Source organism: Stenotrophomonas sp. 93052_Sma (genome assembly GCF_056481145.1).
This window is the reverse complement of sequence record NZ_CM151134.1, coordinates 1258404-1314332: the sequence shown is the minus strand read 5'-3', so window position 1 is coordinate 1314332 and position 55929 is coordinate 1258404. Positions and strand designations below refer to the sequence as shown.

46 protein-coding genes and 12 pseudogenes (1 of these 58 cut by a window edge) are annotated in these 55929 nt (G+C 67.0%); 38 read left to right on the top strand and 20 right to left on the bottom strand.

Annotated features, from left to right (window positions below; all coding sequences use genetic code 11):
• Positions 1-126 precede the first annotated feature (126 nt).
• Positions 127-573 carry a copper chaperone PCu(A)C gene (locus ACZK2V_RS06180; RefSeq protein WP_458075189.1) on the bottom strand — a complete coding sequence of 149 codons (447 nt, stop codon included), beginning with the start codon at positions 571-573 and terminating at the stop codon, positions 127-129.
• Positions 574-607: 34 nt separating this feature from the next.
• Between ACZK2V_RS06180 and ACZK2V_RS06175 the strand changes: the two genes are divergently transcribed.
• The 4 genes and pseudogenes from ACZK2V_RS06175 (at position 608) to ACZK2V_RS06160 (ending at position 4370) form a co-directional block, all read left to right on the top strand.
• Positions 608-1384, top strand: a complete 777-nt coding sequence (locus tag ACZK2V_RS06175) for an enoyl-CoA hydratase/isomerase family protein (protein ID WP_049424345.1) — start codon at positions 608-610, stop codon at positions 1382-1384.
• 127 nt (positions 1385-1511) lie between these two features.
• Entirely contained in the window at positions 1512-2432 is a 921-nt protein-coding gene (gene tesB / locus ACZK2V_RS06170; protein ID WP_004148214.1) for an acyl-CoA thioesterase II, read from the top strand.
• 4 nt (positions 2433-2436) lie between these two features.
• Entirely contained in the window at positions 2437-2946 is a 510-nt protein-coding gene (locus ACZK2V_RS06165) for a pathogenicity-like protein (protein ID WP_486323009.1), read from the top strand.
• 208 nt (positions 2947-3154) lie between these two features.
• Positions 3155-4370: pseudogene (locus ACZK2V_RS06160) on the top strand (RNA polymerase sigma factor).
• 51 nt (positions 4371-4421) lie between these two features.
• Here ACZK2V_RS06160 and ACZK2V_RS06155 read toward each other — a convergent pair.
• On the bottom strand, positions 4422-4985 hold the full coding sequence (locus ACZK2V_RS06155) for an EF-hand domain-containing protein (protein WP_071227749.1): 564 nt from the start codon (positions 4983-4985) through the stop codon (positions 4422-4424).
• Between the two features lie 156 nt (positions 4986-5141).
• On the opposite strand from ACZK2V_RS06155, the gene ACZK2V_RS06150 reads away from it, so the two are divergent.
• On the top strand, positions 5142-5897 hold the full coding sequence (locus ACZK2V_RS06150) for an arginyltransferase (RefSeq protein ID WP_486323008.1): 756 nt from the start codon (positions 5142-5144) through the stop codon (positions 5895-5897).
• 38 nt (positions 5898-5935) lie between these two features.
• Positions 5936-7141, top strand: a complete 1206-nt coding sequence (locus ACZK2V_RS06145) for an endonuclease/exonuclease/phosphatase family protein (RefSeq protein WP_486323007.1) — start codon at positions 5936-5938, stop codon at positions 7139-7141.
• Positions 7142-7212: 71 nt separating this feature from the next.
• Here ACZK2V_RS06145 and purT read toward each other — a convergent pair.
• Positions 7213-8395 (bottom strand): annotated as a pseudogene (gene purT / locus ACZK2V_RS06140) (formate-dependent phosphoribosylglycinamide formyltransferase).
• A 137-nt stretch (positions 8396-8532) separates the two neighbouring features.
• Here purT and ACZK2V_RS06135 point away from each other — a divergent pair.
• From ACZK2V_RS06135 to ACZK2V_RS06110, 6 genes are read left to right on the top strand one after another with little or no spacing between them, the layout of a single operon-like run.
• Positions 8533-9414 (top strand): SPFH domain-containing protein, encoded by an 882-nt coding sequence (locus tag ACZK2V_RS06135; protein WP_164081502.1) that lies wholly within the window; start codon positions 8533-8535, stop codon positions 9412-9414.
• A 45-nt stretch (positions 9415-9459) separates the two neighbouring features.
• Positions 9460-9639 (top strand): type II toxin-antitoxin system antitoxin, encoded by a 180-nt coding sequence (locus ACZK2V_RS06130; protein ID WP_005415691.1) that lies wholly within the window; start codon positions 9460-9462, stop codon positions 9637-9639.
• The gene (locus tag ACZK2V_RS06125) at positions 9636-9815 is read left to right on the top strand and encodes a DUF4177 domain-containing protein (RefSeq protein WP_032127598.1); all 180 of its coding nucleotides are present in this window, start codon (positions 9636-9638) and stop codon (positions 9813-9815) included. Before ACZK2V_RS06130 ends, ACZK2V_RS06125 begins: the two co-directional genes overlap by 4 nt.
• A 3-nt stretch (positions 9816-9818) precedes the next feature.
• Complete coding sequence (locus ACZK2V_RS06120; protein ID WP_486323006.1) at positions 9819-10412, top strand: PH domain-containing protein; 594 nt, start codon at positions 9819-9821, stop codon at positions 10410-10412.
• Positions 10413-10421: 9 nt separating this feature from the next.
• Positions 10422-11231 (top strand): M15 family metallopeptidase, encoded by an 810-nt coding sequence (locus tag ACZK2V_RS06115; protein ID WP_486323005.1) that lies wholly within the window; start codon positions 10422-10424, stop codon positions 11229-11231.
• Between the two features lie 30 nt (positions 11232-11261).
• On the top strand, positions 11262-11555 hold the full coding sequence (locus ACZK2V_RS06110) for a hypothetical protein (protein WP_032127601.1): 294 nt from the start codon (positions 11262-11264) through the stop codon (positions 11553-11555).
• Between the two features lie 57 nt (positions 11556-11612).
• Here ACZK2V_RS06110 and ACZK2V_RS06105 read toward each other — a convergent pair.
• The 4 genes and pseudogenes from ACZK2V_RS06105 to ACZK2V_RS06090 all read right to left on the bottom strand — a co-directional run bounded on the left by ACZK2V_RS06105 (position 11613) and on the right by ACZK2V_RS06090 (position 15237).
• Positions 11613-11982, bottom strand: a pseudogene (locus ACZK2V_RS06105) (DUF423 domain-containing protein).
• A 103-nt stretch (positions 11983-12085) separates the two neighbouring features.
• Positions 12086-13159, bottom strand: a complete 1074-nt coding sequence (locus ACZK2V_RS06100; protein ID WP_032127602.1) for a polyketide cyclase — start codon at positions 13157-13159, stop codon at positions 12086-12088.
• A 234-nt stretch (positions 13160-13393) separates the two neighbouring features.
• The gene (locus tag ACZK2V_RS06095) at positions 13394-14035 is read right to left on the bottom strand and encodes a response regulator (protein ID WP_006424175.1); all 642 of its coding nucleotides are present in this window, start codon (positions 14033-14035) and stop codon (positions 13394-13396) included.
• A complete protein-coding gene (locus tag ACZK2V_RS06090) occupies positions 14035-15237 on the bottom strand; it encodes a sensor histidine kinase (RefSeq protein WP_049461775.1) in 1203 nt (400 codons plus the stop codon). Before ACZK2V_RS06090 ends, ACZK2V_RS06095 begins: the two co-directional genes overlap by 1 nt.
• A 153-nt stretch (positions 15238-15390) precedes the next feature.
• Between ACZK2V_RS06090 and ACZK2V_RS06085 the strand changes: the two genes are divergently transcribed.
• From ACZK2V_RS06085 to ACZK2V_RS06065, 5 genes are read left to right on the top strand one after another with little or no spacing between them, the layout of a single operon-like run.
• Positions 15391-15987, top strand: a complete 597-nt coding sequence (locus tag ACZK2V_RS06085; protein ID WP_032127604.1) for a GNAT family N-acetyltransferase — start codon at positions 15391-15393, stop codon at positions 15985-15987.
• On the top strand, positions 15933-16778 hold the full coding sequence (gene minC / locus ACZK2V_RS06080) for a septum site-determining protein MinC (protein WP_189720709.1): 846 nt from the start codon (positions 15933-15935) through the stop codon (positions 16776-16778). The genes ACZK2V_RS06085 and minC overlap by 55 nt, the downstream gene beginning before the upstream one ends.
• Positions 16779-16813: 35 nt before the next feature.
• Positions 16814-17623, top strand: coding sequence for a septum site-determining protein MinD (minD, locus tag ACZK2V_RS06075; protein ID WP_010483375.1), 810 nt, complete (start codon positions 16814-16816; stop codon positions 17621-17623).
• Between the two features lie 2 nt (positions 17624-17625).
• Positions 17626-17886, top strand: a complete 261-nt coding sequence (minE, locus tag ACZK2V_RS06070; RefSeq protein WP_004148073.1) for a cell division topological specificity factor MinE — start codon at positions 17626-17628, stop codon at positions 17884-17886.
• A 46-nt stretch (positions 17887-17932) separates the two neighbouring features.
• Positions 17933-18412 (top strand): hypothetical protein, encoded by a 480-nt coding sequence (locus tag ACZK2V_RS06065; RefSeq protein WP_049422782.1) that lies wholly within the window; start codon positions 17933-17935, stop codon positions 18410-18412.
• Positions 18413-18499: 87 nt separating this feature from the next.
• Here ACZK2V_RS06065 and ACZK2V_RS06060 read toward each other — a convergent pair whose 3' ends face one another.
• The 4 genes and pseudogenes from ACZK2V_RS06060 to ACZK2V_RS06045 form a co-directional block, all read right to left on the bottom strand.
• On the bottom strand, positions 18500-19744 hold the full coding sequence (locus ACZK2V_RS06060) for a DUF819 family protein (protein WP_486323004.1): 1245 nt from the start codon (positions 19742-19744) through the stop codon (positions 18500-18502).
• A 141-nt stretch (positions 19745-19885) separates the two neighbouring features.
• Positions 19886-21203, bottom strand: a pseudogene (locus tag ACZK2V_RS06055) (dipeptidyl-peptidase 5); the annotation flags it as partial.
• Positions 21204-21214: 11 nt separating this feature from the next.
• Positions 21215-21962, bottom strand: a pseudogene (locus ACZK2V_RS06050) (TolB family protein); the annotation flags it as partial.
• Between the two features lie 215 nt (positions 21963-22177).
• Positions 22178-24142: an OPT family oligopeptide transporter gene (locus ACZK2V_RS06045; protein ID WP_032127608.1), complete on the bottom strand. Its 1965-nt coding sequence runs from the start codon at positions 24140-24142 to the stop codon at positions 22178-22180.
• A 199-nt stretch (positions 24143-24341) separates the two neighbouring features.
• On the opposite strand from ACZK2V_RS06045, the pseudogene ACZK2V_RS06040 reads away from it, so the two are divergent.
• Positions 24342-25489 (top strand): annotated as a pseudogene (locus tag ACZK2V_RS06040) (acetyltransferase domain-containing protein).
• Between the two features lie 79 nt (positions 25490-25568).
• Positions 25569-27323 (top strand): peptide MFS transporter, encoded by a 1755-nt coding sequence (locus ACZK2V_RS06035; RefSeq protein ID WP_049398893.1) that lies wholly within the window; start codon positions 25569-25571, stop codon positions 27321-27323.
• Between the two features lie 58 nt (positions 27324-27381).
• On the opposite strand, the pseudogene ACZK2V_RS06030 reads toward ACZK2V_RS06035, so the two are convergent.
• Together ACZK2V_RS06030 and ACZK2V_RS06025 are read right to left on the bottom strand one after the other, a co-directional pair.
• Positions 27382-29363: pseudogene (locus tag ACZK2V_RS06030) on the bottom strand (alpha/beta hydrolase family protein).
• A 167-nt stretch (positions 29364-29530) separates the two neighbouring features.
• Positions 29531-30166 carry a LysE/ArgO family amino acid transporter gene (locus ACZK2V_RS06025; RefSeq protein WP_005408523.1) on the bottom strand — a complete coding sequence of 212 codons (636 nt, stop codon included), beginning with the start codon at positions 30164-30166 and terminating at the stop codon, positions 29531-29533.
• A gap of 138 nt (positions 30167-30304) precedes the next feature.
• On the opposite strand from ACZK2V_RS06025, the gene ACZK2V_RS06020 reads away from it, so the two are divergent.
• The 13 genes and pseudogenes from ACZK2V_RS06020 (at position 30305) to ACZK2V_RS05960 (ending at position 44694) form a co-directional block, all read left to right on the top strand.
• On the top strand, positions 30305-31210 hold the full coding sequence (locus ACZK2V_RS06020) for a LysR family transcriptional regulator ArgP (protein ID WP_010483397.1): 906 nt from the start codon (positions 30305-30307) through the stop codon (positions 31208-31210).
• 183 nt (positions 31211-31393) lie between these two features.
• Positions 31394-31840, top strand: a complete 447-nt coding sequence (locus tag ACZK2V_RS06015; RefSeq protein ID WP_132809542.1) for a GNAT family N-acetyltransferase — start codon at positions 31394-31396, stop codon at positions 31838-31840.
• A gap of 182 nt (positions 31841-32022) precedes the next feature.
• Positions 32023-33723: a malate dehydrogenase (quinone) gene (gene mqo, locus ACZK2V_RS06010; RefSeq protein WP_071227765.1), complete on the top strand. Its 1701-nt coding sequence runs from the start codon at positions 32023-32025 to the stop codon at positions 33721-33723.
• Between the two features lie 268 nt (positions 33724-33991).
• Positions 33992-36197: pseudogene (locus ACZK2V_RS06005) on the top strand (TonB-dependent siderophore receptor).
• A gap of 220 nt (positions 36198-36417) precedes the next feature.
• Positions 36418-38059 (top strand): annotated as a pseudogene (mdcA, locus tag ACZK2V_RS06000) (malonate decarboxylase subunit alpha).
• 10 nt (positions 38060-38069) lie between these two features.
• Positions 38070-38390, top strand: coding sequence for a malonate decarboxylase acyl carrier protein (gene mdcC / locus ACZK2V_RS05995; RefSeq protein WP_049398883.1), 321 nt, complete (start codon positions 38070-38072; stop codon positions 38388-38390).
• Positions 38387-39293 (top strand): annotated as a pseudogene (locus ACZK2V_RS05990) (biotin-independent malonate decarboxylase subunit beta). The gene mdcC and the pseudogene ACZK2V_RS05990 overlap by 4 nt, the downstream one beginning before the upstream one ends.
• Positions 39290-40060 carry a biotin-independent malonate decarboxylase subunit gamma gene (gene mdcE / locus ACZK2V_RS05985; RefSeq protein WP_486323003.1) on the top strand — a complete coding sequence of 257 codons (771 nt, stop codon included), beginning with the start codon at positions 39290-39292 and terminating at the stop codon, positions 40058-40060. The pseudogene ACZK2V_RS05990 and the gene mdcE overlap by 4 nt, the downstream one beginning before the upstream one ends.
• Positions 39991-40632, top strand: a complete 642-nt coding sequence (gene mdcG, locus ACZK2V_RS05980) for a malonate decarboxylase holo-[acyl-carrier-protein] synthase (RefSeq protein ID WP_071227770.1) — start codon at positions 39991-39993, stop codon at positions 40630-40632. Before mdcE ends, mdcG begins: the two co-directional genes overlap by 70 nt.
• 51 nt (positions 40633-40683) lie before the next feature.
• A complete protein-coding gene (gene mdcB / locus ACZK2V_RS05975) occupies positions 40684-41484 on the top strand; it encodes a triphosphoribosyl-dephospho-CoA synthase MdcB (protein ID WP_486323307.1) in 801 nt (266 codons plus the stop codon).
• Positions 41481-42399 (top strand): annotated as a pseudogene (mdcH, locus tag ACZK2V_RS05970) (malonate decarboxylase subunit epsilon). Before mdcB ends, mdcH begins: the two are co-directional and overlap by 4 nt.
• 104 nt (positions 42400-42503) lie before the next feature.
• Positions 42504-43871 carry an SLC13 family permease gene (locus tag ACZK2V_RS05965; RefSeq protein ID WP_107433622.1) on the top strand — a complete coding sequence of 456 codons (1368 nt, stop codon included), beginning with the start codon at positions 42504-42506 and terminating at the stop codon, positions 43869-43871.
• A 104-nt stretch (positions 43872-43975) separates the two neighbouring features.
• Positions 43976-44694, top strand: a pseudogene (locus ACZK2V_RS05960) (GntR family transcriptional regulator).
• A 148-nt stretch (positions 44695-44842) separates the two neighbouring features.
• Here ACZK2V_RS05960 and ACZK2V_RS05955 read toward each other — a convergent pair.
• The gene (locus ACZK2V_RS05955; protein WP_486323002.1) at positions 44843-45169 is read right to left on the bottom strand and encodes a hypothetical protein; all 327 of its coding nucleotides are present in this window, start codon (positions 45167-45169) and stop codon (positions 44843-44845) included.
• A 151-nt stretch (positions 45170-45320) separates the two neighbouring features.
• Between ACZK2V_RS05955 and ACZK2V_RS05950 the strand changes: the two genes are divergently transcribed.
• Entirely contained in the window at positions 45321-46268 is a 948-nt protein-coding gene (locus tag ACZK2V_RS05950; RefSeq protein ID WP_049461808.1) for a nucleoside hydrolase, read from the top strand.
• A gap of 4 nt (positions 46269-46272) precedes the next feature.
• On the opposite strand, the gene ACZK2V_RS05945 is transcribed toward ACZK2V_RS05950, so the two are convergent.
• From ACZK2V_RS05945 to ACZK2V_RS05920, 6 genes are all read right to left on the bottom strand, one after another.
• Positions 46273-47532: an MFS transporter gene (locus ACZK2V_RS05945; RefSeq protein WP_486323001.1), complete on the bottom strand. Its 1260-nt coding sequence runs from the start codon at positions 47530-47532 to the stop codon at positions 46273-46275.
• 77 nt (positions 47533-47609) lie between these two features.
• A complete protein-coding gene (locus ACZK2V_RS05940) occupies positions 47610-48608 on the bottom strand; it encodes a hypothetical protein (RefSeq protein ID WP_486323000.1) in 999 nt (332 codons plus the stop codon).
• 148 nt (positions 48609-48756) lie between these two features.
• Positions 48757-50070 carry a sensor histidine kinase gene (locus ACZK2V_RS05935; protein WP_486322999.1) on the bottom strand — a complete coding sequence of 438 codons (1314 nt, stop codon included), beginning with the start codon at positions 50068-50070 and terminating at the stop codon, positions 48757-48759.
• Positions 50067-50807, bottom strand: a complete 741-nt coding sequence (locus ACZK2V_RS05930) for a response regulator (RefSeq protein WP_049461794.1) — start codon at positions 50805-50807, stop codon at positions 50067-50069. The genes ACZK2V_RS05935 and ACZK2V_RS05930 overlap by 4 nt, the downstream gene beginning before the upstream one ends.
• A gap of 58 nt (positions 50808-50865) precedes the next feature.
• Positions 50866-51411, bottom strand: a complete 546-nt coding sequence (locus ACZK2V_RS05925) for a redoxin family protein (protein WP_486322998.1) — start codon at positions 51409-51411, stop codon at positions 50866-50868.
• 3 nt (positions 51412-51414) lie between these two features.
• A complete protein-coding gene (locus ACZK2V_RS05920) occupies positions 51415-52209 on the bottom strand; it encodes an alpha/beta hydrolase (protein ID WP_107433628.1) in 795 nt (264 codons plus the stop codon).
• Between the two features lie 342 nt (positions 52210-52551).
• Between ACZK2V_RS05920 and ACZK2V_RS05915 the strand changes: the two genes are divergently transcribed.
• The 5 genes from ACZK2V_RS05915 to ACZK2V_RS05895 form a co-directional block, all read left to right on the top strand.
• Complete coding sequence (locus tag ACZK2V_RS05915; RefSeq protein WP_107433629.1) at positions 52552-53196, top strand: HvfX family Cu-binding RiPP maturation protein; 645 nt, start codon at positions 52552-52554, stop codon at positions 53194-53196.
• Between the two features lie 100 nt (positions 53197-53296).
• The gene (locus ACZK2V_RS05910) at positions 53297-53773 is read left to right on the top strand and encodes an HvfA family oxazolone/thioamide-modified RiPP metallophore (protein ID WP_107433630.1); all 477 of its coding nucleotides are present in this window, start codon (positions 53297-53299) and stop codon (positions 53771-53773) included.
• Between the two features lie 57 nt (positions 53774-53830).
• A complete protein-coding gene (locus tag ACZK2V_RS05905; protein WP_107433631.1) occupies positions 53831-54676 on the top strand; it encodes an HvfB family MNIO-type RiPP peptide maturase in 846 nt (281 codons plus the stop codon).
• Positions 54669-55403: an HvfC family RiPP maturation protein gene (locus ACZK2V_RS05900; RefSeq protein WP_107433632.1), complete on the top strand. Its 735-nt coding sequence runs from the start codon at positions 54669-54671 to the stop codon at positions 55401-55403. The genes ACZK2V_RS05905 and ACZK2V_RS05900 overlap by 8 nt, the downstream gene beginning before the upstream one ends.
• Before the next feature lie 51 nt (positions 55404-55454).
• Positions 55455-55929 carry the 5' portion of a ferric reductase-like transmembrane domain-containing protein gene (locus tag ACZK2V_RS05895; protein ID WP_486322997.1) on the top strand. The gene runs 164 nt beyond the window's last position, so only the first 475 of its 639 coding nucleotides appear in the window; its start codon is at positions 55455-55457; its stop codon lies beyond the right edge, outside the window.

The following is a 55929-nucleotide window of genomic DNA, read 5'->3' as shown; positions in this document are numbered from 1 at the left end:
TCGTCGCTTCATCCGTAGAGTCGAGCTTGCTCGACTGCTGCTGGCCGGAGCCGTCGAGCAAGCTCGACGCTACGACGGCCATCCCAACCCCTTGCGTCAGCAGCAGCGTGCCGTTTCCCCGCGCGCTTACGGCGCGGCCTTGCGCACCACCAACGTCGCGCTCGCTTCGCCACCGCCTTCCAGCTGCAGCCGCAACGGCAGCGCCTGCCCTTCCTTCAACGCGCCTTTGCCCTGCATCAGCATCAGATGCAGGCCACCGGGCTTGAGCTCGGCGCGTGCGCCCGGTGCCAGCGGCAGACGCTCGATCGCGCGCATCCGGCTGACCCCATCGACGATCGTGGTTTCGTGCAGCGACACATCGCCGAAGCCACTGCTGATTGCGCCAGTGATCGCCACCGCCTTGCTGCAGCCGTTGTGGATCACGCCGTAGCCGGCGGTCATCGGCATCGCCGGGTTCGGCGGCAGCCGCGCCCAGCCCTGCTCCACCGTGACGCAGTCCGGTTCCGCCGCCGAGACCGATGCTGCGGCCGCACACAGAACCAACAGTACGCCAACGAATGGTTTGGTTATCATCGCCCAGGTTCCTTCTTCGCAACGAGACCGCAGCATGACGACGCTCATCGAGGTGATCAACCATGGCCCCATCCGCGAACTGCGCCTGGCGCGGCCGCCGGTCAACGCACTGGACACCGAACTGTGCCGGCAGTTGATCCATGCCATCGAGCTGGCCATGGCCGAAGACGCGCACGGCATCGTGCTGTCAGGCAGCGAGCGCATCTTCACCGGCGGTATGGACGTGCCGCACCTGCTCTCGCATGGTGATGACAAGCACAAGTTGTTGGACACCTGGAACGCCTTCTTTGGCGCCGTGCGCACGCTGGCCGAGAGCCGCATCCCGGTGGTCGCGGCGATCACCGGCCACGCACCGGCGGGCGGCTGCGTGCTGGCCCTGTGCTGCGACTACCGGGTGATGGCGCGCAGCGCCGATCCGTCGCGGCCGTATGCCATCGGCCTGAACGAAGTGCAGGTGGGCCTGATCGCGCCGGAGGGCATCCAGCGCCTGCTGCGCCGTGCAGTGGGCGTGCACCGCGCGGGCGTCCTGCTGACCACCGGTTCGCTGGTACCGGCCGAACAGGCGCTGCAGATCGGCCTGGTGGATGAGCTGGCCGATGGCGATCTGGTGGTGGCGCGTGCCGTGGCCTGGCTGCAGAACCTGCTCAGGCAGCCACGCCAGCCGATGCTGCTGACCCGCGCCATTGCCCGTGCGGACCTGCACGAAGCCCTGCACCCGGACCTGATCCAGCTCGACCGCTTCGTCGAGGCCTGGTTCGCCCCGGATGCGCAGAATGCCCTGCAGGCGCTGGTCGCCCGGCTGGGCAAGTAACCGGTAGTGCCGGCCGCTGGCCGGCAACCGCAGGTGCCCCAGGAGGATCATGAGATTGCCGGCCAGCGGCCGGCACTACCAATGATGGACTGGCCTGCAACGGTATAATCGGGGCCTCTTCATTGCTGTGGCCGCCCCCTTGAACGACACGCCCGAACCCGTCGTCTCCGAGCTGATCGACCTGCTCACCCTGGAGCGGCTGGAGGACAACCTGTTCCGCGGGCAGAGCCGCGACATCGGCACCAAGTACGTGTTCGGCGGCCAGGTGCTGGGCCAGGCGCTGGCTGCGGCGCAGGCCACGGTCGACAACGGGCGCCACGTGCACTCGCTGCACGCCTACTTCCTGCGCGCCGGCAACATCGACCACCCCATCGTCTACGACGTGGACCGTACCCGCGACGGCGGCAGTTTCTCGGTGCGCCGGGTTACCGCAATCCAGCACGGCAAGGTGATCTTCTTCTGTGCTGCCTCGTTCCAGCAGGCCGAAACCGGCGCCGAGCACCAGCACAAGATGCCCGAAGTGCCGCAGCCGGAAGACATCGAACCGAACCGCCCGCTGCCGGCCGAAGTGCTGGAGCGGCTGCCGATCAAGGTGCAGCGCTGGCTGTCGCGCGGTGGCCCGTTCGAGTTCCGCCACGTCTACCCGCGCGATGAACTCAATCCGCCCAAGCGCCCCCCGTACCACCAGGTGTGGCTGCGCCTGAGCGAGCCGGTCGGCGATGCCCCGGAGCTGCACCAGGCGCTGCTGGCCTACGCCTCCGACTTCCACCTGCTGGGCACGGCGACGTTCCCGCATGGCATCAGCTACTACCACCCGCACGTGCAGATGGCCTCGCTCGACCACGCGATCTGGTTCCACCGCCCGTTCCGTGCCGACGACTGGCTGCTGTACTCGCTGGACAGCCCCAGCGCGCAGGATTCGCGCGGCCTGGCCCGCGGCCAGTTCTTCACCCGCAATGGCGTGCTGGTGGCCAGCACCGCGCAGGAAGGCCTGATCCGCGTCGTTCCCGACCAGGCAGCAGCGGCCGCCGTGCCGGCCAAGGATTGATCCGATGCGCCAGATCTTCAGCAGCCAGCGCGTGGAAACCGTCGAAGGCGTCGCCGAGCTCCTGCGCGAGCATGGCATCGACGTCAAGGTGACCAATGGGCGCTCGTACAAGACCCGTCGCCGCGGCCAGTTCAGCTATACCGACCTGGGCAACGCCAACGCCTACCCAGCGGTGTGGATCGTGCGCGCCGACGACCAGCCGCGCGCGCGTGAAATCCTGCGCGAGGCGCGGCTGCTCGACACCACCCGCCGCGACCATCCGACCGCCGAATTCGCCTTCCGCGACACCGCAGAGACGACCGGCGGCGGCCGTGGCTGGACCTGGCGCATCCGCATCGCCCTGCTGGTGGTGATCGCCGGCGTGGCGCTGGTGATCGGCCTGCGCCATCGCGGCGCCCCGGCGCCGGTCGCACCGGCCCCTGCCCCGCAGACCCAGCCGCAGCAGGCGCAACCGGCTCCGCAGGCCGCACCGGAAGAGGAAGAAATCCGGGTTCGCATCCAGCCCTCGAAGTGACGCACGGGTAGTGCCGGCCGCTGGCCGGCAGCCGAAAAAGGGGACGGAGGGGGATTAAGTCGTTTGTGGCACAAACGACTTAATCCCCTCCGTCCCCTTTATTGTCATGAGGTTGCCGGCCAGCGGCCGGCACTACCGTGCAGAAGGCCGGTCACATTCGGCGCGCGGCTCCGTCTTGGGACACAATCCCAGCAGGAGAGCCGCCGCCATGACGACGTTCGCCGCATCGATCGACCAGACCCTGGAACGCGAACTGCCTGCCGCCGCCAGCGGTTGCCAGCACGCCTATGGCCGCATCGTGCTGGCCTGCCAGAACACGGTTACCGCCATCGCACTGGCCATCACCCGCGATCGTCAGGCCAGCGAGGACATCGCCCAGGAGGCCTTCGTGAAGGGCTGGCAGCAGCTGCACCAGCTGCGCAGTTCGACCAGCTTCCTGCCCTGGCTGCGGCAGATCACCCGCAACCTGGCCCGCGACTGGCTGCGCGCACAGCGCGGCCGGCCTCTGACCGGCGAGGCCGCCGAGGTGGCGATGGGCATGGCGGCCGACCCGGCCCCGGGCGCGGCCGACCGGCTGCAACGGGTGGAAGAAGAGATCGCCGCCGAGGACATCATTTCCGCGTTGCCGGCCGACAGCCGCGAAGTACTGTTGCTGTACTACCGCGAAGGCCAGCGCTCGCAGCAGGTGGCCGACCTGCTTGGGCTCAGTGACGCCGCCGTACGCAAGCGCCTGTCGCGTGCCCGCGCTCTGGTGCGCGACGGCCTGCTGCAACGCTTCGGCGAGTTCGCGCGCAGCAGCGCACCCAGTGCCGCGTTCGCTACGGCGGTGGTTTCGATGGTACTGGTGGCTGCGCCCGGCACGGCCAGTGCTGCGGTGCTGCTCGGCACCGGTGTCGGCATCGGCGGCAGCAAGCTTGGCCTTGGCGGCGCCAGCGCTGCGGGCGGCACCGCGATGGGCTCGCTGACTGCCACGCTGGGCCAGCTGCACGTGCTGCCGGCCGAAAGCTGGGGGGCGGTGATCGGCGGCGTGGTCGGTGGTGCGATCGGCAGCTATCTCGGCGGCCGCTTCCTGATGTCGTACACCGAAACGGCGTCCGAGCGCCGCGACGTGCGCCGGTTCCTCTATCTCAACATCATCACCGGCATGTTCTGGTGCCTGGCGATCCTGCTGGCTGTGATGCTGCAGGCGCCGGTCTGGGCGCAGCTGACGGTGCTGGCGGTAGGCCTGGGCGTGGTCAACTACCAGTGCCTGGTGCCGCTGCAGCGGGTGATGGCACCGATGATCGCGCGATTCGGCCCGCCGCGGACGCACCGGCATCAACTGGAAGTTCGAATCGATGTACGGCCGCACCGGCATCATCGCAATGAACCTGATGGTCATCGCGCTTGTGGTGTACTCACTGATACGCAGCGGCCGCCTGTAACGGACAACGCCGGCAGTGCGCCGGCGTTGTCGTCATTCACTGCGTTGAACCTCAGCGCTGCGGCTTCGGCGCCGCGCCATCGCGCGGACCGCCGTGGCGCGGGCCACCGTGCATCGGGCCCTTGGCGGCATCGAACTCGGCCTTGCTCAGCTGGCCATCCTTGTTGGTGTCGGCGGCAGCGAACCAGGCATCACGACGCTGCTTCATGCGCAGCTCGCGGTCGGCCTTGTCCAGGTAACCGTCCTTGTTGAGGTCGAGCTCGTCGAAGCGCGCGGCCAGGCGCGGATCGGCCTTGGCTTCCTCGCGGCTGATGCGGCCATCCTTGTTGACGTCCAGCTTGGCCCAGCGCTCACCGCCGTGGCCACCACGGCGACCGTGCTGCCAGCGTGGCAGCTCATCGCGCGAGAGCTTGCCGTCCTTGTTCTTGTCCAGCTCGTCGAACTTCGCGGCCAGGCGCGGGTTGGCAGCGGCCTCGCTGCGGTCGATCACGCCGTCGCCGTTGGTGTCCAGCTTGGCCGGGCGCTGCGCCGGCGTGGTCGGGGTGTCGGCGGCCAGCGCGATACCGGAAGCGGAAGTGCCGAGCAGCAGGGCCAGCAGCAGGGGGGTACGGATCATGAGGTCACTCCTGGGGATGGGAACAGCGTCGGGGTGATCACTTCACCCTCGGGGGACAACAACGCCCGGGCGCGTCATCGGTTGACGCCGCTGCCGGTTCCATTCATCCGGCGGACAGTCGCCGCCACTGCGACAGCCTGGGGCTATGCTGTGCCCATGGCGATACACGGCGACAGAGACGACGAACTGCGGCTTTTCCAGACCGGCGAGCACCCCTGCGGGTACTGGTCGGACCGGGTGGCGCGCGACCTGGTGCTGGACCCGCACGATCGCCGCCTTGGCGGCCTGTACCCGCTGGCACTGAGTTGGGGCTTCCGCCGCAGCGGCGACCTGGTCTACCGGCCGCATTGCGCGCACTGCCAGGCCTGCGTAGCGGTGCGCATCCCAGTGGCGCGCTTCGCCCCGGACCGCAGCCAGCGCCGCTGTGCCGCCCGCAATGAAGACCTGGAAGTACGCATCACCGCGGCCAGCGCCCGCGATGACCTGTTCGCGCTGTATCACCGCTACCTCACCCATCGCCACGCCAATGGCGGCATGGATGACCACGGCCCACACGAGTTCGAGCAGTTCCTGATCGGCAGCTGGTCACACACCCGCTTCATGGAGATGCGCCTGCCCGGCCACGACGGCCAGCCCAGCCAGCTGCTGGGTGTGGCGGTGACCGACGTCACCGAGCATGGCCTGTCGGCGGTCTACACCTTCTTCGACCCGGACCATGCCGCGCGTGGGCTGGGCACCTTCGCGATCCTGCAGCAGATTGAATGGGCCCGCCGCGAGGCCCTGCCGCACGTATACCTGGGCTACTGGATCCGCGGGCATCAGAAGATGGACTACAAACGGCGCTATCGACCGCTGGAAGCCTATGACGGCCGCCGCTGGCACGATTTCGACGACGAACTGGACGGACGCTGACAAACCACTGACACCGGGCCGGGTGCACAATACGGCGCATGAACCTCCGACCCCAGACCCTCGCCCTGGCCCTGCTCTGCGGCGCCACCGCCCCCGCCTTCGCCACGTCCCCTGCGATGACCGAAAAGCCGTCCGCTGCGCTGCGCCTGGCCACCTACAACACCTCGCTGTACTCCGACGACGCCGGTGGCCTGATCAAGGAACTGGAAGGCGACAGCGAGCACGCGCGCAAGATCGCCGCGGTGCTGCAGCAGGTGCGCCCGGACCTGGTACTGCTGAATGAGTTCGACTTCGACGACGCCCATCGCGCCGCCGACCTGTTCCAGAAGCGCTACCTGGAAGTGGCCCAGCCCGGCGGCGGCAAGCCGCTGCACTTTGCCTACCGTTACCTGGCACCGGTCAATACCGGCGTGCCCAGCGGGCTGGACCTGGACAACAACGGCGTGGTCGGTGGCGAAGGCCGCAGCCGTGGCAATGACGCGTGGGGCTACGGCCTGCACCCGGGCCAGTACGGCATGCTGGTGCTGTCGCGCTATCCGATCGACGAAGCCAAGGTGCGCAGCTTCCAGCTGTTGAAGTGGAGCGCGATGCCCGGCGCGATCCGCCCGGTCGATCCACGTACCGGCCAGAGCTTCTACAACGACCACGTGTGGTCGCAGCTGCGCCTGTCGTCGAAGTCGCATTGGGACCTGCCGGTGAAGACCCCGGCCGGCGTGGTGCATGCGCTGGTCTCGCACCCGACCCCGCCGGTGTTCGACGGTCCGGAGAAGCGCAACGCAGCGCGCAATCACGACGAACTGCGCCTGTGGCAGGAATACCTGTCCAAGGGTGACAAGCCGTGGCTGTGCGACGACAAGGGCCAGTGCGGCGGCCTGGCGCAGGACGCGCGCTTCGTGATCCTTGGCGACCTCAACAACGACCCGATCGATGGTGATGGCCGCCATGAGGCGATCGTCGAACTGATCGAGAACGCCCGCGTGTTGCGCTACCCCACCCCGCGCAGCGTTGGTGGCGAGCAGACCAGCCTGGCCTATGCGGCCAAGGGCATCGAGCGCAAGGGCGCACCGTTCCATGCCACCGGCGATTTCGGCCCGAAGTCCGGCACCATGCGCCTGGACTACGTGCTGCCCTCGACCGGTTTCGAGTACATCGGCAGCGGCGTGTTCTGGCCGGCCAATGAAAGCCCGGAAGCGAAGATCGCCGATGGCAGCGACCACCACCTGGTGTGGGTGGATGTGAAATAACAAAAAGGGGACGGAGGGGATTAAGTCGTTTGTGCCACAAACGACTTAATCCCCTCCGTCCCCTTTTTGCTTTACGGGCGCAGTTCGACGCCGATGGCGTCGGTGGCATCACGCGCGATGGCGCGCTTCGTCGATGGTTTCCGCGCGCCAGGGTCACGCCCACGCGGCGATGGCCGTGCACGCTCGGCTTGCCGAACAGGCGCACGGCGGTGTCCGGCACCTGCAGGGCGGCGGCGACGTTGTTGAAGTACGGCACGCCCTCGCCATGCGCCAGCAGCGCGCACGAGGCCGACGGGCCGCTCTGGCGGATCACCGGGATCGGCAGGCCGAGGATGGGCGCGCGTGCAGCGCGAACTCGCTCAGTTCCTGCGAAACAAGCGTCACCAGGCCGGTGTCGTGCGGGCGCGGCGACACTTCGCTGAACCACACCTCGTCGCCCTTCACGAACAGCTCGACGCCGAACAGGCCCCAGCCACCGAGGTCATCGGTGATCGCACGCGAGATCTCTTCGGCACGCGCCAGTGCCGCGCTCGACATCGGCTGCGGCTGCCAGCTTTCGCGGTAATCACCGTCCTTCTGCAGATGCCCGATCGGCGCGCAGAACGAGGTGCCGCCGGCATGGCGCACGGTCAACAGGGTGATCTCGTAGTCGAAATCGATGAAGCCTTCGACGATGCAGCGACCGGCACCGGCGCGGCCCCCGGTCTGCGCGTAGTCCCAGGCTGGGGCGATGTCCGCCTCGCTGCGCAGGGTGCTCTGGCCCTTGCCCGAGGATGACATCACCGGCTTGACCACGCAGGGCAGGCCGATGGCGGCCACAGCGGCGCGGTACTCGGCTTCGGTATCGACGAAGCGGTAGGGCGAGGTCGGCAGGCCCAGGGTTTCGGCGGCCAGGCGGCGGATGCCCTCGCGGTCCATGGTCAGGCGGGCGGCGCGCGCGGTCGGGATCACCCGCAGGCCCTGCTCCTGCTCCAGCTGGACCAGGGTCTCGGTATGGATGGCCTCGATCTCCGGCACCACCAGGTGCGGCTGCTCCCGGGCGATCAGCGCGCGCAGCGCCATCGCATCGAGCATGTCTATCACGTGCGAGCGGTGCGCGACCTGCATGGCCGGGGCATCGGCATAGCGGTCGGCGGCGATCACTTCCACGCCCAGCCGCTGCAGCTCGATGGCCACCTCCTTGCCGAGTTCGCCCGAGCCGAGCAGCAGCACGCGGGTGGCGGAGGGGGACAACGGAGTTCCAAGCTTGGCCATGGCGGTTCCAGCAGCGATGTGAAGGCGGGTGGGCATTCTAGCTGGCCGGGCACCCCGGCCATGGCATCCGACGAACGGCAGTCGACAAGTGATATCACTTTGATATCTTCATTCCGAACCCTCAAGGACGTACCGCCATGAAAGAGAAGTCGCTGTCTTCGCTCAACGGCCTCGGCACGCTGGCCGGCGCCCTGCTTGTCGCCCTCGCCGGCGGCGCCCTGTTCGTACTGGGGGTAGCAGCCAAGGCCAGCACCGGCTCGCCCAACCTGCTGCTGATGTTGGCAGGCATCCTGATGGCGGCGCTGGCGATCTTCGCCCTGGCCGGCCTGTACACGGTCCAGCCCAACCAGGCGGCGGTGCTGAGCCTGTTCGGCAAATACATGGGCACCGTGAAGGACAACGGCCTGCGCTGGAACAACCCCTTCTATGCCAAGCGCCGGGTCAGCCAGCGCGTGCGCAACTTCGAGAGCGGCAAGCTGAAGGTCAACGAGCTGGACGGCAGCCCGATCGAGATCGCGGCGGTCATCGTCTGGCAGGTGGTCGATGCCTCCGAGGCGGTCTACAACGTGGACGACTACGAGAGCTTCGTGCACATCCAGTCCGAATCGGCGCTGCGCGCGATGGCCACCAGCTACCCCTACGACCAGCATGAGGATGGCCAGCTGGCCCTGCGCAGTCATGCCAGCGAGATTTCCCAGCACCTGAAGAACGAACTGGCCGAGCGCCTGGCCGACGCCGGCGTGCAGGTGATCGATGCGCGCATCAGCCACCTCGCCTACGCCGCTGAAATCGCCCAGGCGATGCTGCAGCGGCAGCAGGCCAACGCGGTGATCGCCGCACGCACGCGCATCGTTGCCGGTGCGGTCGGCATGGTCGAGATGGCCCTGGCCGAACTGCAGAAGAACGGCGTGGTGCAGCTGGACGAGGAACGCAAGGCGCACATGGTCAGCAACCTGCTGACCGTGCTGTGCTCGGACCGCGGCACCCAGCCGATCGTCAATGCAGGCTCGCTGTATTGAGCCACACTCGCAACGGGGCGCCCCACCGCCCCGCCAGGAGCCCCCATGAGTGAGAAGAAAGCCTACCCGCTGCGCATCAACGCCGACGTCCTGGCTGCGGCGCAGCGCTGGGCTGATGACGAGCTGCGCAGCCTCAACGCGCAGATCGAGTACGTGCTGCGCGACGCCCTGCGCAAGGCAGGACGCCTGCCCAAACCCACGCCATCGTCGGAGGACAAGGAATGAGCAAGCGCTGGAGCTACCAGACCATCGAGGTCAAGACCTCCATGATGGGCGTACTCAAGGCCGAGGATGTCCAGGCCGAGCTGAGCCGGCAGGGCCAGCTGGGCTGGGAGCTGGTCAACATCATCATCCCGGCGCCGATGCGCCCGGCGATGCTGGTGTTCAAGAAGGAGGCCTGAACCATGGGCGGCAGTGACCCGAAACCCTTTGACGTGGTCGAGAGTTCGCCGCTGCGCGTGCTGTGGATCGTGCTGCCGCTGCTGGCTGCCTTCGTGGCCTGCCTGTATGCGCAGCTGTACAAGGCACCGGCGAACGCACCCTGGATCGAAGTTACGCTGTCGCCGCCCTGGTTCCGGATGGGCGGCAGTGCGGCATGGAGCCTGATCGTCATCGCTGTACTCGCTGTCGGGCTGGGGGCCGCATTCTTCCGCCGCCGGGTGGAACTGGCCGGCGATGTGCTGGACGTGCGCTCGACGATGTATCGGCGGCGGGTGCCGGTGGCGCAGTTGCGGCTGGACCAGGCCGAGGTGGTCGACCTGCAGCGTGACCGCCGCTATGGCATCCGTGTCAAAACCAATGGCTATTCAATGCCTGGCTTCTACTCGGGCCACTTCCGCCTGCAGGGAGGCGGCAAGGGCTTCGCCCTGGTCACCGACCGTGCGCGTGTCCTCGCCCTGCCGGTCAGTGATGGCAGCACGCTGCTGCTCAGCGTGGACCGGCCGCAGGCGCTGCTCGATGCGCTGCGCAAGGTGGCCGTGTCGGCACCACGGCAGTAAGCTGAGGCGATGCAACGACGCCCGCCCCTGCTGATCAATACCGAGGCCATCGAGCTGTGGCCCGCCCACCTGTTGCGCGCACGCAGCAACCTGGATGCACGCCTGCTGTCGCAGGCGCAGTGGGTGCTGCGGCGCAAGCGTGATGGCCGCTATCTGGCGGCGGTACTGCCGCACGGCGTGCATTCGATGGTGCCGCGCCTGCCGCGCGAGCCCGGGGTCGAGGATGCACTAGCGCTGCTGGACACCGCGGCTGCACGGCCCTTCGGCGCCGGACTGGAAGATCAGTGGCTGCCGCTGGCCGGGTTGCAGCAGCGCCTGCAGCAGCTTGGCCTGGACCCGCAGCGCTACGCCGACGACAGCGGCCTGCCGCTGGAACGCGAACCCTGCCTGCTGCATTTTGCCGGCCGCGATCGCTTCGCCCGCCCGCTATGGCTGCGCCGAGGCGCCGCACAGGGCTGGCGGCGGATGCGACTGCACGCAGCACAGGATGGCATTGCGCTGGACGCCATCTCCGGCTTCCGCAGCCATGCCTACCAGTTGGGCATCTTCGAACGGAAGCTGGCGCGCGGCTTGAGCGTGGCAGAGATCCTGAAGGTGAATGCCGCACCGGGTTTCAGTGAACACCACAGCGGCCATGCGCTGGACATCGGTACACCGGGCGACGCCCCGGCCGAAGAATCGTTCGAAGCCACCGACGCGTTTGCGTGGCTGCAGGCGAATGCCGGTGGGCATGGCTTCCAGCTGAGCTACCCGCGCGACAACCCGCATGGGATCGTCTACGAACCTTGGCACTGGTGCTGGAGACCGGCCAACGGCTGAGCCCCTCGTGGCGGCTGCACGGCGAAATTCATGGAGCTGTCCGGGCGGATTCCGCGTGTGCCCGCCACGAAATGGGACAAGAAGGCAAAGGCAAAGCTCGAAGCCCCTGTAACGGATCAGCGCGCAGCTGTTGGGTCCGCCTTCAAGCGAGCCGAGCACCGCAGGTCCGACGAGGGCGAAGAGGTGCGGGTGTCTGAGCGCAGCGAGTTCCCGCACCGTCCCTCGACGGGCCGAGGAGCACAGGGGACCGGTGCGCAGCACCGGCTCGCGGCCGGCGGCGCGTTTCTTTTGGTTACTTTTCTTTTCGCGCGAAAAGAAAAGTAACGCCCATGAACCCTTAGGATCGCATCGGCATGGATCGAAGCGACAGCCCTGCGACCGTCACCGCCTCAACGCATTGATCGCCAGCAACACCCATCCGGCCATCATGCTGCTGCCACCGATCGGTGCCATCCGTGTCGGCCACTGCCACAACGCACCGCCCACCAGGCTGCCGGAAAACAGCAGCACGCCCAGCAGCAGCACGTACAACGCCAGGTGCGCGATCGCGCCCTGCGCGCGGCCCGAGCGCCACCAGTACCGCGCCATGCGCGAACGCATAGAGCGCCGCCATGTTCAGATGCTGCTGCGCCAGCGGGTCGGCCACACCGTGCGAGGCATAGGCCGACAGGCCGATAGAGGCGGCGGCCAGCAGCGCCCCCAGGCAGGCCAGCAGTGATGGCTTACGTGCGCGACGTTCGAGATTGAACATGTGGGCTCCTTGCGCAGCGCCCTTGCCGGGCGCCAGATGAAAAAAAACGCGCCGCAATGAGCGGCGCGTTTTCGTGTCCAACACTACATGGGTCAGCCGAGGCTTACTTGACGGCCCAGTAGATGTCGTAGGTCGCTTCCGGGGTGAACGACTTGTCCAGACCGTCCTTCCAGGTTTCGTACGGGCGATCGACCACTTCCGAACCGTTGGTCACAGCCCAGGCACGCAGGCCGTTGCGGGCCACGTCCAGACCCGCCATGTGGCCGGTGTAGGCGGCATGCGCCGAACGGTGCGGGGCCACGTGCACGTACTTGACCGGAGCGCCGCCGTCGATCTTGACGGTCAGCTCTTCAGCGGTGGCACCTTCAGCACCCTTCTTCTTCACCGGCTGGGCGATGTCGAAGGCGTACTTCTCCTGACCGAAATCGGTGGTGATGATGCGGAACGGACCGGCGGCTTCAAGGCCGTTGGCCTCCATCACGCGCTTGATCCACTCCTGGTTGTCCTTGATGGACTTGGTGATCGTGTCCTGACCGCGGTCCACGTTACCGGCGTTGACGACCAGCAGGTCTTCAGCCGGCACATTGACGATGGCCAGATCGGTCAGCGGGGCTTCCGGGGTGCGGTAGTCCACGTTCGGGACGCTGGCCAGCATGTTGGCCATACGCGACAGACCCATCTTGATGTCGTCGCCGATCTGGCGGCTGACATACAGGCCGGCATAACGGCCGAACAGGTCGAAGCCGTACTTCACCGAGTAGTCCTGGGTGATCTTGACGTTGCGGCCACCCTTGCCGGTCGGCTCCAGCGTGAAGGTGGTGATCTTGTCGTGACCCTTGGTGGCGTCATCGATGGCGATCGCAACACGCTTGTTCTCTTCGGCTTCGGTGATCTTCCAGGAACCGGTGCCCAGGTCCTTGGAGGTGAAGTCGAGGGTGGCACCGACGCCGGAGGCCGGGCCGGACAGCTTCAGTTCAACGGCGGGATCGCGCAGTACCAGCGGGTTCCAGTCCTTGAAGCGGCGCAGGCTGCTGACCGTGTCGTACACGATCGTCATCTTGCGGTTGGTCTCGATGCTTTCGGTGATGTGACGCTCGCCCGGCAGACATACGCCAATGATGACGAACAGGCCAGCCACGATCCCCAAGGCGATCAGGAACTCGATAATACGGGTCATTCAGAGAGTCTCCGGGGCCGATCCCACGGCCGGGTTGATTGAAGCGAAGCGCCAATCCTAGCAGGCTTCGCGGGCATTGTTTATCGGGATTGGCGCACCGGTTTCCCTGCCGGCTGCGTATTTGTATGGACAAAGAATTCGAAGGGTACCGCATACCGATACCCGTGAAGTAGGGGGCAACCCCACCCGAGGGCCATGACTGGACCTCAAGTCATTGTCCTGAAAAGGTTTTCCTCAGACCAGCTGGAGTTCGAACGCCTTCAGTACGGCGCGCGTACGGTCGCGCACGCCCAGCTTGGACAGGATGTTGGACACATGGTTCTTGATGGTGCCTTCGGCCACACCCAGCGAGTTGGCGATCTCCTTGTTGGAGAAGCCACTGGCCATCAGGCGCAGGATCTCGGTCTCGCGATCGGTCAACGGGTCCGGGCGGTCCAGGCTGACGAACTCGTTGCGCATGTGCTCCAGGCCGGACAGCAGGCGCTGGGTCACGGCCGGCTGCACCAGCGAACCGCCGTCGGCCACGGTGCGGATGGCACCGACCAGCTGCGCCAGGGTCACGTCCTTGAGCAGGTAGCCCTTGGCTCCGGCCTTGAGCCCGGCCAGCACCAGCTGGTCGTCATCGAAGGTGGTGAGGATGATGGTCGGTGGCAGCTGCTCCTGGCGCGACAGCACCTGCAGCGCCTCCAGCCCGGACATCACCGGCATGCGCATGTCCATCAGCACCACGTCGGGGCGCACCTGCGGGATCAGTTCGACCGCCTGCCGGCCATCGCCGGCCTCGGCCACCACCTCGATACCGTCGTCGAGCGCCAGCAGGGAGCGGATTCCCTGCCGCACCAGGGTTTGGTCGTCGACCAGGCAGACGCGAATCATCAACGCACTCCTTCAGGAACCTTGGTAAGGGCGGCCACCAGCACCGTTGCCGGCACCGTCGCCCGCAGCCGGAAGCCTTCACCGGGACGGGTTTCGACCTGCAGCTGGCCACCACATTGTTGCAGGCGCTCGCGCATGCCGCGCAAGCCATTGCCGACATTGACCATATCCGCGCCGACGCCGTCGTCGCGGGCCTCCACCACCACCCGGTCGGGGGCTTCACGGTACACCTTGATCCACAGGTGGCGGGCGCCGGCATGGCGCACCGCGTTGGTGATGATCTCCTGGGTACAGCGCAGCAGCACGTGGGCCCGCTGCGGGTCCTCCACGTTCAGCGGATCCTCGATCTCCAGCTGGATGTCCAGCGAGGGCACGTTCTCGGTCAGCGGGCGCAGCGCCGCCGCCAGATCGATGGCGCCGGTCTCGCGCAGCTGGCTGACCACCTCACGCACGTTGCCCAGCAGCAGCTTGGCCAAGGCATGCGAGCGCTTTACATGGTCCAGCGCCTGGCCCTCGGCCAGGTGACCGGCCACTTCGAGGTTCAGGGTCAGTGCGGTCAGCTGATGCCCCAGAAGATCGTGCAGCTCACGCGAAATGCGGGTTCGCTCGTTGACGCGAGCGCTTTCGGCCAGCAGGGCACGAGTGGCACGCAGCTCCGAATTGAGCCTGCGCTGCTCGTCGCGGGCCTGGGTCTGCTGTCTCGCGACAAGGCTGGTCACGAAGATGAACATGGAAAAGCCGCCATACAGCAGCGATTGCATCACGGCTTCGAACAGCGGGAAGTTCAGCAGTATGTAATAGACCGGGGCCACCGCCAGCTGGCTGACCAGCAGCCACAGCACGCACAGACGCGCCGACAGCATCCACGGAATGACGCCGGCAGCCACCATCATCAGGATGCTGCCCAGGCCCGAACCACTGAGGAAACTGACGCCCAGCGCCGAAACCGTCAGCAGCAGCAGCAGGCCGCGGTCCAGCCAGGTGGTGTGACTATCGCTGTCACTGCGCAGGAGGCGGGTCAGCCAGTAGTACGCGGCGCCGAAGGACAGGTAGGCGACGAACAACAGGATCGCCCAGCTGCCCATATCGCTGCGGCTGTGCAGGTTCTCGAATTGCGAGTACGCCAGTGGCAGGCCGACCATGACCCAGGTAAACAGGCCGGCCAGACGGAGGACGCGGGTATGGCTGAGGACTCCCAACATGCCAGCACTCTACGGGCCCGGCCCGCGTCGCGCACTCCCACGGAAGTCATGCATCCGAGGTCCCCTGTTCATGCCGCAGCCCACCCCGGGCATGCAATAATCGTGCGCAGGGTCCAATTTGACGGACCAACCGCGTTACCCCACGGAGTCACAATGTCGATTGTCATCCGCGACGTGCGCGAGCACGAGCTCGATTCCGTCCTGGCTTTGAACAACAACGCTGGCCTGGCCATCCTTCCCCTGGATGCGGCCCGCCTGCGCCTGTTCTACGAAACCGCTGAATATTTCCGCGTCGCCGAGCGCGACGGCAACCTGGCCGGCTTCCTGATCGGCTTCGGCAGCGACAGCCAGCACGACAGCAGCAACTTCGCCTGGTTCAAGCAGCAGCTGGACACCCCGTTCTTCTATATCGACCGCATCGTGGTCGCCAGCCGCCGTCGTGGCGGTGGCGTCGGCCGTGCGTTCTACGCCGACGCGCAGAGCTTTGCCGAGCTGCGCTACCCGCAGATGACCTGCGAAGTCTTCCTCGACCATGGCGCCGATGCCGCCCTGCTCTTTCACGGCAGCTTCGGCTTCCGCGAGCTGGGCCAGAACACCATGCCGCAGGTCGACGTGCGCGCCAGCATGCTGGCCAAGGAACTGTGCAGCTACCCGTGGGTCCAGGAGACCTACGGCGGCAAGCTGCCGGATGTGGCATGGACACGTGCCCGGCATCTGCCGGCGCAGGCACAGCGGCCGACGGGGACCTGAGCGTGGCGGTGAATTTCGATTACGAACAGGCCGGTGAACTGAAGATCGGCCAGGTGGGCATCGCCAACCTGCGCATCCGTACCCTTGATGTCGAACGCCTCGTGCAGGAAATGCGCGAACGCGTCACCCGTGCGCCGAAACTGTTCGGCCGCGCCGCGGTGATCCTCGACTTCGGCGGCCTGAGCCAGGTGCCGGACGTGGCCACCGCGCAGGCGCTGGTCGATGGCCTGCGCAGTGCCGGCGTGCTGCCGGTGGCGCTGGCCTATGGCACCAGCGCGGTCGACCTGCTCTCGCAGCAGCTCGGGCTGCCACTGCTGGCCAAGTTCCGCGCCCAGTACGAGCGTGCCGAGGCCGAGCCGGCCCCGCCGCCGCCTGCGCCGGAACCGCGTCGCGCAGCCCGTGCCGAACCGAAGCCGGCACCGGCCACGCCGGTGGCCAAGGTGGCCGACGCCGCCGCACCGCAGCCGGGCCGCATGCAGCTGGGCAACGTGCGTTCGGGCCAGCAGCTGTACGCTGAAAACTGCGACCTGACCGTGATGGCCACCGTCGGCGCCGGCGCCGAGGTCATCGCCGATGGCAGCATCCACATCTACGGCACCCTGCGCGGCCGCGCGCTGGCAGGGGCACAGGGCAACACCACGGCACGCATCTTCTGCCGTGATTTCCATGCGGAACTGGTCGCCATTGCAGGCCACTACAAGGTACTGGACGATGTCCCGGACTCCCTGCGCGGCAAGGCCGTGCAGGTGTGGCTGGAACAGGACCAGATCAAGATCGCTGCGCTGGACTGACGCAGCACCCAAACAGAATCATCAGGAGAAGTCCTTTGGCTGAAATCATCGTAGTCACCTCCGGCAAGGGCGGCGTCGGCAAGACCACTTCCAGCGCGAGCCTGGCCTGCGGCCTGGCACGGCGCGGCAAGAAGGTGGCGGTGATCGACTTCGACGTCGGCCTGCGCAACCTCGACCTGATCATGGGCTGCGAACGCCGCGTGGTGTACGACTTCGTCAACGTCGTGCACGGCGAAGCGACCCTCAAGCAGGCCCTGATCAAGGACAAGCGCTTCGAGAACCTGTACGTGCTGGCCGCCTCGCAGACCCGCGACAAGGACGCACTGACCCAGGAAGGCGTGGGCAAGGTCCTGAAGGACCTGGCCGCCGACGGCTTCGATTACATCATCTGCGACTCCCCGGCCGGCATCGAGAAGGGCGCCTTCCTGGCGATGTACTTCGCCGACCGTGCGGTGGTGGTGGTGAACCCGGAAGTGTCGTCGGTGCGCGACTCGGACCGCATCATCGGCCTGCTCGACTCGAAGACCCACAAGGCCGAGTCCGGCCAGGACGTGCCGGCCTTCCTGCTGCTGACCCGCTACACCCCGCTGCGCGTGGAAAGCGGCGAGATGCTCAGCATCGCCGACGTCGAGGAAGTGCTCGGCCTGAAGGCGATCGGTGTGATCCCCGAGTCGGGTGACGTGCTCAACGCCTCCAACAAGGGCGAGCCGGTCATCCTGGATGTCGAGTCCGCAGCCGGCCAGGCCTACGACGACGCCGTCGCGCGCATCCTCGGCGAAGAACGCCCGATGCGCTTCACCAACGTCGAGAAGAAGGGCTTCTTCAGCAAGCTGTTCGGAGGGTAAGCATGGGCCTGTTTGATTTCCTCAAAGCGAAGAAGACCACCGCCGAAACCGCCAAGAACCGCCTGCAGATCATCATCGCGCAGGAGCGCAGCAACCGCGGCGGCCCCGATTACCTGCCGCTGCTGCAGCGCGAGCTGCTGGAAGTGATCAAGAAGTACGTGAACATCGACGTCGATGCAGTGAAGGTCGACCTGGTGAAGGATGGCCAGCACGATGTGCTGGACATCTCCGTGGCGCTGCCTGAAGGCCCGGACAAACCCTGAAGCTCTGCCCCGCCCGTGCCTGCACGGGCGGGGCTGCCTGACCCGCATGACCGATACGACAACCGCCGTGGACATCACCTGCGTGGGCGACATCGCCTTCGCTGATGCGCAGTGCCTGCTCGCCGCGCATGGCCTGCAGCTGCACCACGTCGCGGCCGGTGAACCGATTCCCGGCAGCTACTGGGGCGAACCCGAGGCCGGCATCATCGCCAGCAACGTGTACGTGCGCGATGACACGCCCGTGCACTCGATGCTGCATGAAGCCTGCCATCTGATCGTGCTGCCGCCGGAGCGGCGTGCGCAGGTGCATACCGACGCCACCGACTCGGTGGCCGAGGAAGATGCCACCTGCTACCTGCAGATCGTGCTGGCCGGGCAGCTGCCTGGCGTTGGCAGTGCGCGGTTGATGGCCGACATGGATGCCTGGGGGTATACGTATCGGCTGGGGTCGACACAGGCGTGGTTCGAGCAGGACGCCGAAGACGCGAAGGCGTGGTTGATCGAACGCGGATTGCCGGTGGCGTAACGCATCGGTAGTGCCGGCCGTTGGCCGGCAACCTCATGAACCCGTGCAGCGTTACCTGGTTGCCGGCCAGCGGCCGGCACTACCCCATCAGCCCTGCCCTGCCAGCGCGCGCAGGGTAATGCCGACGATGTAGGCCAGGTAGGTGCCGGTGGCGTAGCCCATCGTGCCCAGCAACACGCCCACCGGCGCCAGGGCCGGATGGAACGCTGCAGCCACCACCGGCGCCGAGGCCGGGCCACCGATGTTCGACTGCGAACCGATCGCGAAATAGAAGAACGGCACCTTCAGCAGCTTGCCCAGGCACCACAGCAGCGCGATGTGCACGGCAATCCAGATCAGGCCGAGCAGGAACAGCCACGGGCGGTCCAGCAGCGCCAGCAGATCCATCTGCATGCCGATGCAGGCAATCAGGAAGTACAGCAGCAGCGAACCCAGCCGCGAGGCGCCCGCACCTTCCAGCGTGCGTGCACGGGTGAAGCTCAGGCTCAGGCCCAGCGTGGTCGACAGCACCACCACCCACACGAACGGCGCATCCAGGCTGAACTGCGAGGCCCAGCTGGCATTGGCCTTGAACCATGCTGCCAGCGGTGCACCGATCGCGTGTGACAGACCCACGCCGCCGAAGGCCACTGCCACGATCAGCATCAGGTCGGTGAGGCTGGGAATACGCTCATGCTCGGCCTGGAAGCGCGCGATGCGCTCCTTCAGCTCATCGATGGCCGACGTATCAGCACCGCTGCGCGCGTCGATCTTCGCTGCGCGCCCGGCCAGGAAGATCAGCGCGGCCATCCACACGGAACCGACACCGACATCGACCACCGCGAACTGGCCGAACGTGGTGGCGTTGACGTCGAACACTTCGCGCATCGCCAGCATGTTGGCACCGCCGCCGATCCAGCTGCCGGCCAGTGCGGCCATACCGGCCCAGGTGTCACCGGCCACCGTTTCCGGATGCAGCGCGCGCATCACCAGGAACGCCACCACCGCACCCAGCATGATGCTGGCGGACGCACCCAGGTACATCAGCACCAGCTTCGGGCCGAGCCGCAGGATGCCTTTGATGTCCACCGCCAGGGTCAGCAGGATCAACGCTGCCGGCAGCAGGATGTCGCGTGCGATCGGGTTGTAGAGCTTGGTGTTCTGCCCGTCGATCAGGCCGACGGTGTTGTAGATGCCGGGAATCAGGTAGCACAGCAGCAGTGCCGGCACGAAGGTGTAGAAGCGTTTCCACAGGCCCTGCTCGCGCGAAGCGGTCCAAAACACGGCGCCCAGGGTGGCGGCGATCAAACCGAAGACGACGATGTCGTTCTGGATCAGGGCGGTCGAGGGCATGCAGGCGCTCTGGGTAGAGCCGGCCGCTGGCCGGCTGCTGTTGGCGGCAGATCAGGAAGGTGTGCCGACCAACGGTCGGCACCCACCGGTACAGCAGATGGCGAAACAAAAGCGCCGCCCCGAAGGGCGGCGCTGCAGTCATCAGTTGCCGATGTGCTGCTTCAGCCAGGCATTGACGGTGTCATGCCACAGGATGCTGTTGTTCGGCTTCAGCACCCAGTGGTTTTCATCCGGGAAGTACAGGAACTTCGATTCGATGCCCTGGCGCTGGGCAGCAGTGAACGCGGCCAGGCCCTGCTCGACCGGAATACGGAAGTCCTGCTGGCCGTGGATGACCAGGATCGGCTTCTTCCAGTCCGCCACGTGGTTGACCGGGTTGAACTTCTCGTAGTTCGCCGCCTTCTGGTACGGCGTACCGCCCTGCTCCCACTCGGTGAACCACAGTTCTTCGGTGGCGTAGCCCATCATGCGCTGGTCGAACACGCCGTCATGGTTGACCAGGCACTTGAACGGGCCGTTCCAGTTGCCGGCGATCCAGTTGACCATGAAGCCGCCGTAGCTGGCGCCCAGCGCACAGGCCTTGTCACCGTTGAGGAAGGAATACTTCTTCAACGCCGCATCCCAGCCCTTCTGCAGGTCTTCCAGCGGGCGGTCGCCCCAGTGCTGGCTGATCGCATCGGTGAAGGCCTGGCCATAGCCGGTGGAGCCGTGGAAGTCGATCATCACCACGGCGTAGCCCTGGCCCGCATAGGTCTGCGGATTCCAGCGGTAGCTCCAGCCATTGCCGAAGCTGCCCTGCGGGCCACCGTGGATCAGGAACGCGACCGGGTACGACTTGCCTTCCTGGTAGTTGTGCGGCTTGACCACATAGCCGTGCACGGTGTCGTTGTTCCAGCCCTTGAACTCGAACTGTTCGTAGTCACCGAAGCTGACGTCCTTGAGCACGTCGCCAGCGGCCGGGGTCAGCGCGCAGCTCGCCGATGGCTTCGCCGGCGGCCGGCAGCAGGCCGACCAGCACCTGGTCGTTGCTCTTCAGGCTGTTGCGGGTGATCGCCACGCTGGTGCCGGCCACGTCCACCGAGGTCACGCTGCCGTCGCCGATCAGCTTGGTGGCCTTGCCGCTGGCCACGTCGATCTGGAACAGCGGGTGCTCGCCGAGGTCATCGGCGGTGGTGTAGATGCTGGAGCCGTCGGCGGACAGGGTGATGCCGCCCGCCGAGCGATCCCACTGCGGCGCGATCTCACGGCTCTTGCCGCTGGCCAGGTCCATCGCCATCAGGCCGAAACGGTCGGCCTCGAAGCCCGGGCGCTTCATCGCACGGTAGAACAGGGTCTTGCCGTCGGCACTGAACACCGGGCCGGCATCCCAGGCCGGATTGGAGGCGGTCAGATTGACCGGCGCCTGCTTGCCCGCAGCGTCGAAGCGGTACAGGTCGAAGTTGGTCGACCACGGCTCCTGCTTGCCGGCCACGCGGATGCTGGCCACCACGCTGGCGCCATCCGGCGACCACGCGAAATCGTCATTGCCACCGAACGGCTTGGACGGTGCATCGCCGTCGATGGTCGCGCTCAGCGCCGAGGCGCCCTTGACCGCGCCGGCCTTGCCTGCCGGCAGCGGTGCCACGAACAGGGTGTTGCGGCGGCCGTCGTTCCAGGTATCCCAGTGGCGCACGAACAGCGAATCCCACACCTGGCCGCTGGCCTTGGCGTCCTTCTTTTCCTTCAGCTTCTTCTCGGTGCATGCCAGGTCCGAGGCACAGGCCTGGAACACGCCGGCGCTGAACAGCACGCGGTCGTCCTGCGGTGACACGTGGTAGCTGTCCACGTCCACCGGGAAGTCGGTCAGCTGGCGCGGGGTGCCGCCGTTGATCGGCTGCGCGTACAGCTGCTGGCTGCCGTTCTTGGCACTGAGGAAATACACGGTCTGGCCATCGGCCGACAGCGACGCGGAATTGACGCTCCAGCCAGCCGGGGTGATCTGCTTCGGCGGAGCGGCGTCACGCGTGCGCAGGTTGCGCGCGAACAGCGCGGTGGAGGCCTTCAGGTTGGCGTCCACGCTGCGCTTGGCGAACACCACAGTGCCACCGTCCGTGGTCAGTACCGGCGCGGAGACGCGATCCATGGCCACCATGTCGCGGACTTCCAGGCCACGGGCAGCGGCAACGCTGGGCAGGGCGGCCAGCAGGCTCAGTGGCAGCAGGGCATGACGCAGTTTCATCGGGGTCTCCGCAGGACGGCAAAAAACCGATGGTAGGCCCGTGCGGCCGGGGCTGCCAAGGCCATCGGTCATGGCTGCCCGTGGGGTTGGCCCCGTCGCCAGAAAGAGCAAACCCGCGCCGTAGCGCGGTTTGCGGTAGTGCCGGCCGCTGGCCGGCAACCAGGGGTATCACGGGATTCCGGGATTGCCGGCCAGCGGCCGGCACTACCCGTCCCTTACGCCTTGGTGTACTTGCCGGTGCGGTAAATCAGCCAGCCCACCAGGAACAGCACGGCCAGGCCGATCCACTGCGCGCCCGGCAGGTGGAACGGCACGGCCAGCACGTCGGCGCGGCTGCTGACCACGATCGGAATCGCGATGGCGATGCCCATCAGTGCCTCACCGGTGATCAGGCCCGCAGCGAACAGCACGCCCGGCTTGTGCACGCGGTCGCGGCCTTCTTCGTCATCGGCGCGCACCTTGTGGAAGCGCTCGACCAGGTGGGCGATCAGGCCGCCGAGGAAGATCGGCACCATCAGCTCCAGCGGCAGGTAGATGCCGATGGCGGCGGCCAGCACCGGCACGCGGAAGCGTGCGTTGCGCGACTTCAGCCAGCTGTCGAAGGCAATGATGGCGGCACCGACCACGGCACCGATGCCGATGAAGGTCCACGGCAGTTCGCCGCCGAACAGGCCCTTGGCCACCGAGGCCATCAGGTTTGCCTGCGGCGCAGCCAGCGCGTTCGGGTGCAGCTCGGACTTCACGCCGATGCCGTAGGCGGTGGCCAGCAGGTTCAGCACTGGGGCCATGATCAGCGCACACGAGAAGGCACCGATGCCCAGCATCAGCTGCTGCTTCCACGGGGTGGCACCTACGATATAGCCGGCCTTGAGGTCCTGCAGGTTGTCACCGCCAACCGCTGCGGCGCAGCACACCACCGCGCCGATCATGATCGCCGCCACCGCGCCCAGCGGCGCACCGCCGGCACCGACCGGCTTGAGGCCGTCGGCGCCCAGCAGCACCACCAGCACGGCCGAGGCGAACAGGATGGTGGAGATGGTGATGCCCGACACCGGGTTGTTGGACGAACCGATCAAGCCGGCCAGGTAGGCCGAGACCGACACGAACAGGAAGCCGGCAACGATCATGATGATGGTCATCGGGATCGACACGTGCCACTGGCCGACGATGGCCTGGTACAGGGCCAGCAGCGGCAGCACGAAGACCACCAGGGCCACCAGCATCCACTTCATCGGCAGGTCGCGCTCGGTGTGCGCCAGCACCGGGCCACCGCTCTTGCGGGCGGCGGCAAAGCCGCTCTTGACGCCATTGAGCAGCGACTTGCGCAGCGAGATCAGGGTCCAGATGCCGCCGATCAGCATTGCGCCGACACCCAGGTAACGCATCTTCGCGCCCCAGATGGCGAACGCCGCTTCGGTGGAGGATGCCGTGGCGACCGACGCGGCCAGTGCCGGATCGGTGTTCATGAAGAACGCCTGGTAGATCGGGATGGCGATGTGCCAGGTCAGGATCGAGCCGGACACGACCACGATGCCGACGTTGAGGCCGACGATGTAGCCCACGCCCAGCAGTGCCGGCGACAGGTTGGTACCGATGAAGGCGGTGACCTTGGAACTGCCGACATAGGCCGAGGTGGCCCAGGCATCGGGAATCAGGCGCATGCCGCTTTCCGCGGCCAGCTTGACGAAGGCACCGATGACTGCCGACAGGCCGAGGATCTTCAGGCCCGGGCCCGGGTTCTCACCGGCCTTGAGCACTTCGGCCGCAGCCTTGCCTTCCGGGAACGGAAGCGGGTCTTCAACGATCATCGAACGGCGCAGCGGCACCGAGAACAGCACGCCCAGCAGGCCACCGAGGCCGGCGATGCCCAGCACCCACCAGTACTTGAAGTCCGGCCAGTAGCCCATGATCACCAGCGCCGGGATGGTGAAGATCACACCGGCGGCGATCGACGAACCGGCCGAGGCGCCGGTCTGCACGATGTTGTTTTCAAGGATGGAGCCACCGCCCAGCAGGCGCAGCACGCCCATGGAAATCACCGCGGCGGGAATGGCGGTGGCGATGGTCAGGCCTGCGAACAGACCGAGGTAGGCGTTTGCGGCCGACAGCACCACCGCCAGCACGATGGCCAGGGCCACTGCGCGGAAGGTGAGCTGCTTGGGCGCAGCGTCGTGGTTCATGGAAGCCCCTGCTGGCAAAAAATCCCTGCCACGCTAGCGTTCAGGGCAGATCAAGTCCAGCGTGCCAAAGGATGGGGCGTGTGCTGCAGCGCAATGGGCCAGTACGTGGACCGGCAATCGACCGACCCGGCAAAGTCCGGCTGGGCGCAGAGCAAATGATATGTTATATCTTAATGCTACCTTGCTGTTACTGCATCGCATGCCCCCTTCCCCCTCCCCTCGCCTGGCCTCCATCGACCAGCTGCGCGGCACCGTGATGCTGTTGATGTTGCTGGACCACGTGCGCGAGACCTTCTTCCTGCAGCATCAGGTAAGCGACCCGATGGACGCATCGACGGTCTCTCCCGGCCTGTTCGCCTGCCGTCTGCTGGCGCATCTGTGCGCCCCGGTATTCGTGCTGCTCACTGGTCTGTCGGCCTGGCTGTACGGCCAGCGCCAGGCGGATCCGCGCCGGGCCACGGCCGCCTTCCTGCTCAAGCGCGGGCTGTTCCTGGTCGTGCTGGAACTGACCCTGGTGAATTTCGCCTGGACCTTCCAGCTGCCGCCGGAAACGCTGTACCTGCAGGTGATCTGGGCCATCGGGCTGAGCATGATCGCGCTGGCCGGCCTTCTGTGGCTGCCGCGCCTGGCCCTGCTGGTGCTGGCAGTCGCGGTGGTGGCCGGGCACAACCTGTTGGACGGCGTGCGAGTGGAAGGCCACGGCCTGCTGGCGATGCTGTGGAAAGTACTGCACCAGCGCGACTGGATCGAGGCCGGCGCGCTGCGCCTGCGCACTTCCTACCCGGTGCTGCCGTGGATCGGAGTGATCGCGCTGGGCTACCTGATGGGGCCGTGGTTCGCCCGCGACCGCGACCCGGCGCAACGCCAGCGCTGGCTGCTGTGCGCAGGCGTCGGCGCGCTGGCCCTGTTCGCCCTGCTGCGGTTCGCCAACCAGTACGGGGATGCACCGTGGCAGTACCAGACCAGCACGCTGCGCACCTGGATGAGCGTGTTCAACATCACCAAGTACCCGCCGTCACTGCAGTTCCTGCTGTTGACGCTGGGCGTGGGACTGTTGCTGCTGCGCCTGTACGAATGGCCGCCACTGGGCGCGCGCTGCGCCCGCTGGCCGATGTCGGCGCCGCGCCGATGTTCTTCTACCTGCTGCACCTGTATGTGCTGAAGGGGCTGTACCTGGCCGCGCTGGCGATCTGGGGGCCGACACACGGTGATCTGTACGCACTGGATTCGGTGGCCGGCCTGCTGCTGGTGGCCTGTGCGCTGGCGGTGGTGCTGTATCCGCCGACGCGGGCATTTGCGCGGTTCAAGGCACGAAGGCGCGATCTGGCGTGGCTGCGGTACCTGTGATCGCCCAGGCCAGTCCGGCAATCCACGCATGGCGTGGATCTACTGAAAGCGGATCGGGCCACAGGCCTATAATTCCGCGATGAATTCCACCGCTATCGCTTCCGACGATTTCCTGGGCCATCCCAAGGGCGTCTACGTCTGCTTCTTCACCGAAATGTGGGAGCGCTTCTCCTTCTACGGCATGAAGGCGCTGCTGCTGCTGTACCTGACCAAGTACCACCTGTTCGGCGACAAGGCCGGCCTGGACCTGCTCGGCGCCTACGGCGGCCTGGTGTACTGCATTCCGGTGTTCGGCGGCATGCTGGCCGACCGCTGGCTGGGCATGCGCCGGGCAGTGCTGTTCGGCGGCATCCTGCTGGTGCTCGGCCATCTGGGCATGGCCTTCGAGGGCCACGCCGCCTACCGGGTCAACGGCGAAGTGGTGCGCGACACCTCGGCACTGGCGGTGACCTACCTGTCGCTGGCGCTGATCATCATGGGCGTCGGCTTCCTCAAGCCGAACATCTCCACCATCGTCGGCAAGCTGTACGCCAAGGATGACCCGCGCCGTGATTCGGGCTTCTCGCTGTTCTACGCCGGCATCAATCTCGGTGCGCTGTTCTCGTCGCTGGTGTGCGGCTTCCTCGGCGAGGCCTACGGCTGGAAGTACGGTTTCGGTGCAGCCGGCATCGGCATGCTGGCTGGCCTGGCGATGTTCCTGTGGGGCCAGAAGTACCTGCAGGGCCATGCCGAACCGCCGCAGCCGGCCGCGCTGAAGCAGAAGGTGCTGGGCCTGCCGCGCGAATGGCTCATCTATCTGTGCGCGGTGCTCGGTGTGCTGCCGGTGGCGTGGCTGATGTGGGCGGCCGGCAACGGCGCGTTCGCACTGGGCGGTGAAATCAGCCTGGCGCTGATGCTGATGCTGGTGGTGCTGGGCGGCGTGCTGGTCTGGTTCGCCTGGTTCACCGGCAGCAAGTGCACGCCGGTGCAGCGCCAGCAGATGGTCGCGCTGATGGTGTTGATCTTCATGGCACTGGTGTTCTTCACGATGTACGAGCAGTCGTATGGCTCCTGGGTGACCTTCACCGACCGCCTGCTGACCAAGGACATCGTGCCCTCGCTGGTGATCACCGGCGGTACCCCGCTGCCCTGGTCGATCATCTCGCTGCTGCTGGCACCGCTGGGCTTCGTGGTCAGCGCGCGGCTGTCCGAGCGCCGTCCGGGCTCATCTGCGCCGCGAACGTTCTTCGCCGCCATCGTCGTGCTGATGCTGGTGCTGCTGGTGCGCGACTGCCTGGTGATTCCGCAGACCGCCGGCTCGCTGACCTACCTCGGCGGCCTGTTCCTGGTGCTGCTGGCGCCGGCCTTCGCCGCACTGTGGACGTGGATGGACCGCCGCGGCTGGGAACCGGGCAAGCCGGTCAAATCGGCCTGGGGCCTGGTGATCGGCGCGCTGTCGTTCGTGCCGCTGGCATTGGCCGCACAGCAGGTCGGCGCCACCGGCGAGATGGCCAGCGTGTGGTGGCTGGTGCTGGCCTACTTCCTGCTGGCCAGCGGTGAGATGTGCCTGTCGCCGGTCGGCCTGTCGGCGGTGACCCAGCTGGCCGTGCCGCGGGTGATGAGCCTGATGATGGGCACCTGGTTCCTGGCCACCGCGTTCTCGGAAACGCTGGCGGCGCTGTTCGGCAAGCTGGCCGCGATCGAAGTGCCCGAAGGCGAATCGCTGGACATGGTGGCCGCGGCCGGTGCCTATGCGCACCTGTTCTGGCTGCTGATGTGGATCGGCCTGGGCTGTGCGCTGGCCGCTTTCATCGCCGCGCCGCTGCTGAAGAAGATGATGCACGGGGTCAAGTAAGCCCGATGCAGGCGAACTCCGGGGGCGGCGGATCGATCATCCGCCGCCCCCGGCTTGTTCAGGGCGCGCTGCTCTTCTCCGCAGGCGCGGCCTGCCCGGCCACCTGGCCCCCCAGGCTGCGCGAGAGGAAGGCCAGCAACCTGCTGTAGTACGCACGTTGGTTGGCAGGGGAATAGAAACCATGCCCTTCATTCTTGACGTACAGGGTTTCCACCGGCGAGCCGGCCTTCTTCAACGCAGCTTCCATGCGTTCGCTGTGCACGATCGGCGCACGTTGATCCTGACCACCCGCGGCCAGGAATACCGGCACCCGCACCTGCGCGGCCAGATTCACCGGGGAACGCTCTGCAAGATCCTTGGGCGATCCCAGCCAGTTCCGCAGGTAGGCCAGGCCTGACTCGTCGCTCTGGATGTCTCCGCGGGCGTACATCAACGGCAGGTCGTAGATGCCGACGTAGCCGGCCGCGCACTGGTACAGGCCCGGTTCGCGCACCGCCCCCATCATCGCCGCATAGGCACCGTAACTGGCCCCATAGATGCAGATGCGGTTCTTGTCGGCCACGCCCTGTTCGATCGCCCAACGCGTGGCATCGGTGACGTCATCCTGCATCGACAGCCCCCATTGCTTTCGCGCGGCCTGCATGTGGGCCCGGCCATAGCCGGAAGAGCCGCGGAAATTCACCTGCAGTACCGCGTAACCTGCCGCCGCCAGCATCTGTGTCTCGGTGTCATAGGCGCCCTGGTCGGCAACACCGATCGGACCTCCGTGCGGCACCACCACCATCGGCAGCGCCCGGGCCTCGCGGCCATGCGGGACGGTAAGGAAGCCATGCAGCGAACGCCCATCACGCGCCGTCAGGCTGATCGGACGCACCTCCGCCGCCAGCGCGGGGTCGATCCAGTCGCTGCGGCTGATCAGGTGCCGTGCACTCTTGCCAACCGTGTCATAGAGATAGAAATCGCCCGGATTGCTGCCTGACCAGGTTTCCACCAGCACCGTCTTGCCATCGCGCGTGCTGGAGGTGATGTAGACAGCTCCGCCCAGGCCGGCTTCGAGGCTGCGGTACAGGCGAGCGTCGTCCGAGGCGTCATCGAAGAATGCCGTTCGCGGCGCACTGCCAAGGAACAGGGCCCCGACCGGCACGCGGCTGCCGGGGCGCCGGATGATGCGCGCCGGGTCGGCACTCCCATCGCGCAGCACGGTGCGTCGTTCATTGCTCTGGGGGTCCCAGCTGACAATGGCATCAGGTCCATCTGCCTGCTCGACCTGCAGGTACGCCAGGCGACCATCGGCCGAGAAGCCGAGCGGCGCCTCGATGCGCTTGCTCAGGGATTCATCATTGAGCAGGACCCAGTCGCTGTTGCTGCCCGTGCGGTAGTAGAGCTTCTGCGTGCCATCGGTAACGACAGCGCGTGCGAAACGCACCTCGCCCTGCTCATCGGTCGTGAAGTCCGCATCGGGAATGGGAGGCGCGCCACGGCGTTGCGGCGACCGGTGATCACGTCCATGCGCTCGACCTGCGCATGCGAACTGCCGACCAGCGGGATCACCGTCACCAGCGCGTTGCGGTCATCGTCCTTGAGCTCATCACTGAGGTAGGCGGCCACCAGGCCTGCCGGCTTGACCTTGATGTTGGTGCCCAGGCTCTGGTCGGCAACCCGGTACCCCACCAGCAGCTCGCCGCCCTTGCCGTTGGCATTGATACCGAACAGTTCGCCGGTCGGCGTCGGCCGGTCCAGCACGCCGAACTTCTGTGCCATGCCCACCAGCAGCCGCTCGTTGCTGACCCAGTCGAAGGTGTGGGCGTGATCGTTGCGGGGCGGGCGGAAGCTGCCGACCATCTTCATGTCGGCAATGCGGTAGATCGCCAATGCGGTTCCCGCCTCCAGCGGAACCGTCGCGGCGATGTACTCGCCCCCCGGTGAAATCTTGATGTCGGTAAACGACTCCTGCCGCAGATAGCGATCCAGGTCCAGCGTTGCGGCCGATGCCCCACCCACAACCGCGCCCAACAGTACAGCCAGCACAATCCTGCGCATCCTTCCCCCATGGAAAACCGGACACCCTGTCCGGATGCACGATTCTAGGCACGTGACCGTTTGCCGCGCCACATCGGCAGAAAAAACGACGGCACCGTTGCCGGTGCCGTCGTTACCACTACCTTGGAGAGAGAGTCAGGACGTGGGTTCGGGGGGCGTGCGCCGGGTCAGTGGACCCCGCGCACCGCCAACGTAAGGGCCAGGATGCTGAGGATCACGGCGATGGTGCCGTCGAGCACGCGCCAGGTACTGGGCTTGGTGAACAGCGGCGCCAGCAGGCGTGCGCCCAGGCCCTGCGCGGTCAGCCACAGGCAGCTGGCAGTCACCACACCGGCGGCGAAGGCCATGCGGGCGTTGCCGAAGTTCTCGGCGATCGAGCCGATCACCATCATGTCCAGCCAGAAGTGCGGGTTGATCAGCGAGAAACCGACCGCGGCCATCAGCACCGCGCGGCGGCTGCCGTCGTCGCTGTCAGCCTCGCCCATGCCGCCGCCACCGGCAATCGCACGGCGTGCCGACTTCATGGCGTACCAGGCCAGGAACGCCACGCCCGTCCACAGCACGGCGGTGGTCAGCCACGGCAGCGCCGAAGTGAGCGTGCGCAGGCCAGCCACGCTGGCAAAGATGAAGATCGCATCGATGGCCGCACAGGTGGCAACCACCGGCACGATGTGCTTGCGCAGGATGCCCTGGCGCAGAATGAAGGCGCTCTGGGCCCCGACCACGGCGAACAGGCCGATGCCGGTAGCTGCACCAGAGAACCAGGCACCGAGGCCGGTGCTGGCGGAGATGACCGAGAACATGGGATTCACTGCCTTTACTTGCTTGGGGGGACGGTGCCTCGCGAAGGCGGACAGCACCGGAACGGGCGCCATTGTCGCGCCGCAACATGAAAAAGACGAGCTAAACTTCCTAAACCAACATTAGCGGAACTTAATTCGATGCGTATCGACCATGCCCAACTGCGCGCCCTCGCCGCAGTGATCCGCGAAGGCAGCTTCGACCGCGCTGCGCAGTCGCTGAATGTCACGCCCTCGGCCATCTCGCAGCGGGTCAAGGCACTGGAGGATCGGGTCGGTCGCCTGCTGGTCAAGCGCGGCACCCCGGCCACCGCCACCGCCGAGGGCCAGGTGCTGGTGCAGCTGGCCGAGCAGACCGCCCTGCTCGAGCACGACGCCCTGCACCGGATGGGCCTGGCCGATGAGGACCTGCCGCAGGCCAGCATTCCGGTGGCGGTGAACCACGACAGCCTGGAAACCTGGTTCCCGCAGGCCGCCTCGCAGTTCGCACAGAGCACCGGCACCACCCTGGACCTGCGCGTGGAGGACCAGGACCACACCGTCGAACTGCTGCGCCAGGGCACCGTGCTGGGCGCGGTGACCACCCTGGACGAGCCGGTGCAGGGCTGCCAGATCCACGCGCTGGGCAGCATCCGCTACGCCGCCACCTGTACCCCTGAATTCCGCGAACGCCATTTTGCCAAGGGCGTGACCGCGCAGGCGCTGGCGCAGGCGCCGGTGCTGGTGTTCAACCGCAAGGACGAAATGCAGTCGCGCTTTGCCCGGCGCATGGCCGGCGACGACCTGCCCAGCACCGCACCGACCTGGTGGATTCCCTCCACTCGCGCGTTCGTGCAGGCCAATCTGGGCGGCATGGGCTGGACCATGAACCCGCTGCCCCTGGTCAAGCGGCACCTGGACGCCGGCCGCCTGGTCTACGTACGCCAGCGCGCGTGGGAAGACGTGCCGCTGTACTGGCAGCACTGGAAGGGTGACGTGCAGACCATGGCCCTGCTGACCCGCGCCGTGCTGGACGCCTCCTCAGCGCTGGTGCGGCGCAAGCGCTGAGGCAGCCCTGCAAAAAAGGGGACGGAGGGGATTAAGTCGTTTAAGGCCCAAACGACATTCTGGGCAAAGACGACTTAATCCCCTCCGTCCCCTTTTTGCTCCATCCAATCTCCACGAAGTCTCCACACCAGGTCCATGCGCGATGCGGATACTGGTCGGCCGATCACTGCAAGGATGCCCTGCATGCCTGTATTCGTCCGCGATGCGCGCCCCGAAGATGCCGCCGCCTGCATCGACCTGCGCGGGCGCACCCGCGAGAACGCCTTCAGTGCCGCGCAGTTGGCGGAGCTGGGCATCACGCCGGAAAGCTGGGCGGCCGGCATCACCCAGGGCGATTCGATCGGCCGCGTCGCCTGGGAGGGGGAGCGCATGGCCGGTTACTGCTTCGCCGACCGCGACAGTGGCGAGGTGCTGGTGCTGGCCCTGCTGCCGGACTACGAAGGCCGTGGCATCGGCCGCCAGCTGCTGCAGGAGGTGGTGAGCCTGACCCGCGATGTCGGCCATGCCCGGCTGTTCCTGGCGTGCTCGGCCGACCCGCGTTCGCGCTCGCACGGCTTCTACCGCCGCCTGGGCTGGCGTCCGACCGGCGAGATCGATGAGGCCGGTGACGAGATCCTCGAGCTGGTCTGAGCCGGGCGTGGCCCGGCGCTTCGCGTGACGGTGCCGCGAAACGTCGGATGCTGCGTTGCATCAAAAACGGACCGGATCCGGTTAGAATCGCGGATGGATGGCGCAAGGCGTTGTTTCTTCACGCCCTTTCCCTGCCCCACGCGCATCCTGACCCCTTCCCCTCCGCCAACGATCCCGCCCCCATGAAGAAATTTGGCAAGGCCCTGCTCGCCCTGCTCGTGCTGCTGTTGCTGGCCGCCGCGCTGTTCCTGTACTGGCCGCTGACCCAGCGCTCGGTGCCCGCCGCCAGCAACGACAAGCCCGTCGACGTGGTACTGGTCGGCGCCGGCATCATGAGCATCACCCTGGCCACCTACCTGCAGGAACTGCAGCCGGACTGGAACATCCAGGTCTACGAACGCCTCGACGGCGTCGCCGGTGAAAGCTCCGACGGCTGGAACAACGCCGGCACGGGCCACTCGGCCTTCGCCGAACTGAACTACACCCCCGAACTGCCCGACGGCAGCATCGAGACCAAGCGCGCGGTCGGCATCGCCGAATCGTTCGAGGTCTCGCGCCAGTTCTGGTCGCACCAGGTGAAGGAAGGCCGGCTGAGCCAGCCCAGCGACTTCATCAACCCGACCCCGCACATGAGCTTCGTCTGGGGCGATGACAACATCGCCTACCTGCACAAGCGCCAGCAGGCCCTGGTGAAGAATCCGCTGTTCTACGGCATGCAGTACTCCGAGGATCCGGCACAGATCAAGCAGTGGGCACCGCTGCTGATGGAAGGCCGTGACCCGAAGCAGAAGGTTGCCGCGACCTGGATGCCGCTGGGCACCGACGTCAACTTCGGCGTGATCACCCGCCAGCTGACCGCCGGCCTGCAGCGCAGCCCGAACTTCAGCCTGCACCTCAACCACGAAGTGAGCGCGCTGCGGCAGAACGCCGACAAGAGCTGGAACGTGACGGTGAAGGACCTCAAGGCCGGCACCGAGTCCACCACCCACGCCCGCTTCGTGTTCATAGGTGCCGGTGGCGCTGCACTGAAGCTGCTGCAGATGTCCGGCATTCCGGAATCGAAGGACTACGCCGGCTTCCCGGTCGGTGGCCAGTTCCTCGCCTTCCAGGGCCAGGACGTGACCTCGCGCCATGGCGTGAAGGCCTACGGCATGGCCGAAACCGGTTCGCCGCCGATGTCGGTGCCGCACCTGGATGCGCGCAAGCTGGACGGCAAGCCGGTGGTCCTGTTCGGACCGTTCGCGCTGTACAGCACCAAGTTCCTCAAGCACGGCTCGTGGTGGGACCTGTACTCCTCGGTCACCCACAACAACGTTGGCCCGATGCTGGAAGTGGGCAAGGACAACCTGGACCTGGTGCAGTACCTGATGGCCCAGGCACGCCTGAACGATGCCGATCGCCAGGCCGAACTGGTCAAGTACTTCCCCAATGCCAAGCCGGGCGACTGGAAGCTGGTCACCGCCGGCCAGCGCGTGCAGATCATCAAGCGTGATCCGCTGAAGGGCCCGGTGCTGCAGTTCGGTACCGAGATCGTGACCGACAAGGACCACACCATCGCCGCCCTGCTCGGTGCCTCGCCGGGTGCATCGACCTCGCCGCCGATCATGCTGGACCTGATGGCCAAGGCCTTCCCGGACCAGATGAAGGCCGGCTGGGAAACCCGCCTGCGCGAGATCGTGCCGTCGTACGGGCGCAAGCTCAACGACAACGCCGCGCTGGTCAACGAGATCCGCACGCTGACCAGTCAGACCCTGCGCCTGCCGTACCTGGAGGTGCCGGTGGACGCCAATGCGGCGGCTCCGGCCCCGGCGGTAGTGCCGGCAGCCGTTCCGGCACCAGCCAAGGAAAAGCGCAACGCCAACGAGGAACTGCAGGCGCTGTAAGCCTGGCAGATTCCCTGCAGCAGACACGGACGGCCACCTTCGGGTGGCCGTTCGCGTTTGGGCCGCTCCCTGCTGCAGAAAGCGATGCCCGGCGCCGGGAATCCTATGCACAATGACGCTAATTGTAATGTTGTTAAGAATTATTTACATTTGCGCCCTGCGCAGTGACCGCGCCCCTCCCAGATGGACCTGATGTGCCCGAAGCCGCCGCCCCGGGTGCTGGACGACTGTTGCCGCCCCCTTCCCGTCTCCGAGCTTCGAACCCACCATGTCCCTGACGTTCCGTAACCGCCTGCCCCGCCGTGCGCTGCTGCCGGCTGCCCTGCTCTCTTCGCTCGCGCTGGTCGCGTCTCCGGCGTTCGCCGAGGCCGCCGCCGATGCATCCGATGCCAAGACCCTGGACCGGGTCAGCGTCCGTGCCGAGCAGTCCGCTCCGCCATCCAGCACCACCCGCCTGCCGATCACACTGCAGGAAACCCCGCAGTCGGCCACTGCGATCAGCCTGAAGCGCCTGCAGGACGAATCGCTGTTCAGCATCAACGACGTGATGCGCAACGTCACCGGCGTCAGCGTGTCCTTCTATGACACCCAGCGCCCGCTGTACTACGCACGCGGCTTCGCCATCACTGACTTCCAGATCGACGGCATCCCGACCTACAGCGGTTCCACCAACCAGGAATACGACACCGCTTTCTACGACCGCATCGAAGTGATCCGCGGTGCCAACGGCCTGCTCAGCGGCGCCGGCGTGCCGTCGGCCACCGTCAACCTGCTGCGCAAGCGGCCGGGCAAGGAGTTCGATGCCTCGTTCGCGATCAGCGCCGGCAGCTGGGACTATCGGCGCATGGAGGCGGACGTGACCGCGCCGCTGACCGATGACGGCCGTTTCCGCAGCCGCGTGGTCGCCGCCTATACCGATCGTGGCCTGTATTACGACCGCTACGACGAGAACAAGATGGCCGGCATGGCGGTGCTGGAAGGCGACGTCACCGACAGCACCACGATCACCCTCGGTTACCAGAGCCAGGACAACAATCCGACCGGCTCGACCTGGGGCACCGTGCCGTTCTTCGACAACCAGGGCAATTTCGCGCACCTGCCGCGCTCGACCAACCTGTCGCCGAAGTGGAGCTACTGGAAGCGCGAGAGCAACACTGCCTTCGCCAACCTGGAACAGCGCTTCGGCGACAACTGGCTGTTGAAGATCAACACCGCCTACACCCGCGGCAACGTGCAGAATGTGCGCCTGTACGGCACTGGCGAGCCGGACCCGGTGACCGGCTCGGGCATCTTCCTGCGTGCGGCCGCCGGTGATTCGAAGGACACCCGGCGCAACGTCGATGCCTACCTGACCGGAAGCTTCGACCTGTTCGGCCGTGAGCACGACCTCACTGTGGGGGCCCAGTGGTCGGACCTGGAAGGCACGACGAATACCCTGGCACTGAACTTCCCGGCCGACTGGGCAACGTGTGTCAGCGCCACGGGTGCACGCGAACGCTGCTACTACATTCCCAACGTGTACAGCTGGAACGGCGACATCTCCGAGGTCACCTACCGCCGTACCGGCGCGCCGCGTGGCCAAGACCACGCAGAGTGGCATCTACCTGGCCACCCGCCTGCGCCTGGCCGATCCGCTGTCGCTGATTGCCGGCGCACGCCTGAGCCGCTGGGAAACCCTCAGCCGCTCCTACAACGCCGCAGGCGCCTACACCGGCACCAGCGGTGCATACAAGGTGAGTGATGAAGTCACCCCGTACGTGGGCCTGGTCTACGACATCACGCCGAACGTCTCGGCGTACGCCAGCTACACCGAGATCTTCAACCCGCAGAACTTCAAGGACCGCAACGAGAACCTGCTGGCGCCAGTACAGGGCTCGAACCTGGAAGCGGGCATCAAGACGCAGTGGTTCGATGGCCGCCTGACCGCCAATGCCGCCGTGTTCGAAGCCAAGCAGGACAACTACGCGGTGCGTGACATGGGCGTGCCGGAGGGTTCGCTGAGCGATGGCACCTCCGCCTACGTCGGCGTCAACGGCACCAAGGCGCGCGGTTGGGAGATGGACGTCAATGGCGAGATCCTGCCGGGCTGGACGGTCAACGCCGGCTATACCCACGTCAAAGTCACCCGCGCCGCCACCGATCTGCTGTACGCCAACCCGCCGGAGGATCTGTTGCAGCTCAACACCCAGCTGCAGCTGCGCGGTGCGCTGGAACGCCTGAGCGTTGGCGGTGGCGTGCAGTGGCAGAGCAAGGTGCAGGGCTACAACATCGCCTACCCGCTGGGCGGCACGGTGACGGTGAACCAGCCGGCCTACATGCTGGTCCAGTTCAACGCCAACTACCGCATCAGCGACAACTGGACGGCAACCCTGAGCGTGCGCAACGCACTGGACAAGACCTACTGGGCGAATCTGGACTACAACAACTACGGCGAACCGCGCTTCGTGTCGGCCAGCCTGCGCTGGAAGTTCTGAGCCACCAGAAACGGTAGTGCCGGCCGCTGGCCGGCTCCAAGCGATGCATCGATGACGCGGAGCCGGCCAGCGGCCGGCACTACCCCGATCGATGCGGTCATCCTCCATTTCAATCTGAATGGGCCCGCCTCTGTGCGGGCCCTTTCATTTGCTGCACCGCGGGTTGCACGCCCATCATAATTATGCCGTAATTACATCGACACCAATCGGAAGCCGGTCGATGAACCCGAGCTGGGATACGTTGGAACGCAGCCGCCAGGCCCGCCTGGAACGTGCCGCGCCGTGGGCGCGGGGACGTGAGGTCGCCGCCACCGACGTGGGCGAGCTGCTGCACGCACTGCTGGAGCCAGGCGACAAGGTCTGCCTGGAGGGCAACAACCAGAAGCAGGCCGATTTCCTCGCCCAGGCCCTGGCCGATCTTGACCCGGCCCGCGTGCACGACCTGCACATGGTGCAGTCGGTGCTGTCGCTGCCCTCGCACCTGGATGTATTCGAACGCGGCATCGCCGCGAAACTGGACTTCTCGTTCTCCGGCCCGCAATCGGTGCGGCTGGCCAACCTGGTGGCCGAAGGGCGCATCCAGATCGGTGCCATCCACACCTACCTGGAACTGTTCGGCCGCTACTTCATCGACCTGACCCCACGCGTGGCCCTGGTCGCAGCACAGGCCGCAGACCGGCACGGCAACCTGTACACCGGGCCGAATACCGAAGACACCCCGGTGATCGTCGAGGCCACGGCGTTTGGTGGCGGCATCGTCATCGCCCAGGTCAACGAGATCGTCGACACCCTCCCCCGCGTCGATATTCCTGCGGACTGGATCAACTTCGTGGTGCAGGCGCCGAAGCCGAACCACATCGAACCGCTGTTCACCCGCGATCCGGCGCAGATCTCCGAGATCCAGGTGCTGATGGCGATGATGGCGATCAAGGGCATCTACGCCGAGTACGGCGTGAACCGCCTCAACCATGGCATTGGCTTCGACACCGCGGCCATCGAGCTGCTGCTGCCGACCTACGCCGAATCGCTCGGGCTGAAGGGAAAGATCTGCCAGCACTGGGCGCTCAATCCGCACCCGGCGCTGATTCCAGCGATCGAATCGGGCTTCGTCAAATCGGTGCATTCGTTCGGTTCCGAACTGGGCATGGAGAAGTACATCGCCGCGCGCAGCGATGTGTTCTTCACCGGTGCCGATGGCTCGATGCGCTCCAACCGCGCGTTCTCGCAGACCGCCGGCCTGTATGCGTGTGACATGTTCATCGGCTCCACCCTGCAGATCGACCTGCAGGGCAACAGTTCCACTGCCACCCGCGACCGCATCGCCGGCTTCGGTGGCGCACCGAACATGGGCTCCGATGCACGTGGCCGCCGCCATGCCAGCGAGGCCTGGGTCAAGGCCGGCCAGCAGGCCGCACGCCCCGGTGAGATGCCGCGTGGCCGCAAGCTGGTGGTGCAGATGGTGGAAACCTTCCGCGAACACATGGCACCGGCCTTCGTCGATCGGCTGGACGCCTGGGAGCTGGCCGAGCGCGGACATGCCGCTGCCACCGGTGATGATCTATGGCGACGACGTCAGCCATGTACTGACCGAAGAAGGCATCGCCAACCTGCTGCTGTGCCGCACCCCTGAAGAGCGCGAACAGGCGATCCGCGGCGTGTCCGGCTATACCGCCGTGGGCATGGGGCGCGACCGCGCGATGGTGGAGAACCTGCGCGACCGCGGCGTGATCCGCCGTCCCGATGACCTCGGCATCTCCGTGCGCGATGCCAGCCGTGACCTGCTTGCGGCGCGTTCGGTGAAGGACCTGGTGCGCTGGTCCGGCGGCCTGTACGACCCGCCCAAGCGCTTCCGCAACTGGTAAGGGGCTGAGCATGGAAACCCTCGACTATCGATTCGAAGGACACACGGCGGTGCAGTTTCCGCGCGATGCAGTGCTGGTCGGCGTACTGGCCTCGGGCAACCTGGAAATCCTGCTGGAACCGGCTGCACTGGACGGCGCGATGACGGTGCGCATCATCACCGCCGCGCAGGGCTTTGGCCGCGTCTGGGAGGCGGTGATCGGTGATTTCGCACAGCGCCATCCACTGCGCGATGTACGCGTCTCGATCAACGACGCCGGCGCAACCCCGGCGGTGGTCAGCCTGCGCCTGGACCAGGCGGTGGAAACGCTGCTTGCTGGAGATCCACGATGAACCGGACGCAGCGCCACAGTTACTACGAAGCCGATGCACGCGAGCGCATCGCCGGGCTGATCGACGCCGGCTCGTTCCGTGAATTCCTGGGCCCTACGCGGCGGATGATGAGCCCGCACCTGGCACAGCTCGACCAGCCCGCGGCGTTCGACGACGGTATCGTTGTCGGCGAAGCCACACTGCGCGGCCGACGCGTGCTGCTGGCCGCACAGCAGGGTGAATTCATGGGCGGCGGCGTGGGCGAGGTGCACGGCGCCAAGTTGACCGGGCTGCTGCACCGTGCAGCGGAAACCCGACCTGACGGTGTGCTGCTGATGCTCGATACCGGTGGCGTGCGCCTCCACGAAGCCAATGCAGGGCTCATCGCCATTTCCGAGGTCATGCGCGCCACGCTGGATGCGCGCTGCAGGCGTCCCCGTGGTGGCGTTGATCGGCAGCGGCAACGGCGCATTCGGTGGCATGGGCATCGTCGCCCGCTGCTGCAGCACGGTGGTCATGTCCGAGGAAGGCCGGCTGTCACTGTCCGGGCCGGAAGTAATCGAGACCGTGCGTGGTGTGGAAGAGTTCGATTCCCGCGATCGTGCGCTGGTCTGGCGCGTAACGGGAGGCAAGCACCGCTACCTGATCGACCAGGCACAGGTGCTGGTGCCCGATGCCATCGAGGCGTTCGCGCAGGCTGCCAGCAATGCGCTGCAGCCCGATACCAGCAGCACCGATCCAGATACTGCACTGGCCGCGCTGCAGGAACGCCATGCGGCACTGAAGGCGCGCGTGCAGGCCTGGGGCGATTGCCGCGATGGCCTGGAGATCTGGGCGCGGCTGGGTATCACTGCCCCCGAGCGACTGCCGCTGCTCGACACCGATGCGTTCCTCATCGCCACCGCCGACCGGAGCCTGCCATGAGCATGCCGCTGCAGACCCTGCTCGATGCCCTGTTCCCGCATGGGCATGCCATTGCCGTGAACGATTCGGTGCTGACCGGCAGCGCCACCACCGAGGATGGCGAGGTGACCGTGATCGGTACCGCCGACAAACTCGATGTCGGTGTGGACCACGCATTGGCACTGGCCGAAACCGTGCTTGCCAGCACCGCCGCGCTTCCACAGCGACCGATCGTGATGCTGGTCGACACCGCCGGCCAACGCCTGGCACGCCGTGACGAACTGCTTGGCATCAACGGCTACTTCGCTCACTTGGCGCAGACGCTGGATCTGGCACGCCGACGCGGTGCGCGGCTGGTGACCCTGGTCTATGGCGAGTCGGTCAGCGGCGGCTTTCTGTCGTTCGGCCTGATGGCCGACCACATCCACGCCCTGCCCGATGCACAGGTGCGGGTGATGGACCTGCGCGCGATGGCGCGGGTGACCAAGCAACCGCTGGAGAAACTGCAGGCACTCAGCCAGAGCTCGCCGGTGTTCGCGCCGGGCGTGGAGAACTACGTGGCGATGGGTGCGGTGGAATCGCTGTGGGAGGGCGATCTTGCCCAGCACCTGCTGCAGGCGCTGCGCGCCCGCCGAAGGCGACCTGCGTGCCGCACGCGGCGCACAGCGCGGCGGTCGTGCCCTGGCGGCAGGCGTTTCATCTGCGGTGGCCCACGGCGATGCCTGAGCGGCCCGCCCGCCACACGCTGGCCTGGCTGTCGGCCGATGCCGACTGGCGGGCTGACGTGACTGCACAGGAACCACGCCTGGCAGCGTGGTTCGCGCAGGGCCTGCCGGCCATGGTGGCGCGCTGTGCGGCGGACGACCCCGACCCTCGGCTGCGCCTGGGGGTACCGCTACCGCCAAGCGAAGGCAAGCAACGGCTGGCGCTGCGCGTGACCCTGCAGGACGTTCAGCAGCTGCAGCCTCCCCCTCCCTTGGATCACGTTCTCGCCGGCGGCGTTCCGGCGGATTGGCAGGCGGCGTTGCAGGCAATGCTGCGGCTTGCACCAGCCCGCGTATTCGGCGCCTTCGCATGGCAGCACCTCAGCGGACTGCCCTATGTGCACCCGCGCTCGGACATCGACCTGCTGTGGCAGGTGGATGACGCGCGCCAGGCCGACCTGCTGGTCGAACGCCTGCAGCACTGGGAAAGCGCCTACGGGCATCGCGTAGATGGCGAACTGTGCCTGGTGGATGGTGGCGCGGTGAACTGGCGCGAATACGCCGGTCGCAGCCGCGAAGTACTGGTCAAACGCATTGATGGTGCCGCTCTGGAACTGCGCGAGGCCTTGTTCAACGCCACTGGAGTTGTCGCATGAACGCCGTCGTGAAGCGCGTCGCCCGGTCCACCCCGGCGGTGGACAGCGCGCCTGGGGCGCCTTGCCATCGCCAGCCTGCACGCCGAACTGGCCCTTGCCCCCAAACCGGGACTGGTTACACCGTTCGATTGCGGCAGCCACCACGACATGGATGCCGGCACCTTCCTGCGCAGCCTGTTCGCGTTGCGCCACTATTTCATCGCCGTGGCCGACGCCGGTGCCAGCGCGGCGCCGTTCCAGACGCTGCGCCGGCATGGCATCGCCGCCGAGATATCGATGCTGCACGCCACTGCGGGCATCAACACCCATCGCGGTGCGATCTTCAGCCTTGGCCTGCTGGTGGCCGCGTCCGCTGCCTGCTGGGGCCGCGCGGGCCGTGTCGCCGCAGCCGAGCAGGTCTGCCAGGAAGTGCGCCGTTGGGCGCCCGAGCTCGCCGACGCGCCTCTGGATGCGAACAGCCCTGGCCAGCGCGCGCGTGCACGGCACGGCGTGCAAGGCGTGCGCGAACAAGCGGCCGCCGGCTACCCGCTGCTGCGCGAAGTGGCACTGCCTGCCCTGCGCCACGCACTGGCCAGCGGCCTGCCGCGCGAGGCCGCGATGTGCCAGACCCTGATGCAGCTGATCGCGTGCGTGGATGACCTCAACCTGCTGCACCGTGGCGGCGCCGACGGCCTGCGCTGGGCCCAGCGGCAGGCACGCACCTTCCTGGACGCCGGCGGCACCTTCGCGCCGGACTGGCAGGTACATCTGCGTCGCATCGGTGACGGCTTCGTCATGCGCCGGCTGAGCCCGGGCGGCAGCGCAGACCTGTTGGCCTGCAGCGTGTTCCTGCTGCAGCAGGAGCAGGCATGAGCCTGGCCCTGCTCTGCCCTGGCCAAGGCGCGCAGCACGCGGCGATGTTCGATCGCGTGCGCGATCTGGCTGCCGCGCGGCCGGTGCTCGATGCCACGAGCGAACTGCTCGGCCGCGATGTATTCGCTGCTGCGGCGGCCGACGACCGCTTCGACAATGTGCGGGCGCAACCACTGCTGTGCGCAGCAAGCCTGGCGCATTGGCAGGGCCTGCGCGAGGTATTGCCAACGCCGACGGTGATCGCGGGTTACAGCATCGGCGAGCTGGCCGCACATGCCATCGCCGGCGGCGTCGATGCGGCCACCTGCCTTGCCCTGGCTGCGCAGCGCGCTGTTGATGGACAGTGCCAACCCCGCCGATGCAGGCCTGCAGGCAGTGCTTGGCCTGGAACGCCATGTACTGCAGCCGCTGTGCGATCTGCACGGAGCGCACGTGGCCATCGCCAACGGGCAGGACCATTTCATCGTGGGCGGCACGCACGCCTCATTGCAGCGGCTGGCCGATGCCGCGCGGCCGCAGGGTGCGGACATCCGTCCACTGCCGGTGCACGTGCCTGCACACACACCGTTGCTGGCAGCGGCGGTCGCACCGTTCGCTGCCGCACTCGACGCCTCGCCACTGCAGGCCCCACGCCTGCCGCTGCTGGCCGGCATCGATGCGCGACCGGTGCGGGATCGCGCAACGGCAGTCCACACGCTGTCGGCGCAGCTCGCGCAGACCATCGAATGGGCGCAGGTGATGCGCCAGGCCTTCGAGCGTGGCGCGCGGGTGTTCCTGCAGCTGGGCCCGGGCAACGCATTGGCGCGCATGGTCGCGCCGGCCTATCCGTGCTGCGAGGTGCGCGCGGTGGAAGAGTTCCAGAGCCTTGAAGGCGCCGCGGCGTGGGTCCGCAGCGCGCTGGAGCGGCTGCAGTAACGGGTTCGAGCAGTACGTATCACGCAACACGCAGTACGTCGCCTTACCCCGGGATGGCGGGTCTCCATCCGCGCTGTACGTGAGTCACGTGTCTGGGAGGGCGCATGAGTCCACAAATCGCAACGATCATCGGTCTGGTGATCATGTTCATCGTCGCCACCGCGATGCCGATCAACATGGGCGCCGTCGCCTTCGCGCTGGCCTTCATCATCGGCGGGCTGTGGGTCGACATGGGGGGCAAAGAGGTGCTGGCCGGCTTCCCCGGCGATCTGTTCCTGACCCTGGTCGGCATTACCTATCTGTTCGCCATCGCGCAGAAGAACGGCACCATCGACCTGCTGGTGCACTGGGCAGTGAAAGCCGTGCGCGGCCATATCGTGGCCATTCCGTGGGTGATGTTCGTGATCACCGCGGTCCTCACTGCGTTCGGTGCACTGGGCCCGGCGGCGGTCGCGATCATCGGCCCGGTCGCGCTGCGCTTTGCCAAGCAGTACAACATCAATCCACTGATGATGGGCCTGCTGGTCATCCATGGTGCGCAGGCGGGCGGCTTCTCGCCGATCAGCGTGTACGGCAGCATCACCAATGGCGTGGTGCAGAAGGCCGGGCTGGAAGTGACCGAGATGGCGGTGTTCCTGACCAGTCTGGGCTTCAACTTCATGATGGCGACGATCTGCTTCTTCGCCTTTGGTGGCATCGCCCTGCTGCGCCGTGGCTCGATCACCGCAGCAGGAACGCTCGGCACTGCCGAGCTGGCGATGGCCGGTGGCCCGCAGGCGTCGTCGCGCCAGTTCGCGATCGAAGGTCATGGCGCGCTGGTCGCGGCAGGCGGCGGCACGCTCAGCAATGATCCGGTAGCACTGGATGCGGTGAACCTGACCCGCGAGCGGTTGTTCACCCTGATCGGCCTGCTCGGCCTGGGCGTGGCCGCGCTGATCTACAACCTCAACGTCGGCCTGGTCTCGATCACCGTGGCGGTGGCGCTGGCGCTGTTGTCCCCGCAGAGCCAGAAGGGTGCGGTCGATGGCATCAGCTGGTCCACCGTGCTGCTGATCTGCGGCGTGGTGACCTACATCGGCGTGCTGGAACATGCCGGCGCGGTGGACTTCATCGGCAATGGCGTGTCCGACATCGGCATTCCGCTGCTCGGCGCGCTGCTGGTCTGCTACGTCGGCGGCATTGTCTCCGCATTCGCTTCGTCGGCAGCGGTACTCGGCGCGACGATCCCATTGGCGGTGCCGTTCCTGATGCAGGGCCACCTCAGCGCCGCCGGCGTGATCTGCGCGCTGGCGGTGTCATCCACCATCGTCGATGTCAGCCCGTTCTCGACCAATGGCGCACTGGTGGTGGCCTCGGCCGCGAAGGAAGAACGCGAGACCCTGTTCCGCCGCTTCCTGGTGTACAGCGGCCTGGTGGTTGCGCTCGGACCGCTGCTGGCCTGGCTGGTGTTCGTGGTGCCGGGCTGGATGTAACCGCCCAGCGGGGTGCCGACCGCTGGCCGGCACTCTCATGAAGCCATCCAGCGATCATGGGTTGCCGGCCAGCGGCCGGCACTACCTGGCGGTACACTTCCACCATGGCCATTGCCCCTGCCCCGCGGTCACCGAAGAAGCGCCCCCCCTGTACGAAGAGGTGGCCGAACACGTGCGCGAGCGCATCTACGATTACCGGCTGCCGCCGGGAGAATGGATCGACGAGCCCGCGCTGTGCGAAGAACTGGGCATCAGCCGCACGCCGCTGCGCGAGGCGCTGAAGCTGCTGGCCGCCGAAGGCCTGGTGCAGATCGATGCGGGTCGTGGCAGCCGGGTCACGCGACTGACGCTGGAAGACCTCAACCAGCTGTTCCCGGTGATGGCGATGCTGGAAGGCCGCTGCGCGCATGAGGCGGTGAAGCACATCGACGATGCCGGCGTGCAGCAGCTCGAAGACCTGCATGCAGCGATGGAAGCGGCTGCGGCCGAGGGCAACATCGCCGAGTACTACCGCAACAACTACCTGATCCACGAAACCGTGCAGCATTACGCGGGCAACCCCTGGCTGATCCGCATCACCCACGACCTGCACCGCATCCTGAAGATGCATCGTGGCCGTCAGCTGCTGACCCCGGGTCGCACCGCGCAGTCGCTGGCCGAACACCGCGAGCTGATGGAATGCTTCCGCCGCCGCGACGCGCAGGCTGCCGAACGCACCATGGAACGCCATCTGCTGAGCCAGGGCCAGGCACTGGCCGCCTATGTGGCGGCAGGCGGGCTGCTGAACGTACCGGCGCCGTTGCCGACCGAAGGCGGCGGCTGAGCTGTTGGGGTTGCCGGCCAGCGGCCGGCACTACCGGCCGCAGCCAACCGCTGTTCTGTAGAGTCGAGCCATGCTCGACTGCCTTTCGATCAGGCACCGCAGCGTTGGAGCGAAGTGCAGTCGAGCATGGCTCGACTCTACAGAGGTCTCAATCGCCGCAGCTGCCGCCTTCACCCCCACCGCCATCACTGCTGCAGTCGGAGCTGCTGTAGCTGTGATGACTGTGGCTGTCCCCGGAATAGCCGCCGGAAAAATCGGCGGGCCCACCGCCACTGCCATCGCTCCGCGCGGGTGAGCCATCGGCCGTGGCCACTGCCATGCACAGGATCGCGCCGACCAGCGGCAGCAGCCAGACCAGCAGCAGCTGCACCGTCCGGCCGCCCGCCGACAGGCCGTCGCGCTGCGCGATCACCACGGTGGCCACCACGTTCAGGCCCAGCACCAGCAGGACCAGCAGAAGGGTAACGATCAGCATTCGGCGACTCCATGCCTGGACTGGGGGCATTATGGCCTGCCACCCCGGCAATGGCCCTGCCTGTCATGAAGATGGGACAATGTAGGGCGCGCCGGCCTGCCCCGTGGCCGCCGGCGCCCCCCGCACCACACGGAAGAAGAAGAACAACAACATGCTGAAAGTCATTTTCGATACCGACCCGGGCGTCGACGACGCCCTGGCCCTGCTGTACCTGCACAAGCACGCCCAGATCGACCTGATCGGCGTCACCACCACCTTCGGCAATGCCTCGGTGGAGTCGACCACGCACAACGCGCTGTACCTGAAGCAGGCCTGGGGCTTTGCCGCTCCGGTCGCGCGCGGTGCCGGTGGCCCGCTGCAGCCGGAAGCCACCCCGGAAGCCTGGCCGGTGCACATCCATGGCCAAAACGGCCTGGGCAACCACCCGGTGCCGGCCAGCCTGGACGTGGCCGCCGATGCGCGCCCGGCCCATCAGCTGATCATCGACCTGGTCCGCGCCCATCCGGGCGAGGTGACCCTGGTCGCGGTCGGCCGCATGACCAACCTGGCCCTGGCACTGCAGCAGGCCCCGGACATCGCCGGCCTGGTGCGCGGCGTGGTGATCATGGGTGGCGCTTTCCACGTCAACGGCAACATCACCCCGGCCGCCGAGGCCAACATCTGGGGCGATGCCGAAGCCGCCGACGTGGTGTTCACCGCCAGCTGGCCGGTCACCGCGATCGGTCTGGACGTGACCACCCGCGTGGAAATGGACCGTGACGGCCTGGACACGCTGGCGGCCATCGGCGGTGCCGACGCCGAGCTGGTCCGTGCGCTGTCGCAGGACTACGTAGACTTCTACCTGCAGGCCGGCCACAAGGGCATGGTCGTGCACGACTGCTGCGCGTGCATCGCGCTGACCCGCCCGGAGCTGTTCCAGTTCGAGCGCGCCAGCGTGCGCGTGGCCACCGACGGTGTCGCCCGCGGCATGACCATTCCCAAGCCGGAAGGCCTGGCGTTCGGTCCCAGCGTGTGGGATGGCCACGTGGTGCAGTCGATTGCCATCGGCGTGGATGCGGCCGCGGTACTGGCCGACATCGAGCAGACCCTGAAGGTCTGACCTGCTAGCGCCTGGCCCTGCCCGGGACCGTCTCGGGCAGGGTCCACAGCACCGGCAGCACCAGCACCGCCACCAGCGCGATCATCGCGCCCGGCGCCGCTGCCCAGCCGCTGCGCTCCACCCACCATTGCGCCAGCCATGGCGTTGCCCCGCCGAAGAATGCGGTGGCCATGGTCACCCCCAGTGCCAACCCGCTGACCCGGCCCTCGCCCGGGAACTGCTCGGCCGTAGCCGGGGCCGCCACCGCGCTCACTCCACCGGCTACACAGGCCAGCAGCACCGCCGCCAGCGCGATGCCCAGCGCCGTCGCTTGTGCCATCCACGCGAACAGGGACAGCGGCAGCAGCGCCGCCAGCAGAGTCAGGCCCAACAGCATCGGCCGTCGCCCGACGCGGTCGGACAATGCGCCACACAACGGCGTGATCGCAATGACCGCCACTGCCGCAATCGTCGACAGCCACAGTGCATCGCCCTCATCGTGGCCCCGTGCGTGCAGGAATGCGGGCACGTAGGTAATGCCCACGTAGTAAGTGATCGACCCCAGCGCCGAAATCGCAAACGTGCGCGCTACCGCCAGCGGGTGGTTACGCAATACGTGGCGAAGCGGCGTAGCCGGAATACTGCCCTCGCGACGCTGGCGTTCGAACTCCGGCGATTCGTGCATGCCCGAGCGCGCAACCAGGATCACCAGTGCCAGCGCGGCACCGAAGAAGAACGGAATGCGCCAGCCCCAGCTGTCCAGCTGCGCGGTGGGCAGCAGCGCAACCGTAAGCGCCGAGATCGCCACCGCCAGCAGCGCGCCCACCTCGCTGGCCGCCGATGCCAGCGAGGTCACCAGGCCACGTCGCCGTGCTGGTGCGCTTTCCAGCAGGTACGCCACCACGCCGGTGTACTCACCGCCCACCGAAAATGCCATCACGCAGCGCAGTACCAACAGCAGCACGCCCGCCGTAGTGCCCGCCGTGGCCGCTGTCGGCAGCAGCGCGGTGGCCAGCATCGCCGCTGCCATCAAGGCCATCGATGCCAGCAGCATCCAGCGCCGGCCCAGCCGGTCCCCCAGGTGGCCGAAGCACAGTGCGCCCAGCGGGCGCATCAGGTAGGACACCGCAAAGCCGGCCAGGGTGACCAGCAGCGCCTGCTCGCCACCACCGAAGAACACCCGCGACAGCACCGTGGCGAAGTACAGATACAAGGTGAAGTCGTACCACTCCACCACCGTGGACAGGCCGGCCACCCACATCGAGCGCTGCCGCTCGGCAGTCATTGCGTGTTCGCCTTCAACAGCCCCAATCCCGGTTGCGCAGGTTCGGGGAGGATGTCATGGCCGGGGTGAAATACCGGTCATCGGCTGTCCGTCGCCTGCATGTACTGGGTTTCATGGCCGGTGAATCGCTCACCGTCAAAGCCGAAGCAGAAGCGGCCTTCCTCGAACACGCGGTAGACCAGCAACGCACCATTGAGGCAGAACTGCTGCTGGTCCACGCCCGTTTCCAGTGTCCCGTAGCCGGCGGCGTCTCCGCCCTTCCCCGCCGGGCCGGTGAAGGCATCGATCGGCAATGGCGTGGCGCGTCCGGTGCGGGTGTCGACCAGCACCAGCGTGCGCTGGAAGTGCTCGGGACGATCATCGACCTGTACCAGCAGATAGTGCTGGTTGAAATTGGGCTTATGATGCTGGAGAGCTTCTTCAATGGCGGCCCGGTGCCGCGCATCGCAGAAGTCGACCGGGCTGTAGCGGTAGCTGCAACCGTCGTGGTCGTAGGGCAGGTTCATGCCGGACTGGCTGCTCGCGTCATCTCCCAGCTCCGGCGTGCTGCACAGCAGCCACGAGCGCTGCGCATCTTCAGGATCGGCCATCAGCTTCGGTTCGCGGCCCTGCTCGTAAGACGCGCCGCCCGGAAATTCCTGCCCGAAGCGCTGGCGGACGATGGGACGCGCCTTCTCCAGCGGCAGGCCGATCTTCACGCCACGGAACGAGACGAAGGTCATCGTCGGCAGGATCACCTCCTCCACCGGCAGTCCCTTCCACTGCCCCTGCACGCAGAACGTGGCGATCTCGTTCTCTTCGTCCACCTTGCAGGGCTTCGGCGTATTCGTGGCCAGCCAGGGATGTGCCGGACGCTCGGTCTGCTGATCGATGTACCAGCCGTCCAGCGCACAGGTCGGCAGGGCATCGAGCAGAGGCGAGATGTCTGTTGTTGTGGTCGGCGCGGCAAGTGGCGTGTCGGCAGCGGGTGCGTCGGCCGGTTCGTCTGGTGTGCGCTGGCAGGCCGCCAGCAGCAGTGCGGCGATCAGCAGTGCAGCGTGACGTGGGCGCCGGATTGAATGATGCGTTCCCTGCATTGCGTGGTGCTCCCTGGTTTCAACACTCGCTGCGGATGATCGCCGATCCCGGGGTGGTGCAGGAATGCCGTAGATCCACGCCATGCGTGGATGCTCTCGCATCGGGGTCAGATCCCTTTGCTGCGGCAAACGGATCTGACTCCGCCCGTTACCCCGGCAGCTGCAGCTCCGCTCGCAAGCCGCCGCCCTCGCGGTTGTGCAGCCGCAGCGAGCCGCCCAGCGACTGTGCCAGCTGCACCGCGATGGCCAGGCCCAGGCCGGTGCCGCCGGTATCGCGGTTGCGCGAGCTTTCCAGCCGATGGAACGGTGCCAGCACCGCCTGCAGCTGGTTCTCGGGAATTCCCGGGCCATGGTCGGAAATGCTGATCCATACCCTGCCAGCCTCATCGCGGCCCGCCCCGATCTCGGCGGCGCCGGCGTAGCGCACTGCGTTGTCGACCAGATTGCCGACCACCCGTCGCAGCGGCTGCGGCCAGGTCTGCACGATCAGTCCAGCGGGTGCACCGCCACTGACCGGCTTGCCCATGTCCTCGTAGTCGCCGACCACGCTGGCCAGGAACGCCCCCAGGTCCATCGACACTGGCGCGCCACTGGCGACGTGGCTGCTGCGCGCATAGGCCACGCCTTCCCGCACCAGTTGCCCAAGGTGGTCGAGGTCGGCCAGCAGTCGCTGCTGGGTGCTGTCTTCAGGCAGGGTCTCCACCCGAAGCTTCATGCGCGTGATGGGGGTCTGCAGATCGTGCGAGATCGCTGCGAGGATCTGCAGGCGCTCACTGACATGTCCACGAATGCGTGCCTGCAGCGCGTTGAGTGCAGCCGCCGCACCGCCTACTTCCGCAGGACCATCTTCAGGCAGTGCCGGCCCGTCCTTGCCCGGCTGCAGCTGTTCCACCGCCTGCGACAACTGCTGCAGCGGGCGCATGGCCAGGCGCACCGCCAACCACGCGCACACCAGCAGCAGCGCCAGCTGCACCAGCAGCACGGCGGGCAGCCAACGTGCCAGCGGCAGGCCCGACGGAGTGACTTCAATGGTCAAGGGTGTGCCGTCGTGCAGGCGCAGTTCCACCTCGAACCGCTCCGGCAGGCGAGCCACCTGGCGCGCCTGCAACGGATAGCGGTGCTGCAGGCTGTCGTCGATGATCGCCGTGACCTGGCGTGCACGATCGGTCTGCAGCCTCGGCCCGGCCGAAGCCGGGCGCAGCAGGTAGCGGTAGGTGCGCCGCTCCAGCCGCGGCACCCAGGCCTCACGCTGCGCCACAGGCAGGTGCTCCAGCAGCGCGACACTCACCGCCACATCCTCGTCGAGGTTGCGCAGCATCATGCTGCGGGTGGACTGGTAGCGTTCGAAGAACAGCAGGCCGAAGGACAGTGCGTGGGCCAGGGCCAGTCCGCCCAGCAACACCAGCAGCAGCCGCGCCGACAGCGTGCGCGGCCAGCGTGGACGGCGTGCGGTGGTGTTCATTCGTCCGGCCCCAGCAACTGCACCGGCACGCTGAACACATAGCCTTCGCTGCGCACGGTCTTGATGTAGGTCGGCTCGCGTGCGTCGTCACCCAGGCGCTGCCGCACGCGGCTGACCAACAGGTCGATCGAGCGGTCGAACAGTTCGGCATCGCGGCCCTGGGTGAGGCTGAGCAGCTGGTCACGGCTGAGCACCCGATTGGCGTGATCGAGGAACACGCGCAACAGGCGGAACTCGGCACCACTGAGCGGATACGCGGTGTCCTGCGCATCCAGCAGATGGCGCGCGGTGGTATCCAGGCGCCAGGCACCGAAGGCCAGTTGGCGACCGGCTTCGCTCACCTGCAGGTTCGGCGGCAGCATCCGGGTGCGACGGATCACCGCGTTGATGCGTGCCAGCAGTTCGCGCGAGGAAAAGGGCTTGGTCACGTAGTCGTCAGCGCCCATTTCCAGGCCGATGATGCGGTCGGTCTCGTCGTCGCGGGCGGTCAGCAGCACCACCGGCACCGCACGATGCTTGCCGGCGCGCAGGTTGCGGCACAGGCTCAGGCCGTCCTCGCCTGGCATCATCACGTCCAGCACCACCAGATCCACGGCATGGGTATCCATCAGCGCGCGCATGGCCCGGCCACCGTCGGCCTGGCTCACGCGCAGGCCGTTGCGTTGCAGGTAGTCGGCCAGCATCTGGCGGATATCGCTGTCATCGTCGACGACCAGGATGTGCGGTACAGGGTTCATTGCGTTCTCGATGAAGGCAGGGGGACAGCGCCGCGCGGCGCGGCCATGGTAGCGCGGCTCAGGGGCTGGCCAGCTGGCGCTGGATCTCGCTTTCGGTACGTGCGTAGTCGCCCTCACCGTAATGGCGGTAGACCACCCGCCCCTGCCGGTCGAGCAGGTACAGCGCGGGCCAGAAGCGGTTGCCCCACGCGTTCCAGATCCGGTACTGGTTGTCCTGCACCACCGGCCAGGTGATATCCAACCGTGCGATGGCCTTGCGCACGTTGCCGGGCAGCCCTTCATAGGCGAACTCGGGCGTATGCACGCCGATCACCCTCAGGCCCTGCGACGCGTAGCGTGCATGCCACTGGTGGACGTATGGCGCCACGTTGAGGCAGTTGCTGCAGGTGTAGGTCCAGAACTCGACCAGTACCACCTGCCCCCGCAACTGCTTCAGTGTCATCGGTGGGCTGTTGTGCCAGGGCCCGCCATCGCCGAACCCCGCCTTCGGTGCTGCGTCGAGTGGCTGCGCGCCGGCCTCGGCGCTGGGCCAGGCCAGCAGCAACGCCGCTCCACCCAGCAGGCCCAGCAGCAGGGGCAGTGCATACCCTCGCAGTGCGGCCATCGCTCAGCCCCCCTGCTCGGCCAGCGGCAGTTCGGCCGGCTTCACGCCTGCCGCCTCCAGGATGCTGTCGGCCACCTGCGCCGGATGCGAAAGCAGCGACACGTGGCTGCTGCCGATCGACTGCAGCTGTGCGCCGATGCGGCGTGCGGTGGCGGCCTGCAGCTGCGGCGACAGCATGCGGTCATCGCGGCTGAGCACGTACCAGCTCGGCTTGCTGCGCCACGCCGCAACGTTCACCACCTCGCCCAGCGCGCTGGCCTTCAACGGGACCTGGGTGCTGTACAGCAGCGCAGCCGACTTCTTCATCACGTCCGGCGCGAAGTCCTGGGCGATCGCATCGGCAGGCAAGGTCAGGTAGCCATCCCTCTCCTGCAGTCGGGCCAGGCCCGGACCGACCGGGAAGCCCTCGCCCTGCTGTGCCGATGACTGCCCGGCATCCGGTGCGAACGCGGCCACGTACACCAGCGCCTGCACCTTCGGGTCATCGCCCGCTTCGGTGATGACCGTGCCGCCCCAGCTGTGGCCGACCAACACCACCTTGCCCGGTGCGGCGGCAATGGCGCGACGGGTGGCGGCGACGTCGTCGGCCAACGAGGTGAGCGGATTCTGTACGGCCACCGCCGGCAGCTTCCAGTCATGCAGGGTGCGGATGACCTTGCTCCAGCTGGAGCCATCGGCGAACGCGCCGTGCACCAGGATGACGGTGGGCGGTGCAGCGGTATCGGCCTGGCTGGCGAAGGCGGGGGCGGCTGCGCCAGCAAGGGCGAGAGCAGCGGCAAGCAACGAGGTACGGATCATGGGTGGCACTCCGGTGTTGGGAGTGGCCATTTCCGCCTGCCGGTGTATCACCGCTGTTTCTCCGCGGCGCGGAGTTGTACCGGACTGTAGGGCGCAGGCGGGTTTCTACAGTGGGATACATTCGGGCGCCGGGCCCGGCCGGGCGCTACCGGGTGGATATCGCTGCCCGCACGCGGGCGCGCACCGCCCCGATGTGCCTCGACACATCGCCTTTGTATCTGACTGTACGAAACCCCGGCCGCGGCCACAGTCGCTGACAAAACCCCGGGCAACGGCACACGTTGCCGATACCTGCGCCGCCTGAAATGGCCTCCACCGACCACTGGCCCGCAGGACACCACCATGATCAGCACCGCCTCTTCCGTGTATACCCCCCGCCTGGACGCCGTCGGCCGCTGGCTCTCGCCATTGGCGCTGCGCACCCTGCTGGCCTGGGAGTTCTTTGAATCCGGCCGCGAAAAGCTGGGCGGCCAGAACTGGTTCGCCGACCTGGAAGGTCGCTTCCCATTCCCGTTCTCCACCCTGCCCGCATCACTGAACTGGCAGCTGGCCACCTGGCTGGAACTAGTGGGCGCGGTGATGCTGCTGCTCGGCCTGGCCACGCGCTCGGTGGCCTACGTCTTCTGGGTCCTCACCATCGTTGCCATCGCCGCCGTGCACTGGCCCGACCAATGGAACGGCCTGGGTGAACTCTGGCAGGGCTACGCGATCACCGACCAGGGCTACGGCAACTTCAAGCTGCCGCTGCTGTTCCTGGCCATGTTGCTGCCGCTGATCCTCAACGGCGGTGGCGCGCTCAGCGTGGACCGGCTGTTGGCCGGCTCACAGCATGCCCCTGTCGGCAATGACGGCCTGGGCTGGGGCGTCAGCCTCATCGCTCTGCTGCTGCCGGTTGCCGCGCTGCTGCCCGGCATCGGCTTCGGCGGTGCCCTGCTCGGTGGTGTGCTGCTGGTGGGCTACGTACTGCGCCGTCGCCGCAACGCCTGATCCGCTTCGCCCCTTCACCGCGCTTCTTCCCTTCGTTTCCGTCGCCTTCAAGCGGCGTCCATCCCGCACGCCCCGCGTGCATTCCCAAGGAGTCACCACCATGTCCGTCTCGACCAAGAACACCCTCTCCTCCCGCCTGCCGCGCATCGGTGCCGTCGGCATCGCCCTGGCCGGTGGCCTGCTGCTGGCCGGCCAGGCTGCGGCGATCCAGCCACTGGCGATCAGTGCCGTGGCCATGAGCGCCGCCGCCGAAGGCAAGTGCGGTGAAGGCAAGTGCGGGGCCAACAAGACCGCCACCGGCAAGCCCGCCGGCAAGGCCAAGGTGGCCGAGGGCCAGTGTGGTGAAGGCAAGTGCGGCGACGCCTCGTTTGCCCGCACCGACCGCGACCACGACGGCAAGGTCTCGCGTGCCGAGTTCAACGCTGTGGCCGCCAAGCGCGCCGCCGAGTTCGACCGCATCGACACCGACCACGACGGATACATCAGCGAGCAGGAAGCGCACGACTACCTGCGCAGCGTCTACACCGCCAACGGCAAGCCGATGCCGAAGGGCCTGTTCTCCCGCGTTGCCGATTGATCGACGTTCACCCGGCGCCGCCTTCAAGGCGGCGCCCCTCTCTCTGGAGCATCCACCATGTCACTGCCCCTGCCCGCCCATGCCGCCGGTCTTGGCCTGCGCCGTGGGCTGATCGACGAACTGCTGGCCATGCCGGCCGGAGCCATCGACTTTCTCGAAGTCTCCCCCGACAACTGGATCGGCATCGGCGGCGCACACGGCGCTGCGCTGCGCCAACTCAGCGAACGCCACCCCCTGACCTGCCATGGCCTGTCGCTGTCGCTGGGCGGTCCTGATCCGCTGGACCGCACCCTGCTGGCACAGACCCGTGCCTTCCTCGACCTGCACCAGGTGCAGCTGTACAGCGAACACCTGAGCTACTGCGCCGCCGGCGGCCATGTCTACGACCTGCTGCCGCTGCCGTTCACCGCCGAGGCCGTTCACCATGTCGCCGGTCGCATCGCCCAGGTGCAGGAGATGCTGGGCCGACGCATCGCCGTGGAGAACATCTCCTACTACGCCATCGCCGGCGCGGACATGAGCGAGATCGACTTCATCAACGCCGTGCTCGCCGAAGCCGACTGCGACCTGCTGCTGGACGTCAACAACGTCTTCGTCAATGCCTGCAACAACGGTTACGACGCCTTCGAATTCCTGGCCCGCGTGCCGTCCCACCGTGTCGCCTCGCTGCACGTAGCGGGCCACTTCGATGAAGACGACGGCTTCAAGATCGATACCCATGGTGCGCCGGTGAAAGGCGTGGTCTGGGCGCTGTTGCGCGAGGCCTATGCGCGGGTGGGCGTGCGCCCCACGCTGCTCGAACGCGACTTCAACTTCCCCCCGCTTGCCGAATTGCTGGCCGAGGTCGGGCAGATCCGCCAGGCGCAGGCCGAGGCAGGTTGGCCCGAGGTGGCCCATGGCTGAGTCGCTGGCTACCCTGCAACGGCGCTGGGCCGATCATGTGCGCGACCCTGCAAAGACCGCACCCGATGGCATCGAGGCGCGGCGGATGGCGGTCTACCGCCGCCTGTGCATCGACAGCTTGGACACCTTGCTGGCCGGCAGCCTGCCGCGGTTGAAGTCGCAGCTGGGCGATGCCTGCTGGCGCAACACTGTCGAGCACTACTACGCGAGGCACGCCTGCCGCACGCCGTTGTTCCCACGGATCGCGGGCGAGTTCGCGGCCTGGCTGGCGGTGCAGGACACGCTGGCGCTGCCGGGCTGGGCAGCGGAACTGGCGCACTACGAGAGCACGCAGCAGTCGCTGCACATTGAAGCGCGTGACGGCGGGCGGCCGCTGCAGCGCGCTCCCGCAGGCAATGATGTGCTGGCGGTTTCGCCGTTGGTGCGGGTGCTTGGCTACCAGTGGCCAGTACATGAGGACGGGGCGCTGGAGCCGGTGTTGAGCACGGCTCCCACGCTGCTGGTGATCCAGCGCCTCGCCGATTTCAGCCTGCAGACCGAGGAACTGTCACCGCTGGCCTACGCGCTGCTGTCGGTGTTCGGTGACGACAGCGCGTCGGTGGATGAAGCACTGCAGCTGCTGCCCGAAACACATGGCGTGGCAGCGGACGCATTGCGCATGGCCTGCGTGCCTGTTCTGGGCGAGCTGTGCGCGGCGGGCGTGCTGGTTGCATTGCCTGCTTTCTGAGGTTGCCGGCCAGCGGCCGGCACTACCGTCCCCCTACTTCGAGGTCTCATCATGGCTCCTTCCAACACGTCCTTCCTGCACGGCTGGCGCCTGTTCGTGGCCGTAGCGGTGGTCCTGATCGCCTTCGCGCTGGCGGCCTTCGCCCTGTATCCCGATGCAGCCGAAGGCAGCCGAGCCGCGATCCGGGTCACTGCGCGCACATCGTTCCTGCTGTTCCTGGCAGCGTTCACGGCATCGTCGTTCGCCAGCCTGCTGCCCAGCCCGTTCACCCGGTTCCTGCTGCGCGAACGGCGCATCATCGGCCTGTCCTTCGCGTTCTCGCACCTGCTGCATGCCATCGCCATCACCAGTTTCGGCATCCTCAACCCGGCATTCTGGCCAGCACGCTCAGCGCTGGCCAACCTCCCGGGCACGGTGGGCTACATCGCCATCCTGGCGCTGGCCATCACCTCGCATCGGGGGCTCGCCCGGCGCATGGGACCCACAGCCTGGCGTCGCCTGCACGTCACCGGCATGTGGATCATCG

What these genes read in the sequence shown, in the direction of transcription:
- ACZK2V_RS06120 (WP_486323006.1), top strand. Translation starts at nt 9,819, where the DNA reads ATGGGCGGCAGTGACCCGAAACCCTTTGACGTGGTCGAGAGTTCGCCG.
- minE (WP_004148073.1), top strand. Translation starts at nt 17,626, where the DNA reads ATGGGCCTGTTTGATTTCCTCAAAGCGAAGAAGACCACCGCCGAAACC.
- ACZK2V_RS06155 (WP_071227749.1), bottom strand. Translation starts at nt 4,985, where the DNA reads ATGATCCGTACCCCCCTGCTGCTGGCCCTGCTGCTCGGCACTTCCGCT.
- ACZK2V_RS05945 (WP_486323001.1), bottom strand. Translation starts at nt 47,532, where the DNA reads ATGACTGCCGAGCGGCAGCGCTCGATGTGGGTGGCCGGCCTGTCCACG.
- ACZK2V_RS06095 (WP_006424175.1), bottom strand. Translation starts at nt 14,035, where the DNA reads ATGATTCGCGTCTGCCTGGTCGACGACCAAACCCTGGTGCGGCAGGGA.
- ACZK2V_RS06165 (WP_486323009.1), top strand. Translation starts at nt 2,437, where the DNA reads ATGCGCCAGATCTTCAGCAGCCAGCGCGTGGAAACCGTCGAAGGCGTC.
- ACZK2V_RS05910 (WP_107433630.1), top strand. Translation starts at nt 53,297, where the DNA reads ATGTCCGTCTCGACCAAGAACACCCTCTCCTCCCGCCTGCCGCGCATC.
- ACZK2V_RS05940 (WP_486323000.1), bottom strand. Translation starts at nt 48,608, where the DNA reads ATGCAGGGAACGCATCATTCAATCCGGCGCCCACGTCACGCTGCACTG.
- ACZK2V_RS06035 (WP_049398893.1), top strand. Translation starts at nt 25,569, where the DNA reads ATGAATTCCACCGCTATCGCTTCCGACGATTTCCTGGGCCATCCCAAG.
- ACZK2V_RS06135 (WP_164081502.1), top strand. Translation starts at nt 8,533, where the DNA reads ATGAAAGAGAAGTCGCTGTCTTCGCTCAACGGCCTCGGCACGCTGGCC.
- ACZK2V_RS06110 (WP_032127601.1), top strand. Translation starts at nt 11,262, where the DNA reads ATGGAGCTGTCCGGGCGGATTCCGCGTGTGCCCGCCACGAAATGGGAC.
- ACZK2V_RS05930 (WP_049461794.1), bottom strand. Translation starts at nt 50,807, where the DNA reads ATGAACCCTGTACCGCACATCCTGGTCGTCGACGATGACAGCGATATC.
- mdcG (WP_071227770.1), top strand. Translation starts at nt 39,991, where the DNA reads ATGCCTGAGCGGCCCGCCCGCCACACGCTGGCCTGGCTGTCGGCCGAT.
- mdcC (WP_049398883.1), top strand. Translation starts at nt 38,070, where the DNA reads ATGGAAACCCTCGACTATCGATTCGAAGGACACACGGCGGTGCAGTTT.
- mqo (WP_071227765.1), top strand. Translation starts at nt 32,023, where the DNA reads ATGAAGAAATTTGGCAAGGCCCTGCTCGCCCTGCTCGTGCTGCTGTTG.
- ACZK2V_RS06100 (WP_032127602.1), bottom strand. Translation starts at nt 13,159, where the DNA reads ATGACCCGTATTATCGAGTTCCTGATCGCCTTGGGGATCGTGGCTGGC.
- ACZK2V_RS06020 (WP_010483397.1), top strand. Translation starts at nt 30,305, where the DNA reads ATGCGTATCGACCATGCCCAACTGCGCGCCCTCGCCGCAGTGATCCGC.
- ACZK2V_RS06130 (WP_005415691.1), top strand. Translation starts at nt 9,460, where the DNA reads ATGAGTGAGAAGAAAGCCTACCCGCTGCGCATCAACGCCGACGTCCTG.
- minC (WP_189720709.1), top strand. Translation starts at nt 15,933, where the DNA reads ATGGACACGTGCCCGGCATCTGCCGGCGCAGGCACAGCGGCCGACGGG.
- ACZK2V_RS06085 (WP_032127604.1), top strand. Translation starts at nt 15,391, where the DNA reads ATGTCGATTGTCATCCGCGACGTGCGCGAGCACGAGCTCGATTCCGTC.
- ACZK2V_RS06175 (WP_049424345.1), top strand. Translation starts at nt 608, where the DNA reads ATGACGACGCTCATCGAGGTGATCAACCATGGCCCCATCCGCGAACTG.
- ACZK2V_RS05920 (WP_107433628.1), bottom strand. Translation starts at nt 52,209, where the DNA reads ATGATCCGTACCTCGTTGCTTGCCGCTGCTCTCGCCCTTGCTGGCGCA.
- ACZK2V_RS05965 (WP_107433622.1), top strand. Translation starts at nt 42,504, where the DNA reads ATGAGTCCACAAATCGCAACGATCATCGGTCTGGTGATCATGTTCATC.
- ACZK2V_RS06125 (WP_032127598.1), top strand. Translation starts at nt 9,636, where the DNA reads ATGAGCAAGCGCTGGAGCTACCAGACCATCGAGGTCAAGACCTCCATG.
- ACZK2V_RS06065 (WP_049422782.1), top strand. Translation starts at nt 17,933, where the DNA reads ATGACCGATACGACAACCGCCGTGGACATCACCTGCGTGGGCGACATC.
- ACZK2V_RS06150 (WP_486323008.1), top strand. Translation starts at nt 5,142, where the DNA reads ATGGCGATACACGGCGACAGAGACGACGAACTGCGGCTTTTCCAGACC.
- ACZK2V_RS06090 (WP_049461775.1), bottom strand. Translation starts at nt 15,237, where the DNA reads ATGTTGGGAGTCCTCAGCCATACCCGCGTCCTCCGTCTGGCCGGCCTG.
- ACZK2V_RS06015 (WP_132809542.1), top strand. Translation starts at nt 31,394, where the DNA reads ATGCCTGTATTCGTCCGCGATGCGCGCCCCGAAGATGCCGCCGCCTGC.
- ACZK2V_RS05935 (WP_486322999.1), bottom strand. Translation starts at nt 50,070, where the DNA reads ATGAACACCACCGCACGCCGTCCACGCTGGCCGCGCACGCTGTCGGCG.
- ACZK2V_RS06045 (WP_032127608.1), bottom strand. Translation starts at nt 24,142, where the DNA reads ATGAACCACGACGCTGCGCCCAAGCAGCTCACCTTCCGCGCAGTGGCC.
- ACZK2V_RS06025 (WP_005408523.1), bottom strand. Translation starts at nt 30,166, where the DNA reads ATGTTCTCGGTCATCTCCGCCAGCACCGGCCTCGGTGCCTGGTTCTCT.
- ACZK2V_RS06115 (WP_486323005.1), top strand. Translation starts at nt 10,422, where the DNA reads ATGCAACGACGCCCGCCCCTGCTGATCAATACCGAGGCCATCGAGCTG.
- ACZK2V_RS05900 (WP_107433632.1), top strand. Translation starts at nt 54,669, where the DNA reads ATGGCTGAGTCGCTGGCTACCCTGCAACGGCGCTGGGCCGATCATGTG.
- ACZK2V_RS05915 (WP_107433629.1), top strand. Translation starts at nt 52,552, where the DNA reads ATGATCAGCACCGCCTCTTCCGTGTATACCCCCCGCCTGGACGCCGTC.
- ACZK2V_RS06180 (WP_458075189.1), bottom strand. Translation starts at nt 573, where the DNA reads ATGATAACCAAACCATTCGTTGGCGTACTGTTGGTTCTGTGTGCGGCC.
- ACZK2V_RS05905 (WP_107433631.1), top strand. Translation starts at nt 53,831, where the DNA reads ATGTCACTGCCCCTGCCCGCCCATGCCGCCGGTCTTGGCCTGCGCCGT.
- ACZK2V_RS06145 (WP_486323007.1), top strand. Translation starts at nt 5,936, where the DNA reads ATGAACCTCCGACCCCAGACCCTCGCCCTGGCCCTGCTCTGCGGCGCC.
- ACZK2V_RS05955 (WP_486323002.1), bottom strand. Translation starts at nt 45,169, where the DNA reads ATGCTGATCGTTACCCTTCTGCTGGTCCTGCTGGTGCTGGGCCTGAAC.
- ACZK2V_RS05950 (WP_049461808.1), top strand. Translation starts at nt 45,321, where the DNA reads ATGCTGAAAGTCATTTTCGATACCGACCCGGGCGTCGACGACGCCCTG.
- ACZK2V_RS05925 (WP_486322998.1), bottom strand. Translation starts at nt 51,411, where the DNA reads ATGGCCGCACTGCGAGGGTATGCACTGCCCCTGCTGCTGGGCCTGCTG.
- ACZK2V_RS06060 (WP_486323004.1), bottom strand. Translation starts at nt 19,744, where the DNA reads ATGCCCTCGACCGCCCTGATCCAGAACGACATCGTCGTCTTCGGTTTG.
- mdcE (WP_486323003.1), top strand. Translation starts at nt 39,290, where the DNA reads ATGAGCATGCCGCTGCAGACCCTGCTCGATGCCCTGTTCCCGCATGGG.